The 57,671-nt window shown below is 51.3% G+C and carries 52 protein-coding genes, 1 pseudogene and 2 riboswitches; of the genes and pseudogenes, 24 read left to right on the plus strand and 29 right to left on the minus strand.

The window, feature by feature from the left end:
• Positions 1–515: 515 nt before the first annotated feature.
• Positions 516–1,355 carry a helix-turn-helix transcriptional regulator gene (locus tag PGL02S_RS25810; protein WP_006207808.1) on the minus strand — a complete coding sequence of 280 codons (840 nt, stop codon included), beginning with the start codon at positions 1,353–1,355 and terminating at the stop codon, positions 516–518.
• A 154-nt stretch (positions 1,356–1,509) separates the two neighbouring features.
• Between PGL02S_RS25810 and fabF the strand changes: the two genes are divergently transcribed.
• From fabF to PGL02S_RS25840, 6 genes are all read left to right on the plus strand, one after another.
• Positions 1,510–2,751, plus strand: a complete 1,242-nt coding sequence (fabF, locus tag PGL02S_RS25815) for a beta-ketoacyl-ACP synthase II (protein WP_036644043.1) — start codon at positions 1,510–1,512, stop codon at positions 2,749–2,751.
• 273 nt (positions 2,752–3,024) lie between these two features.
• Complete coding sequence (locus PGL02S_RS25820) at positions 3,025–3,537, plus strand: sigma-70 family RNA polymerase sigma factor (RefSeq protein WP_036644145.1); 513 nt, start codon at positions 3,025–3,027, stop codon at positions 3,535–3,537.
• A complete protein-coding gene (locus PGL02S_RS25825; RefSeq protein WP_036644044.1) occupies positions 3,537–4,418 on the plus strand; it encodes a DUF3298 domain-containing protein in 882 nt (293 codons plus the stop codon). Before PGL02S_RS25820 ends, PGL02S_RS25825 begins: the two co-directional genes overlap by 1 nt.
• Positions 4,419–4,463: 45 nt before the next feature.
• The gene (locus tag PGL02S_RS28955; protein WP_235187494.1) at positions 4,464–5,165 is read left to right on the plus strand and encodes a DUF4163 domain-containing protein; all 702 of its coding nucleotides are present in this window, start codon (positions 4,464–4,466) and stop codon (positions 5,163–5,165) included.
• Positions 5,166–5,189: 24 nt separating this feature from the next.
• On the plus strand, positions 5,190–5,579 hold the full coding sequence (locus tag PGL02S_RS28960) for a copper amine oxidase N-terminal domain-containing protein (protein WP_235187495.1): 390 nt from the start codon (positions 5,190–5,192) through the stop codon (positions 5,577–5,579).
• Between the two features lie 341 nt (positions 5,580–5,920).
• Entirely contained in the window at positions 5,921–6,916 is a 996-nt protein-coding gene (locus PGL02S_RS25840) for an aldo/keto reductase (RefSeq protein WP_036644045.1), read from the plus strand.
• Positions 6,917–7,009: 93 nt separating this feature from the next.
• On the opposite strand, the gene PGL02S_RS25845 is transcribed toward PGL02S_RS25840, so the two are convergent.
• Complete coding sequence (locus PGL02S_RS25845; RefSeq protein WP_036644046.1) at positions 7,010–7,645, minus strand: carbohydrate-binding family 9-like protein; 636 nt, start codon at positions 7,643–7,645, stop codon at positions 7,010–7,012.
• A gap of 195 nt (positions 7,646–7,840) precedes the next feature.
• Here PGL02S_RS25845 and udk point away from each other — a divergent pair, with 195 nt between their 5' ends.
• On the plus strand, positions 7,841–8,476 hold the full coding sequence (gene udk / locus PGL02S_RS25850) for a uridine kinase (protein ID WP_006207800.1): 636 nt from the start codon (positions 7,841–7,843) through the stop codon (positions 8,474–8,476).
• Between the two features lie 112 nt (positions 8,477–8,588).
• Here the strand turns inward: udk and PGL02S_RS25855 are convergent, their stop codons facing one another.
• From PGL02S_RS25855 to PGL02S_RS25880, 6 genes are all read right to left on the minus strand, one after another.
• On the minus strand, positions 8,589–10,934 hold the full coding sequence (locus tag PGL02S_RS25855; RefSeq protein WP_036644047.1) for a histidine kinase: 2,346 nt from the start codon (positions 10,932–10,934) through the stop codon (positions 8,589–8,591).
• Positions 10,935–10,936: 2 nt separating this feature from the next.
• Positions 10,937–11,566, minus strand: a complete 630-nt coding sequence (gene kdpC, locus PGL02S_RS25860) for a potassium-transporting ATPase subunit KdpC (protein ID WP_036644048.1) — start codon at positions 11,564–11,566, stop codon at positions 10,937–10,939.
• Between the two features lie 82 nt (positions 11,567–11,648).
• Positions 11,649–13,682 (minus strand): potassium-transporting ATPase subunit KdpB, encoded by a 2,034-nt coding sequence (gene kdpB, locus PGL02S_RS25865; protein WP_036644050.1) that lies wholly within the window; start codon positions 13,680–13,682, stop codon positions 11,649–11,651.
• 22 nt (positions 13,683–13,704) lie between these two features.
• Positions 13,705–15,384, minus strand: a complete 1,680-nt coding sequence (gene kdpA / locus PGL02S_RS25870) for a potassium-transporting ATPase subunit KdpA (protein WP_036644051.1) — start codon at positions 15,382–15,384, stop codon at positions 13,705–13,707.
• 30 nt (positions 15,385–15,414) lie between these two features.
• Positions 15,415–15,492, minus strand: a complete 78-nt coding sequence (locus tag PGL02S_RS29160) for a potassium-transporting ATPase subunit F (protein WP_076151255.1) — start codon at positions 15,490–15,492, stop codon at positions 15,415–15,417.
• 149 nt (positions 15,493–15,641) lie between these two features.
• A complete protein-coding gene (locus PGL02S_RS25880; RefSeq protein WP_006207795.1) occupies positions 15,642–16,052 on the minus strand; it encodes a hypothetical protein in 411 nt (136 codons plus the stop codon).
• A 128-nt stretch (positions 16,053–16,180) separates the two neighbouring features.
• A riboswitch (cyclic di-AMP (ydaO/yuaA leader) is annotated at positions 16,181–16,349 on the minus strand.
• A gap of 551 nt (positions 16,350–16,900) precedes the next feature.
• Positions 16,901–17,071, plus strand: a riboswitch (cyclic di-AMP (ydaO/yuaA leader).
• A gap of 129 nt (positions 17,072–17,200) precedes the next feature.
• Here PGL02S_RS25880 and PGL02S_RS25885 point away from each other — a divergent pair.
• Positions 17,201–17,668: a hypothetical protein gene (locus PGL02S_RS25885; protein WP_036644053.1), complete on the plus strand. Its 468-nt coding sequence runs from the start codon at positions 17,201–17,203 to the stop codon at positions 17,666–17,668.
• Between the two features lie 23 nt (positions 17,669–17,691).
• Here the strand turns inward: PGL02S_RS25885 and PGL02S_RS25890 are convergent, their stop codons facing one another.
• Positions 17,692–18,612, minus strand: coding sequence for a proline dehydrogenase family protein (locus tag PGL02S_RS25890; RefSeq protein WP_036644055.1), 921 nt, complete (start codon positions 18,610–18,612; stop codon positions 17,692–17,694).
• A 442-nt stretch (positions 18,613–19,054) separates the two neighbouring features.
• On the opposite strand from PGL02S_RS25890, the gene PGL02S_RS25895 reads away from it, so the two are divergent.
• Together PGL02S_RS25895 and PGL02S_RS28965 are read left to right on the plus strand one after the other, a co-directional pair.
• Complete coding sequence (locus tag PGL02S_RS25895; RefSeq protein WP_036644057.1) at positions 19,055–19,813, plus strand: YpjP family protein; 759 nt, start codon at positions 19,055–19,057, stop codon at positions 19,811–19,813.
• Positions 19,814–20,034: 221 nt separating this feature from the next.
• Positions 20,035–20,364, plus strand: coding sequence for a hypothetical protein (locus tag PGL02S_RS28965; protein ID WP_228029893.1), 330 nt, complete (start codon positions 20,035–20,037; stop codon positions 20,362–20,364).
• Between the two features lie 188 nt (positions 20,365–20,552).
• On the opposite strand, the gene PGL02S_RS25905 is transcribed toward PGL02S_RS28965, so the two are convergent.
• From PGL02S_RS25905 to PGL02S_RS25940, 8 genes and pseudogenes are all read right to left on the minus strand, one after another.
• Entirely contained in the window at positions 20,553–21,977 is a 1,425-nt protein-coding gene (locus PGL02S_RS25905; protein WP_235187496.1) for a serine hydrolase domain-containing protein, read from the minus strand.
• A gap of 57 nt (positions 21,978–22,034) precedes the next feature.
• Entirely contained in the window at positions 22,035–22,796 is a 762-nt protein-coding gene (locus PGL02S_RS25910) for a polysaccharide deacetylase family protein (protein WP_036644061.1), read from the minus strand.
• Entirely contained in the window at positions 22,793–23,629 is an 837-nt protein-coding gene (locus PGL02S_RS25915) for a carbohydrate ABC transporter permease (RefSeq protein ID WP_006207789.1), read from the minus strand. The genes PGL02S_RS25910 and PGL02S_RS25915 overlap by 4 nt, the downstream gene beginning before the upstream one ends.
• Positions 23,629–24,504: a carbohydrate ABC transporter permease gene (locus PGL02S_RS25920; RefSeq protein WP_006207788.1), complete on the minus strand. Its 876-nt coding sequence runs from the start codon at positions 24,502–24,504 to the stop codon at positions 23,629–23,631. The genes PGL02S_RS25915 and PGL02S_RS25920 overlap by 1 nt, the downstream gene beginning before the upstream one ends.
• 170 nt (positions 24,505–24,674) lie before the next feature.
• Positions 24,675–25,928, minus strand: a complete 1,254-nt coding sequence (locus tag PGL02S_RS25925; protein ID WP_036644063.1) for an ABC transporter substrate-binding protein — start codon at positions 25,926–25,928, stop codon at positions 24,675–24,677.
• Positions 25,929–26,092: 164 nt separating this feature from the next.
• Positions 26,093–27,052: a LacI family DNA-binding transcriptional regulator gene (locus PGL02S_RS25930; protein ID WP_036644065.1), complete on the minus strand. Its 960-nt coding sequence runs from the start codon at positions 27,050–27,052 to the stop codon at positions 26,093–26,095.
• Between the two features lie 123 nt (positions 27,053–27,175).
• Positions 27,176–27,376: pseudogene (locus PGL02S_RS29050) on the minus strand (ArsR family transcriptional regulator); the annotation flags it as partial.
• Positions 27,377–27,552: 176 nt separating this feature from the next.
• The gene (locus tag PGL02S_RS25940) at positions 27,553–29,202 is read right to left on the minus strand and encodes a glutathione ABC transporter substrate-binding protein (protein ID WP_036644067.1); all 1,650 of its coding nucleotides are present in this window, start codon (positions 29,200–29,202) and stop codon (positions 27,553–27,555) included.
• A gap of 160 nt (positions 29,203–29,362) precedes the next feature.
• Between PGL02S_RS25940 and nikC the strand changes: the two genes are divergently transcribed.
• The 4 genes from nikC to PGL02S_RS25960 all read left to right on the plus strand — a co-directional run bounded on the left by nikC (position 29,363) and on the right by PGL02S_RS25960 (position 33,932).
• Entirely contained in the window at positions 29,363–30,259 is an 897-nt protein-coding gene (gene nikC / locus PGL02S_RS25945; RefSeq protein WP_036644070.1) for a nickel transporter permease, read from the plus strand.
• A gap of 19 nt (positions 30,260–30,278) precedes the next feature.
• The gene (locus PGL02S_RS25950; protein WP_006207784.1) at positions 30,279–31,202 is read left to right on the plus strand and encodes an ABC transporter permease; all 924 of its coding nucleotides are present in this window, start codon (positions 30,279–30,281) and stop codon (positions 31,200–31,202) included.
• Between the two features lie 712 nt (positions 31,203–31,914).
• The gene (locus PGL02S_RS25955; protein ID WP_036644147.1) at positions 31,915–32,928 is read left to right on the plus strand and encodes an ABC transporter ATP-binding protein; all 1,014 of its coding nucleotides are present in this window, start codon (positions 31,915–31,917) and stop codon (positions 32,926–32,928) included.
• Positions 32,925–33,932 carry an ABC transporter ATP-binding protein gene (locus PGL02S_RS25960; protein WP_036644073.1) on the plus strand — a complete coding sequence of 336 codons (1,008 nt, stop codon included), beginning with the start codon at positions 32,925–32,927 and terminating at the stop codon, positions 33,930–33,932. Before PGL02S_RS25955 ends, PGL02S_RS25960 begins: the two co-directional genes overlap by 4 nt.
• Before the next feature lie 150 nt (positions 33,933–34,082).
• Here the strand turns inward: PGL02S_RS25960 and PGL02S_RS25965 are convergent, their stop codons facing one another.
• From PGL02S_RS25965 to PGL02S_RS25995, 7 genes are all read right to left on the minus strand, one after another.
• The gene (locus PGL02S_RS25965) at positions 34,083–35,006 is read right to left on the minus strand and encodes a metallophosphoesterase (protein ID WP_306766009.1); all 924 of its coding nucleotides are present in this window, start codon (positions 35,004–35,006) and stop codon (positions 34,083–34,085) included.
• 234 nt (positions 35,007–35,240) lie between these two features.
• Positions 35,241–36,662 carry a sensor histidine kinase gene (locus PGL02S_RS25970; RefSeq protein WP_036644076.1) on the minus strand — a complete coding sequence of 474 codons (1,422 nt, stop codon included), beginning with the start codon at positions 36,660–36,662 and terminating at the stop codon, positions 35,241–35,243.
• Positions 36,659–37,303, minus strand: a complete 645-nt coding sequence (locus PGL02S_RS25975) for a response regulator transcription factor (protein WP_036644077.1) — start codon at positions 37,301–37,303, stop codon at positions 36,659–36,661. The genes PGL02S_RS25970 and PGL02S_RS25975 overlap by 4 nt, the downstream gene beginning before the upstream one ends.
• Positions 37,304–37,373: 70 nt before the next feature.
• Positions 37,374–38,693: an FtsW/RodA/SpoVE family cell cycle protein gene (locus PGL02S_RS25980; protein WP_036644079.1), complete on the minus strand. Its 1,320-nt coding sequence runs from the start codon at positions 38,691–38,693 to the stop codon at positions 37,374–37,376.
• A 252-nt stretch (positions 38,694–38,945) separates the two neighbouring features.
• Positions 38,946–40,268, minus strand: a complete 1,323-nt coding sequence (locus PGL02S_RS25985) for an FtsW/RodA/SpoVE family cell cycle protein (RefSeq protein ID WP_036644080.1) — start codon at positions 40,266–40,268, stop codon at positions 38,946–38,948.
• A gap of 1 nt (position 40,269) precedes the next feature.
• Entirely contained in the window at positions 40,270–40,599 is a 330-nt protein-coding gene (locus PGL02S_RS25990) for a PadR family transcriptional regulator (protein WP_036644083.1), read from the minus strand.
• A 457-nt stretch (positions 40,600–41,056) separates the two neighbouring features.
• On the minus strand, positions 41,057–41,593 hold the full coding sequence (locus PGL02S_RS25995; protein WP_036644085.1) for an NAD(P)H-dependent oxidoreductase: 537 nt from the start codon (positions 41,591–41,593) through the stop codon (positions 41,057–41,059).
• A 168-nt stretch (positions 41,594–41,761) separates the two neighbouring features.
• On the opposite strand from PGL02S_RS25995, the gene PGL02S_RS26000 reads away from it, so the two are divergent.
• From PGL02S_RS26000 to PGL02S_RS26035, 8 genes are all read left to right on the plus strand, one after another.
• Complete coding sequence (locus PGL02S_RS26000; protein ID WP_036644086.1) at positions 41,762–42,463, plus strand: dihydroorotate dehydrogenase electron transfer subunit; 702 nt, start codon at positions 41,762–41,764, stop codon at positions 42,461–42,463.
• Positions 42,444–43,376 (plus strand): dihydroorotate dehydrogenase, encoded by a 933-nt coding sequence (locus tag PGL02S_RS26005; protein ID WP_036644088.1) that lies wholly within the window; start codon positions 42,444–42,446, stop codon positions 43,374–43,376. Before PGL02S_RS26000 ends, PGL02S_RS26005 begins: the two co-directional genes overlap by 20 nt.
• A gap of 158 nt (positions 43,377–43,534) precedes the next feature.
• Entirely contained in the window at positions 43,535–44,446 is a 912-nt protein-coding gene (locus PGL02S_RS26010) for an FMN-binding protein (protein WP_036644090.1), read from the plus strand.
• A gap of 50 nt (positions 44,447–44,496) precedes the next feature.
• The gene (locus PGL02S_RS26015) at positions 44,497–46,371 is read left to right on the plus strand and encodes an FAD-dependent oxidoreductase (RefSeq protein WP_036644093.1); all 1,875 of its coding nucleotides are present in this window, start codon (positions 44,497–44,499) and stop codon (positions 46,369–46,371) included.
• 251 nt (positions 46,372–46,622) lie between these two features.
• Complete coding sequence (locus PGL02S_RS26020) at positions 46,623–47,063, plus strand: hypothetical protein (RefSeq protein ID WP_036644096.1); 441 nt, start codon at positions 46,623–46,625, stop codon at positions 47,061–47,063.
• Positions 47,064–47,097: 34 nt separating this feature from the next.
• On the plus strand, positions 47,098–48,102 hold the full coding sequence (locus PGL02S_RS26025) for a polyprenyl synthetase family protein (protein WP_036644097.1): 1,005 nt from the start codon (positions 47,098–47,100) through the stop codon (positions 48,100–48,102).
• A gap of 85 nt (positions 48,103–48,187) precedes the next feature.
• On the plus strand, positions 48,188–49,372 hold the full coding sequence (locus PGL02S_RS26030) for a PCYCGC motif-containing (lipo)protein (RefSeq protein ID WP_051449348.1): 1,185 nt from the start codon (positions 48,188–48,190) through the stop codon (positions 49,370–49,372).
• 326 nt (positions 49,373–49,698) lie between these two features.
• Positions 49,699–50,544: an MORN repeat-containing protein gene (locus PGL02S_RS26035; protein WP_228029894.1), complete on the plus strand. Its 846-nt coding sequence runs from the start codon at positions 49,699–49,701 to the stop codon at positions 50,542–50,544.
• 50 nt (positions 50,545–50,594) lie between these two features.
• Here PGL02S_RS26035 and PGL02S_RS26040 read toward each other — a convergent pair whose 3' ends face one another.
• From PGL02S_RS26040 to PGL02S_RS26060, 5 genes are read right to left on the minus strand one after another with little or no spacing between them, the layout of a single operon-like run.
• Complete coding sequence (locus PGL02S_RS26040; protein ID WP_036644102.1) at positions 50,595–51,386, minus strand: energy-coupling factor transporter transmembrane component T family protein; 792 nt, start codon at positions 51,384–51,386, stop codon at positions 50,595–50,597.
• A gap of 25 nt (positions 51,387–51,411) precedes the next feature.
• Complete coding sequence (locus PGL02S_RS26045; protein ID WP_036644104.1) at positions 51,412–52,275, minus strand: ATP-binding cassette domain-containing protein; 864 nt, start codon at positions 52,273–52,275, stop codon at positions 51,412–51,414.
• Entirely contained in the window at positions 52,224–53,096 is an 873-nt protein-coding gene (locus PGL02S_RS26050; protein WP_036644106.1) for an ATP-binding cassette domain-containing protein, read from the minus strand. Before PGL02S_RS26050 ends, PGL02S_RS26045 begins: the two co-directional genes overlap by 52 nt.
• A gap of 16 nt (positions 53,097–53,112) precedes the next feature.
• Positions 53,113–53,658 carry a Gx transporter family protein gene (locus PGL02S_RS26055; RefSeq protein WP_036644108.1) on the minus strand — a complete coding sequence of 182 codons (546 nt, stop codon included), beginning with the start codon at positions 53,656–53,658 and terminating at the stop codon, positions 53,113–53,115.
• Positions 53,642–54,022 carry a NusG domain II-containing protein gene (locus PGL02S_RS26060; protein ID WP_036644110.1) on the minus strand — a complete coding sequence of 127 codons (381 nt, stop codon included), beginning with the start codon at positions 54,020–54,022 and terminating at the stop codon, positions 53,642–53,644. The genes PGL02S_RS26055 and PGL02S_RS26060 overlap by 17 nt, the downstream gene beginning before the upstream one ends.
• Before the next feature lie 137 nt (positions 54,023–54,159).
• Here PGL02S_RS26060 and PGL02S_RS26065 point away from each other — a divergent pair, with 137 nt between their 5' ends.
• Positions 54,160–55,227 (plus strand): FAD:protein FMN transferase, encoded by a 1,068-nt coding sequence (locus PGL02S_RS26065; RefSeq protein WP_051449349.1) that lies wholly within the window; start codon positions 54,160–54,162, stop codon positions 55,225–55,227.
• A 22-nt stretch (positions 55,228–55,249) separates the two neighbouring features.
• Positions 55,250–55,999 carry a Crp/Fnr family transcriptional regulator gene (locus PGL02S_RS26070; RefSeq protein ID WP_006207759.1) on the plus strand — a complete coding sequence of 250 codons (750 nt, stop codon included), beginning with the start codon at positions 55,250–55,252 and terminating at the stop codon, positions 55,997–55,999.
• Positions 56,000–57,671 lie beyond the last annotated feature (1,672 nt).

Here is a 57,671-nt window from a genome sequence, read left to right on the forward strand (position 1 = left end):
GGAGTGCTTAGGTGTTACCGGAGAAACAGAGACCGGGAGTTACGGGGTAACCATGGTTACCATGGTTACCATGGTTTCCAGAGTTACTGGAGTTACTGGGTTTCCGGAGTTACTGAGTTACTGAGTTACTAAGTTACCGGAGTTGCAGGGGTTACTGGAGTTACTAGTGTTACCGAAGTAACTGAGCTACCGTAGTTAATGGAGTATTGGGAGCTACCAGAGTTACTGGAGCTGCCGTAGCTTCCAAAGTTACCGAGGTTACTGGCGTTACCAAAGTTACTTGGCGTTACTGGAGTTACAGGATTCCCAGGGTACGGGGGTGCGGGGTTACGGAGTTATTCGAGTTGCCCGGGTTTCCAAAGCCACCAGAGTTACCGAGGTTAGGAGGTTCCGGAGCTACTGGTGCTACCGGAGCCACCAGATCTACCGAAGTTACCGGCGTTACCACAGCAACCTCACACCAACAATGGCCCCGCTGGACAATCACCAGCCAGCCAGACCACCACCCCCTCCGCTCACTTCTCCTCCATCAGCTGCCGCAGCTTCGCTTCCGTGGTCGTATCCGGCGCGGGTGTGTAGATGCTGCATCGCAGATCATCATTGCCGTACACCTTCAGCGACGTGAGTTCGTATACCATCTTCCCGGCTTTGGCATGCCGGAATTCCAGATGCACCTCCGGAGCGTAGCTGACTTGGCTCTGCTCCCACATCCGGTTGAAGTCCGGGTGCCCCTTCTTCATCTCCTCCAGAAAACGGTCATACCACTCATCCTCCACGTACTGCCCGTAATAGGTTCGGAACATGGAGAGGAAGCCGCTGGCGAACTGCTCCCAGTTCACCGCCAGCCGCTGGAACTCCCTGCGGGTGAAGAGCAGCCGGATCATGTTCCGCTCCTCGGGAGGAATGCGGTCAAAATCCAGGAATACATACGCGGCCGCCCGGTTCCAGCCCACGATGTTGCACATGCGATCCGATATCATGACCGGGCAGTACTTCAGCTCGGTGATGATTTTTTGCAGGGACGGGCTGATATGCACGGCCTCCTGCTTGACGGAGTAGGGCTCTGCCCCGCTCTCGAACGCAAGCGAATACAGGTATCTCCGCTCATCAGCATTCAGCAACAGCGCACTGGCAACACAGTCCAGCACAGACGAGGATACCTGAATATCGCGCCCTTGCTCCAGCCAGGTATACCATGTCGTGCTGACACCTGCCAGCTGGGCAACCTCCTCCCGGCGCAGGCCCGGTGTTCTCCTTCGGGTGCCGGAGGGCAATCCAACAGACTCGGGGGAGATTTTGGCACGCTGACCTTTCAGAAAAGCCGACAAGGCTTGAAGCCTGACTTGGGAATTCATAAGGTACGCCTCCTTCATCCAACTCAGGATAGCAGTATTTATACTAGGATAAACGATATCTTGTAATAGGATACTCTACGTGACATTATAACCTTAAGATTGACAAGTTATAAAGGCTTGCCGTTAGTAAAGTCTTAAAGGAGGCTGTTATTCCATGGAAAGAGTCGTTATTACCGGCATGGGTGTCATCTCACCGCTGGGAAATGATGTTGAGACGTTCTGGTCCCGGCTTGTTCGGGGAGAATCCGGTATTACACATATAGATGCATTTGACACATCGAGGCAAAAAGTAAAAATAGCAGGTGTCGTAAAGGAGTTTGATTCAAACTCGCTGTTCGGTGTAAAAGAAGCCCGGCGTATGGACCGCTTCTGCCAGTTTGCACTGGCTGCGGCAGATCAGGCCTTGCATAACGCCGGACTTGATCTTGACCAGATCAACCGGGAGCGCATGGGGGTATACGTCGGCTCCGGCATCGGCGGTATCCAAACCTTGATGAATCAGAGCGAAACGCTGGCTTCACGAGGACCTGAGCGAGTCAGTCCTACTCTGGTGCCGATGATGATTCCCAATATGGCGGCTGCCCTCATCAGTATTAAATACGGTGCGCTGGGCTCTACGCTAGCTCCGGTTACAGCGTGCTCGATCGGCAATACGGCGATTGGCGAAGCTTTCTTTAATATCCAGGCGGGACGGTCCGATGTCATTATCGCGGGAGGCTCCGAAGCGGCCGTGACCGATATCTCGCTGGCCAGCTTCTCGAATGCAACCGCCCTCTCCACCCGCAATGATGATCCCGGCCGAGCCAGCCGGCCGTTTGATGCGGCCCGGGACGGATTCGTGATGGCGGAAGGGGCCGGTATCCTCGTGCTGGAGTCGCTCTCCCATGCCCTGCGCAGAGGGGCCGACATTTTGGGTGAAGTAATCGGGTATGGGGCCGGCTCGGATGCCTACCATATGGTGGCAACCCCGGAAGACGGCAACGGTGCAGCCCGGGCGATGAAGCTGGCACTGACGGAAGCGAACCTCTCCCCTTCCGATATCGATGTCATCAGTGCCCATGCCACAAGCACAGTGATTGGCGACCGGTCCGAGACGGCTGCAATCAAGTCTGTATTCGGTGATGATGCCTACCGCATCCCCGTGACCGCCAACAAATCGATGACCGGACATATGCTGGGCGCATCGGGCGGCGTCGAGGCGATTGCCCTCGTGAAATCGTTGCAGGAAGGGGTCATACCGCCAACTATCAATCTGGATGCAGCCGATCCCGGATGCGATCTGGATTATGTGCCTAACGAGGCGAGATCGGCTGCGCTTCGGATCGGCATGTCCAACTCCTTCGGCTTCGGTGGACACAACTCGGCGATTGTTATCAGGAAATATGAGCATGAATAACAGCAAGAACCGAAGACCCCCGTACTGGAGCATTCGATCTCATCTTAAACTCCCTGCAGAAAACGGGGAGTTTCGCGGAACTCTGAGGCCCCAGTGAAACTGGGGTCTTTTTCTTGTTGCGACGGCTGAAGGGTTCGCTGAATAATGAGGCAGACGCTGTTTTTAAATTTTTTATGGAAAATCAAACTTTTTGAAGGACTTGCACGTCATGCATCCGTAAGTCAATTGCAATTGATGGTTACCCGCGCGGGCCCAAAGGAGTGTCATATTTACATGAGAGGCGGACGGAAGCTGGAGAAGCTTCTTATACAGTGCATAACCGAAAATCAGGATAGCGCCTATCGACTGGCATACAGCTACGTTAGAAACAAAGAGGATGCCCTCGATATCGTTCAGGACGCCATCCACAAAGCATTTTTATCCATAGAAAAACTGAAGCGAACGGGTTCATTAAAAAGCTGGTTTTTCCGGATTATTGTAACAACCTCCCTGGATCTCATAAGAAAACAGAAAAAAGTCCGCGTCATGGACGACGAGAACCTGGAGTTTGTATTACCCAGCAGCCATGATCATTATCCCAATCTGGATCTGGCCCAGTCCCTGGAGGAACTTCCCGACAAATATCGGGCCGTGATCATTCTCCGGTATTTTGAAGATATGAAAATCGAAGAAATCGCCGAAGTGCTTCATGAGAATGTCAGCACGGTGAAAACACGGTTATACCAAGGACTGCAGAAGCTGCGCGTGAATTTAAGTGAGGAAGATCAAGAGGAGGAACAACAATAATGCATGACAAGCTGAATAGGATGAAAGAACAGTACGAGAGCACTCCTATTCCTGATGAATTGACCTCGCTGGTTAACAGGACCATTGCAGCCAGGCGGAAAAAAAATAAAACCCTGCCCTGGCTCGCCAGCGCGGCGGCAGCATGCATTTTGCTGTTTGCCGGTGTGAACACCAGCCCAGTCCTCGCCCAAGCCATGTCGGATGTGCCGGTTCTAGGCAATATCATCAAGGTCATCACCATAAGGGAATATACCGAGCAGGATGACCAGACGAACCTGCATATGGAAACGCCGGGCATAACCAATCTGGGTAATGCGGAGCTGGAACAAACGTTGAATAACAAATACCTGGAGGAGAACAAAAAGCTGTATGACAACTTCAAAGACGAGGTGGCCCAGCTTCATAAGGAAGGCGGCGCGCATCTGGGACTCGACAGCGGCTATGAGGTTATCACTGACAATGAACAACTGTTGATCCTTTCGCGCTATATCGTCGAAACGGCCGGCAGTTCAGCCGAATCCAGACAATACGATACGATCGACAAAATCAATCAGATGGTGATCACGCTGCCAAGCCTGTTCAAGGATGACCGTTATATCCAAACCATCAGCGACAATATCAAGGAACAGATGCGCCAGCAGATGCAGGATAGCCCGGATATCGTCTACTGGGTAGAGCAGCCGGGCGTGGAGCCTGAAATACCGGAGGATATTTTCCAGTCCATCGCTAAAGACCAAAACTTCTACATTAATCAGGACGGAAAACTGGTCATCAGCTTCAATGAATACGATGTCGCACCCGGCTATCTGGGCGTTGTGGAATTTACGATTCCAACGGAAGCCATCGCAGCCGGGCTTGTCAGCAACGAGTACATCCGGTAGATCACACATGGTAGATATCCATTCATAAAACAGGAGGTAATAACAATGAAACATACAACGACCCCGTTGACCAGAACCTTGGCGGCTGCCGGATTAGCAGGCATTCTCATGATATCCGCTTCAGGGCTGCCGTCCAGCCACGTCCATGCCGAAACCCGGACTGCAGCGAGTACGGATCAAGCAGAAACGCCGGCCATAACCCCACCACTCGTGACATCCAAAACGCTGCAATCCAAGGAAAAGTGGCTGGAAACCGACATCAAAATCCCTGTATTCCTGGGTCTGGCCGACACCAAATATCAGGAGCAGCTGAACGACATCATCGAATCCCACGCTTCCAAGGATATGGTCAAATGGGAGAAGGAAGCGGCAGAAACAGCCGCCAGTGCTCAGAAGAACGGCTATACCATGCGCCCTTATCAGCTGACGATCACCTATGAGCTGACTTCGGATGGCACGGATGGCGACTTGATCTCCCTCAAAGTCATTACAGAGGGCATGGGAATGAACAATGGCGACCCCCGCGTGGATACGTACAACTTCCGAAACGAAGCCGAAGCACAGCGTGTGACGCTGGAAGACCTGTTCGGATGGGATTACAAAGCCATTGTGGATCAAGCGGTCAAAACAGCGATTGCGGCAGATCAAGAGAATTACTTCCAGCATGAGGACGGGTTCCAGGGCATCGATGCCGGGCAAGCCTTCTATGTTTCAGGAGGAACCGCCTATATCGTGTTCCAGAAATAAAGCATCGCACCCGGGGCTGCAGGCATGCCGGAATTTGCCGTGAAGCTGCCTGGTCAAGGTCAAACAACGGAGGAACAAGCAGCTGCAGCTGTGATGAAATCAGGCGTTTATTATAAGGATAACAACGGCAAAATCATGGTTCCGGCAGCTCAAGTACTGCGCCAGCTGCACTTCGACGTCAAGTGGAACGGCAAGAACAAAACCGCCGAGATTTCCAAGGGAGCCGTCTGGAGTGCGGTGACTCTGAACAAGGATGCTTACTCTTTTGGCAAAATGGCCCCGCGCCCGCTCGGCTCTGCTCCTGAAATGAAAGGCGGCCATGTGTATGTTCCGCTGGTCTTCCTGACGGATATTTTGCATCTACAAGCCAAGCAAGACAAGCACGGCGACATTACGGTGACAGCAGCGCAATAACTTTTTATGCTGATCTTATGTCATTAGCTTCCATCCAACTGCACGGCTGCTCCTCAGCCAGAACACCATGCCACAGCACATACAGAGGCCCTCTCAATCCCTTGAGGTGGGCCTCTTTTCGCGCTGTGCGATGGGCGGATGGCGGTTAGCCCTGCGACCTGCCAGCATGACACCATGGTGATTGTGCAGAAGCTCAACCATGCGTTTTTTTTACGAAAGCGTCATAAGCAATAAGCATTCAGAGGTATTCCTTCACCTGTATACCGGCTTGTCATCTCTGCATAAAAGGTCGATAATGGAAGCAGATTTCTATCGTACTATGGGATTGAGGAGGGTATGGGATGGAATATGTCTATTTGGGAAGAACCGGACTTGAGGTATCCCGCCTTTGCCTGGGAACCATGACTTACGGAGACTGGGATTTGGACGAGAAAACCTCGCTTGGCATCATCGACCGTGTGCTGGATTCCGGCATTAATTTTATCGATACTGCGGATACCTATGGCAAAGGTACGAGTGAAGAAATTATAGGCAAAGCCATTCAAGGACGCAGAGACGATGTTATCATCGCGACCAAATTCAAGGTGCGGACCGCCGAAGGACCGAACGGAGAAGGAGCAAGCCGCTACCGTATCATGAAACAGGTTGAGGCAAGCCTGAAGCGGCTGAATACGGACTATATTGACCTGTACCAAGTACATCGGCCCGATCCGCATACGCCGCTGGACGAGACTCTGCGTGCGCTCGATGATCTGGTTACCCAAGGGAAGGTAAGATATATCGGCTGCTCGAATTTCGAGGCTTGGCGAATCGTTGAATCCCTATGGACCAGCGAAAAAATGAACCTGGAGCGTTTTGTCACCAATCAGCCTTCGTACAGCATCTTCAACCGCTACATCGAGCAGGAAATCCTGCCGGCTTCACAGCGTCACGGGTTGGCTACACTGGCCTATTCCCCGCTGGATGGCGGCTGGCTCTCCGGTAAATACCGGGCCGGGCAGCCGCTCCCGGACAACTCGCGCGGCGAGCGCATGGACATGGATTCACCTGATAACCGCGCCAAGTTAGAGAAGGTCGAGCTGCTTGCCCAGCGGGCGGAGGAGAAGGGAGTCAAGCTGGGACAGTTTGCACTGGCATGGCTTCTGCAGCGCAACATTGTTCCTGTTGTCGGTATCCGTAACGAGCAGCAGCTTGCAGATAACCTCGGTGCGCTGAAGGTGCAGCTGACCGAAGAGGATTTGAAGCTGGTCGACCAGGTATCACCAAGTCCATACCGTGACTTCTCCCAGGACGGCAGCTTCTGGTTTACCGAGCCTCGGGCCTACCGGTTCAAGTAAGCCTGTCCATCCAACAGTCGGCAAACATATGAAAAGCCGCAATCGCAGATACCATATATCTGCGATTGCGGCTTTTTGAGTTACAGCCTCATGCTATAGATCATCAACAAACTCCAGCTTCCCGAACCGGGCAGGAATATGGTAATTCACCTCTCCAGTTGGACTCCATGCCTGATATTCCCGGATGCCTTGAGGGTCTTCGTCGATCCGGTAAAAATTCACATTCCAGCTCCGCCCCCTCTGTGGAGGATTACCGAAGTTCATGGCAGGAATTGTAATCTCGCAAACCCAATTTCCCTGCTCGTCATGATCGACCGAGGTCACAAGACCGGTTAGATCCCACTTGATATCGCTGGTCGTAATCGACTTCCCGCCGTCGTTGCGGATAAGGGCATCAAATACAACATTGTTCGGGCTAACCTCAAGCTCTATGTATTCCTTTCCACTCCCGGCATCATCCACGAACAATTCCACAACATCCTGTTCATATAGCGGCTCATCCCTGTGAAGATACTCGGATACCATGTAGGAATCCTGACAAACAAATTGCACATAAAAATATTCAGGACTCCAGCAGGCACGGACCTCGGTTGCTTCTTTCACGGCCTGCCCGGTCACCGTATCGCGGAGAACAACCGCTTCATAGCGACTCCAATCGATCTGTTCCCGTTCCTCTCCCTGCCTGGTGAATGAAGCCGGCCTGCATGGATAAACGGCGGCATTGTGCATGATAACCCCTCCACAAAATTCAATTGCAACTCATCTCTCTATGATAATTCATACCCGTTGGGTTCACCATGCCATGCCAGGAATAAAAATTTTCGGAAAATCCCAGCTTTTGCTCTATATCCCCATAGTGAAAAAAAGCGCATGCTGTGCTACAATATTAAAATTGCAAACTCTAGGGAGGGTTATGGATTCGCCATGCTCATAATTGGTATTGCCGGCGGCACCGGATCGGGCAAAACGACGGTTGCCCGCTCTGTCATTGACCGTCTTGGTTCAGATAAAGTGACTTTCATTTCGCAAGATAACTATTACAAGGATCATAAAGAGCTCAGCTTTGCGGAACGCGAAGCGATCAACTATGATCACCCGTTCGCCTTCGACAACGAGCTGCTTATCGAGCATCTCGGCATCTTGAAGGGCGGGGAGCCCGCTTATGCACCGGTCTATGATTTTACTGCACATGCCCGCTTCACGGATCAGACCCTTGAGCTCAAGCCAAACAACATCGTTATCATTGAAGGACTTCATGTGCTGTCAGACGAGAATCTGCGCAAGCTGCTTCACATTAAGGTGTTTGTGGATACCGATCCCGATGTGCGCCTGCTTCGCCGGGTCGTTCGTGATATTGAGGACCGCGGCCGGACCATCCAGTCGATTCACAATCAATATCTGACAACGGTCAAGCCTATGCACGAGGCGTTTATCGAACCCTCGAAGAAATACGCCGACCTGATCATTCCGGAAGGTGGAGAGAATGAGGTTGGCATTCGCCTGCTCTCCATACTGACCGAGAAATATTTGACCGGCGATCACACATTGTCAGGAGAATAGCCCCGGCACGCGCGCCCTATAAATCTCCCCATAGGGAGACGTCAATAACGCCCGCATTCCTGTTGCTTACAGGTCTGTGGGCGTTTTGGCGTTTATCTTTTTCCCTAAGCGATTAATTCCCTGACGGTTTGGGCTCGTTCGTGCACGGATCATAATCGGCAACCACCAGCACATCCATATGCCTTGCATATCTCAGCAGGCTTCGGATCGATTTCCGCTCGGCGTACAGCTTCCATCCCGTGATCTTCGGCTGACCGATGATCAATTGGGTAGCCTTCGCCTCATCAGCCGCCGCGACCCATTGGGATGCAACTTCACGCGCCTTCCCTCTTCTTACAGGCAGCACGCAGAATGTTCCTCCAAGTCGTTCTGTCAGCGTTTGAAGAGCCGTTAAGCGTTTGGAGTCAGCACGGGATGAATGCGCACGCCCCTCCTGAAGGAGCGTCACATACCAGGCCGCCTTCAGCCGATGGGCAATCCGGAAGCCGCGGCGGATGAGCCGCTCCCCCTGAGGTCCGCTGCCAACCATAACATAGATAACCTCCTCGCGCCGCCACGGTCCCCGAAGCGAGCTGCTTCGCTGCCATGACTCCAGCCTCTCATCCACATCATCTGCAATTTCCCTCAGGGCCAGTTCCCTTAGAGCAATCAGATTTCCCGTCTTGAAAAAATGGCTGAGCGCCTGGTGGATCTTCTCCGGCGCATAGATTTTGCCATCCTTCATCCGCTGCTGCAGTGACTCCGGCGTGACATCGATGAGCTGAACCTCGTCCGCCAATTGCAGAATATGGTCCGGAACCGTCTCGCGGACACGCACACCGGTAATTTGCTCCACCGCGTCATTCAAGCTCTCCAGATGCTGCACATTCACGGTCGTAATAACAGAGATGCCAGCCGACAGTATATCCAGCACATCCTCATATCGCTTCCTGTGCTTGCTTCCGGGAACGTTTGTATGCGCCAGTTCATCCACCAAAACCACATCGGGCCTTTGGCGGATGATCTCATCGGTATCCATCTCTTCAAGGCGTGAGCCCCGGTAATCCATCACTCTTCGTGGAAGAACTTCCAGTTCACCGACCTGTAAAAGCGTATCCTTCCGCCCGTGCGTTTCCAGCAGTCCGGTAAGAACCGTCAGTCCCTTTTTCAGCAGATCATTGCCCTCCCGCAGCATCGTATACGTCTTGCCTACACCCGGGGCTGCACCGATATAGACTTTGAACCGCCCCCGCTTGACCTGCTCGATCTTCTGATCCAGCTCCTGTTCATTCAAGCGATGAAACGATTCGGACGAACGCTGCGGTGGATGAATCTGAGCCGGGATGATTCGTTCTCCGTCATGCGCTGCCCGGTCCGCTACGATAAAAATATCAATCCCGCGCGTTTTCTTAAGCAGCTCCTGAATCATCGATCCCTGCCGCAGCTCCTGCCAGGGGGTCTGCTTCGAGTGTCCCAGCACAATACGGGTGACATGATGCTCAAGTGCATATTGAACGAGTTCACCTGGCAGCTCCCTTCGTGAATGAAGGGGCAGTTCTTCCAGCTTGGCGCCAATCCGTTCCGCAAGCTTCAGCATGGAGCGCTTAAAAGCCGCCTGTTCCTTCGTAAGCTCCTGCTTCTGATTCACAAACGTTACCGCCAACAGCTCGCCGTTCAGTCTCTTCGCAATCTGCTGACCGCGGCGCATATAGATGGACCCGTTCCAATGGTACTGGGTGGACACCAGTATCCGCTCATCGGCCCCCGATGGGCCGATGAGTCCCTGTTCCTTGCGGTACCGCGCAAGCGAGTTGTTCACGCCCTCTGCAACAAGACGGAGGGTAAGCTCCCGAAGCACGGCCAGATTGCCCTGCTTCCATATGCCTCCCCCCGCAAGCAGGCCTTCCTGTGCCCGATCCAGCATCGTTTCAGGTGTTACATCAATGAGCACCACCTCATCGGCGGTCTCAAGGGTATCAGCGGGCACCGTATAACTGACCTTGATGCCCGTCAGCTTGGTGGCAATGCCGTGCACATCCTCAAGCTCATACACATTCACCGTCGTGATGACACTGATCCCCCGGCTTAACAGGCACTTTATGTCCTCCAGCCGTGTGGCATGCCTTGCCCCTCTCCGGTTCCGGTGGGCAAGGCCATCCACAAGCACGACCTCCGGATTGCGCTTCAGCAGCAGATCCAGATCGAGATCCTTCTTCTCTACGTCGTTCTGAACCCAATGAATGCTCGGCACCCGTTCCAGATCCTGTGCCTGCTCCACCGTCTCCGGACGCTGCATTGTGGATACGGCACTGATGACAACATCAATGCCTTGCTGTCTCAAGGTCTGCCCCTCGCGAAGCATATGATAGGTTTTTCCCGAGCCGCTCACGGCCCCGATATACACTTTGAGCCGCCCCTGGTGGAGCTTCGAGATGGACCTTAAAATTTCCTCCGGCGATTTTCTCCGAAAGTGATCCATCGTCAGCTAAGAAGCTCTCTGAGAGCCAAGTTCAGCTTCAACACATTCACGCGCGGTTCACCGAATACACCTAAATCCCGTCCTTCCGTATGCTTCTTTACCAGCTGCTGAAGCTCCGCTTCCGGAATTTCGGTCAGCTTGCTGATCCGTGGAATTTGAATATCCGCTGCTTGCGGCGAAATGTGAGGATCCAGTCCAGAGCCGGAATTCGTTACCAGGTCCATCGGGAGCTCGCTTACCGGAACGTCCGGATTATTCTCCTTCCATGCCTCAATCGACGCCTTTGTTCGATCGATCATCTCGGGATTGGAAGGTGCATAGTTATTGCTGCCTGAGCCGGCTGCGTTGTATTCGATGCTGGACACCCTCCCATGGAAAAATTGCGGGTCCGTAAAGTTCTGGCCGATCAGTTCCGAGCCTACCACCTTGCCGCTCTCATCCGTAATCAGGCTGCCGCCGGCTTGCTTCGGCATCAGCAGCTGCGCTGCACCTGTAGTGACCAGAGGATACAGAACTCCGCACAGCACAATGAATACAAGACTTGCTCTAAGCGCAATGCCTACGGAGACGCGAGCGTTGCCCGCCTCAGCATGAGGCGTGGACGTTGACGATGTTTGCACAGGATTATTCATTATTCTTCGACCCTTTCTTTCATATCTACCTTGTATAATCAACCTTTGGTTTATCTCTATATACCCGGTTTAACCAACACGCCTAAATCCATAGGTGGACAATCATGTCAATCAGCTTAATCCCGATGAACGGCACGATCACGCCGCCTAATCCGTAGACAAGTACATTACGCTGCAGCAGCTTCGATGAGCTCATCGGCTTATAGGCGACACCCTTCATCGCAAGCGGAATGAGCAGCGGAATAATGATCGCATTGAAGATCAGCGCGGACAGGATGGCCGACATAGGGGAACCGAGTCCCATGACATTCAATACGTTCATGCTTGGAATAGCAGCTGCAAACATGGCGGGAATGATGGCAAAATATTTGGCGACATCGTTCGCAACGCTGAACGTGGTCAGCGCGCCTCTTGTCATCAGCAATTGCTTCCCGATGGCAACGACCTCGATAATCTTGGATGGATCTGAATCCAGGTCCACCATATTGGCCGCCTCCTTCGCGGCGGTGGTACCGCTGTTCATCGCAAGCCCGACATCGGCCTGTGCAAGGGCCGGCGCATCGTTCGTTCCGTCACCGGTCATGGCCACCAGCTTGCCTTCGGCCTGTTCTTTTCGAATGACGGCGATCTTATCCTCCGGCTTGCTCTCTGCGATGAAATCATCCACTCCCGCTTCGCGGGCAATCGTCGCTGCAGTCAGCGGATTATCGCCTGTACACATAATGGTCTTAATGCCCATCCGGCGCAGCTGTTCAAACCGTTCCTTCATTCCCGGTTTCACAGTGTCCTTCAGGTAGATCAATCCATAGATGCGGTGATCCACAGCCACAGCCAGCGGGGTTCCTCCCTCCGTAGCAATTGCATCACTGTTTGGCGTCAAGTCCGGAGGTATGGAGCCTCCTTGAGACAGCACCCAAGCCTTGACGGCATCCACTGCACCCTTACGAACTTTTCGGCCATCCTTCAGGTCCATGCCGCTCATTCGGGTCTCTGCCTTAAATTCGATGAATTCGGCTCCCGCCGTCATACTCTCATCCACCTCAAGGCCTTCCTTCTTCAACAGCTCCAGAACGGAGCGGCCTTCCGGCGTTTCGTCCAGCAGCGAGCTGACCGCTGCCCACTGGGCAACCGATGCCAGCGTTTCGCCACGGGCCGGGATCAGTTGACTTGCCATCCGGTTGCCAAACGTAATGGTTCCGGTCTTATCCAGGATCATTGTATTAATATCTCCGGCCGCTTCCACCGCTTTACCCGACATCGCCAACACATTGAACTGGGTCACCCGGTCCATGCCTGCAATCCCGATGGCCGACAGCAGCCCGCCAATCGTGGTCGGGATCAAACATACCAGCAGCGAGATCAATACCGGGACAGACAGCTCGATGCCAAGATACTTGGCAATCGGAGCGAGTGTAACCACAACGATCAGGAAGATCAGGGTCAACACAATCAGCAGTGTGTTCAGCGCTATTTCATTCGGCGTCTTCTGCCGCGAAGCTCCTTCAACCAGTGAGATCATTCGGTCAATAAACGATTCGCCGGGATCGCTGGTAATCCGGATTTTGATTGTATCGCTGACCACCCGGGTTCCCCCGGTGACCGAGCTGAAATCGCCGCCTGCTTCTTTGATCACCGGCGCGGATTCTCCCGTAATGGCAGATTCGTCGACAGATGCCAGACCGGCGATGACCTCTCCGTCACCAGGGATCATCTCGCCCTGCGTAACCACCACGATATCCCCTTTGCGAAGATCGGTAGACGGCACGGACTGAACCCCTCCGCCTTCCATCACTTTATGGGCGGTCATTTCTTTCTTGGATTGCTTAAGAGAATCGGCCTGAGCTTTACCCCTGCCCTCGGCAAGGGCCTCGGCAAAGTTCGCGAACAGCAGCGTAAACAGCAGAATCACAAACACCGTCAGATTGAATCCGGTACTGCCTTCTGTACCGAAATAGGATGGAAACAGTGTCATGAGCAGAACCACCAAGGTTCCGGCCTCCACAACAAACATCACGGGATTTCTCATCATGAAAGCTGGATTCAGCTTGATGAAGCTGTCCTTCAGCGCTTGATTGACCATTTCTTTGGACATCACTTTGGTTCTCGTATTATTCATGGTAATAGGCCACCTTTTCTAATTAACGGATCGTCAGATGCTCAGCAATCGGGCCGAGCACCAGCACAGGCAGGAAAGTCAATGCGCCGATGATCAGAACCACCGCGAGGAGAATGCCGGCAAACAGCTTATTGTCTGTTCGGAACGTCCCGAGTGTCTCCGGTACCCATTGCTTCCGCATCAGTGAACCGCCGACCGCCAGCAGAGCGATCATCGAGATATAACGGCCGAACAGCATGACGAGCCCGGTTGTGATGTTCCAGAACAGCGTGTTATCTGCAAGTCCTTCAAACCCGGAACCGTTATTGGCTGCGGATGACGTGTATTCGTACAACACCTGTGAGATGCCATGGAAGCCGGCATTGGTAATGCCCGCCTGCCCGGCATCCGTCATCAGGGCAAGCGCCGTCGGAGCCAAAATGATAAATGGGTGCACCAGAATGACGATGGCGATCAGCTTCATTTCCCGCGCTTCTATTTTTCTGCCCAGAAATTCAGGCGTTCGCCCAACCATAAGCCCGGCCAGGAACACAGCCAGTATCGCATACATGAGCATATTCATCAGTCCGACGCCTTTTCCGCCAAAAACAGAGTTCAGCATCATCAGGGACAGCGGCGTAATTCCGCCAAGCGGCGTGAGTGTATCATGCATGTTGTTAACTGAACCGGTCGTAGCCGCCGTCGTCACTGTAGTAAACAGCGAGGACTGGGCGATCCCGAACCGGACTTCCTTACCTTCCATGCTGCCTTGAGATGCATCAATCCCCAGTCGGTTCAGTGCCGGATTGCCGTTTGATTCAGCGGCATAGTTCAGAGACAAGAAGCCGATGAACAAGGTCATCATCACAGAGAATATAATCCAGCCCTGCTTGCGGCTCTTGGCAAACAAACCAAATGTATACGGAAGCGCAGCACCGAGGCTCCACATGCACAGGATCTCAATCACATTGGTCAGAGGGGACGGATTCTCAAACGGATGGGACGAATTGACCCCCATATATCCGCCGCCGTTGGTGCCCAGATGCTTGATCGATTCAAGAGCAGCCACCGGACCTACCGCAATTTGCTGCTCGCTTCCTTCCATCGTGGTCACGCTGAGCGCAGGCTTCAGGGTCTGAGGCACCTGCAGGGCGACCAGCACCATTGCAATGATGAAGGCCGCCGGAATGAATACCCGGATATGAGCCTTCACAAAGTCCTCGAAGAAGTTGCCGACGGTTGTCCCCTTACTGGTCACTGCCCGGATAAAAGCGATGGCCACGCACAGCCCGGTCGCCGCCGATGTAAACATCATCATCGTAATGACAGCCATCTGCGCAAAATAGGATAGCCCCGACTCTCCGCTGTAATGCTGCAGATTCGTATTGGTCATAAAGCTGATGATCGTATTGAATGACAAGGTTGATTCCATATTATCGATTCCGTTCGGGTTGAACGGCAGTACCTTTTGCAGCCGCAGAATCAGGTAGCCTGAAGCTACCAGTATGATATTCGTAATGACAAAGCTGAGAGCATACCCTTTCCAGGTCATCCCCTTGCGGTCTTTCAAGCCAATCAGTGCAAATATCGGCTTCTCTGCCCAGGAGAACCATTTATCGGTTCGGTTATCTTCATTGCGAAATACCTGATATAGATAGGTTCCGAGCGGCTTAACCAGCAGCAGCAGAACCAGAATAACGATGGCAATTTGTATAATGCCCATGACGAGTGCCTTCCTCCTTCAGCGGTTCCCCTAGAATTTTTCAGGGTGAACCAGCGCATAAATCAAATACAGAAAAATAAAGAGCGTACATACCAATAATATGATCACAGCTGATCAGCCTCCGGTTCTGAAACCACGCGTCCACACCAGGACATAAACAGCATGAACAGTCCGTAGGTCCCTCCTAATATGAGCACCATATAAAAATCCTGCATAATCCAATCCTCCACGAACCGTATTTGGCATTAAATCTGCAACTAGCTGACAATGGACGAAATCAGGAAAGATACCTGATGATGGTTCGTATGAAGCACCACATCGGCGCCCAGTCCCTTATATATCAACCGCGGATTGCTGGAGTGGGTAATGACGTAAATCGACTTTGTTGTCCATGTCCGGCAAATCCGCAAATAGCGGCAGCACAGATTCAAGCTGCTTTCGAACAGAAACACCTTGCTGACAGGAAACTCGGGAATGATCCAGGTTGACTCGTCTCTGGTATCAATCAGAATAATGTCTTTGCAGCCCAGTTCCATCATCCTCTCCTGCTCGGCCCGATTGTTGGCTATAGCTGCAAACGAAATATGTTTGTACATCAACTGGCGGATAAATTCCTCCCCGGCCTTATTCGGGGCGGATACCAAGATGAAATCCTGCGGTTTCTCCATGTGTTTCTCCTCCTAAGTTTCAGAAAGAGAAGGCAACAAAAAGAAGCCTGCGGGAGGAGAAGAACTCTTCCCGCAGGCTTCTTATTCATCCACGGTGAAATACACCGTGGCTAAAGTCCACGACAATCGTTGCCTCTCTCGATACGCTTACGAGGTTAGCTGACGGATTCGGGCGTGAGAGTCGCCCTACCCATAGACCGTTATCTTGTCTATGGGATTCACCCCTGAGAGATCAAGTTCATCTCCCGACTGGTTCCCCCGTTCCTTTTCCATTCAAGGACTCAGCGAAAATTGAAAACGAGTAGCATGTTATTCAATTAGCTATTGACTTATATTCCAAGCCTGGCAGAACTGTACAGCCGTCAGAGTCAAGCCGTGAGAGTCGCTTGACCCTGAGCCTCTGGAAGACCCATGGTGCCTTCGCCGAGGTTCTCATTCATAAAGGAGCACCGCAGCTCTCACACTGCCTTGTATCCTTATGAATCTTATCGACCGGCTGCCGCTGTGCCCTGCTCTTGGAATCATCCGTCAATTCATAGTTCGTATCATACGTCCGGCCGTGCGGGATGTAAATGAGCTCAGAAACACGTGTGGCTGAATGTGGAACAAGATCTAACCAGTATGTCTTCATTATCTCTCGAATACTGCTTTATACTATGTATTTCTCTTGTTTTCTCGAATTTATCGCAATCCATCGAGATACTGAGATTTTGCCATGATAATAGATGACAATACCAAATGTACACGTTTTCTTTTACGGATTTCATCGATTTTCGGAATGTATGCGTCAAATACGGTCATTTACTTTTGGCTGCCTCCGGCGTATGATTCATCCATCTATTCGAAACACACGTTATACGCTGAGCTCCCGACAGATCGGGAGACGGGGGAACCAATATCACCGATAGGACTTCTGTTGGTGAATGGGGTGAATCCGCGATGCCTGACCAGGCATTGTGGTAGGGCGCTCTCAAGCCCGAATCCGTCAGCTAACCTCGTAGGCGCGTTATTGAGAGAGAACACGATCCAGCCAAGCTAAAGCGGCCGCTTCATCGGCTGCTAACCGGAAAAAGGCCTGGAGAGCGGGGTTTCTCTGCTCACCAGGCCTTTTTGTCTTGCATATAACATCTTATAAGGGAGCGTAGATCATGACGAAACTCATCGAAGTCGAAGCAGCGCAGGCGACAGCCATCCAAACAGCGCCAACAATATGTGAAGAGCCCATCCGCTATATGGAGATGTTCCGTTTCGACTGGGGCTCGGCTGAACGCTTTATCCCCTGGAGCGATCGAAGCTGGAACTGCGGCTTGTTCAAAATCAGCTGCGGAGAAGCAGCCGGTTATGCGGAATATGCCCTGCCGAGCACGAGAGAATTCGCAGATCTGGTCCGCTGGGCATCTGTATTTGCAAGGCTGCGGGGCATGCCCGTGACTGAGGCCATACGCTATGCTCAGAAGCAGCAGCAATGGGGATCCGCTCGGATGCTGCTCGCCGTATCGGCGTTAGCCGATCTGGAGGCGAACCTGCACCAGCATGTAACTCGCGAACGCCTAGGCAGCCTCCCGCTGGAGCGGTCCTTCCTGATGGATTGCTCGCAAGCTTATTATTTCTTTTAAGGTAAGGGCGGTGTTCACACCCCTCACTTGAACATATTTTTCAGCACCATCATGAGGTTAGCCGGCTTTTCCGCCAGCCGCCGGGTGAAGTACGGGTACCACATCGTCCCGTAGGGCATATAACAACGGATGCGATAGCCATCCTCTGCAAGCGCAGCCTGATCGTTCATTCGCAGCCCGTACAGCATCTGAAATTCGAAATCCTCTTTCTCTATGCGGCTCTGCTCGGCAAACACCTTGACCCAGTCGATGATATTGTCATCGTGCGTGGCAATCGCAGTGTACGCTCCCTGATCGAAATGCATTTTGATCAATTTTTTATAGTTATCGATCACTTCGCGTTTCTGCTGAAAGGCGATGGTTCCGGGCTCTTTATATGCCCCCTTTACCAGGCGCAGATTGACCCCCGCCTCCATCATGCTTCGCACGTCTTCCTCCGTGCGGAACAAGTAGGCCTGCATCACGGTGCCCACATTGGGCAGCCCCTCCTTATGGAGCCGCAGCGTCATATCGATTGTCGCCTGGGTATATGGCGAATCCTCCATATCCAGACGCACGAAATTGCGAAACTCTTTCGCCTTTTTCACCACCGACCTGATATTCTCGTAAGCCTTCTCAAGGTCCAGTACCATGCCCATCTGCGTCGGTTTCAATGACACATTTGACTGCACTCCCCGCTGTGCGATTCCCTCCACAAGCTTCAAATATTCCTCGCGGTATTCGGCCGCTTCGTCCAGCGTCGTAATGCCCTCCCCCAAATGATCCAGCGTGACGAGAATGCCCTTCGCATTGAGCCTCTCGATTTCATCCAAGGCCTCATCCAGCGTATTGCCGGCAATGAATCGGCCTGCCAATTTCCTTCCGTATTTGATCGACAGCCACTTCACGAGTTTATTGCCGGACACCGTCAGGATCACTTTGCGGTAAAACTCGGTTCCGTCCATGCATGCGCCCCCTTTGTAAGGTAAACCAAATGCACCCTCTACCTTAACTCATATGCAAAAATCATGACGGCATGCAGGAAGACATACATATCACGCAGGCAATGGCCGTGTCGGAGCGATTCTGGCTTTCCGGCATGCAAAGAAACCTCTCCATTACGATAGTGGAGAGGTTTCTTTGCATGCCGAAGATTCTTTTATTGAGCATTTTAAAATCATTATAGTTCCGATTGATTTTTCGATTTGCAGACAATTGAAGTAGAAAAGTTCGCCATATGTAAAAGAGATAACTGTAAATATTATAATATACCATTTTTACTATTATAAATTCATAATCACACTATTTTTTTAGAGAAAACACAACTTTTTTCATTTGTTAAATTTTAGGATTTTAATATATATTATTCGTGTTAATTACAAAAAATAACAGTAAGGGGTTGATTTTTTGAGTTTTTGGGGAGTAATTAAAAAAGTAGCCGCTTTTTTGGCTTTGGTAATGTTATTAAATACGGTATTTGCAGCAATTACTGTATCCGCGCTTCCTGCACATAGCGAACTGCAAAAGACTCAAGAGGAATTAAAACTATCAGAAAGCGAGATTCAAGAACTTCTATTATTTATTCAAGAACATTCTACAAGCATAGAGGAAGCAATCCAAACAGACAACAATTTAAAATTAAAAATGGAGGAATACGACGAGTACAGCAAAGAATTTGCCTTGATACTTGCTTTTGCAGATATAGCAAATAGTCAGACCTCAACGATTAGTCACTTGTCAGATCCCAGTATTCAGAGTGAAATTTCACCGGCGATTTGGCCTATTGTTTGGGCGGTTGTTGCTGCTATAATAAAAGCAGCTGTAAAAAAGAAGATGGGAAAGAAAATCCAGCAGCAACTCGGTGATCGTTTCGAAAGAGAAGTTTGGCCTCAAATAGAGCCTGGAATTAAAGCGCAATATGAAAGATATGGTTATACTAGAAACAAAGGACCTGAGTTACCTTCCGCACCGAACGGGATTAATCAGGGCGAGCAAATTATTTCTTTATTTGGTCAAGATGGTACAGAATATTTGAGACTAGATGTCTTTACTTCCCAATCAAGAAATCATACTCGGTGGCACTATCATACAAAAGATGATTGGCCTGATCATAAAGGAAATATTGATTTATACCATAATTCACTTCCAAAGTGGGGTTCAGAGTAAAGTTGCATAAGAGACGATTTCTATTAACGTTTGGTCGAAATTTAGACCATAGTAATATCGACTACTTGGTAAAAAGCCGATTATCCAGGTATAAGGGCGGAATCCAGAAAGATTATTTTAATACCGTTCTTAAAAAGGGCGCCGAAGTTATTCTAAACTACCAGATTATCGATACGAATTTTGATCGAATATCGTCCAGGTATTATTTGGACGACTTTCATTTGACGGAAGCTCAAAAGAACGGCTTCCTGCTTTCATTAAGCAAGCTGAAAGGCACCCATGTCTGGTGCGATCCTAGGATTCAAGGTCATGCGTTCTGTGTAGTGGGTGATATTGAGTTCAGTTTTTATGTGTATCGGTCACTTGAAGGCCAGGAATACCGCTTTCCTCAATACTACAATCATGACGGTAACGCTGATATTATTGTACATTCTCAGCTGCCTAAAATGCCCGAAGAAGAACAATATTTGTGCTTTCCGACTGATTGGAGCCTAGAGGTCAAAGATGAAATAACGATCAAATGGATACAGAAGCTGATTAATTGTAGTTAACGATACTCTAAACCCAGCCGACTCGAACCAAGAAGGTATAAGATATACTGAAAAAGCTGAACTAGCATCATCTAGTTCAGCTTTTTACATAATTTCAGTCTGTTAAAGACCAGGTTGATTAAACTTTAGCCCATTGTCTGATGACGACCACATCATAGCCGTTTGGAGAAAAGCAAAAATTACATGTTCTACGCCTTGGCCTTGCCGTTAATCTCCCGGACCACCTTGCCCTCAAACGATTGGTTCATCCAGTAGGCGAGATGAATTCCCCCCTCATCGAAGGTACAATCCGTGGTTAAGTAGAACGGCGTCTCCGTCAGCCTGATCGTCAGTCTCAGCGTCTGGTCGTTCCAGGTCATGGAGGCGGCATAGTCGTTATCCTCCAGCATGATCAGCTTCGTGGTTCCTGACTTCCACTCATTGCGGCCAAAGGCAATCGAATTCGTGCCGTCTTCCCCCACAAGCTCCATTACAGCGCCATCTTCTTCGAACCGAATGGAGATCGAATGCAGCTTATCCTCATTCTCCTCCAGCTCATACACAATTCCGGTAATGTCCTGCTCAATCGGGGAACGCGCTTCTTCCCTTGGGGGATCCAGCTTGAGCTCTTGCAGCACTCCGGCAAGAGAGGACTCGGCCCCCGTGTCAGCCGGCAGCTTATCAGGTCCCATGGCAGGCAGCAGATGCTCCCATACCACGTCCAGCACTTCCTGCATGTCCCCAAGGCCGGAGGTAATGGCGATGACCGCATCCTGCTCCGGCAGCACGACGCAGAACTGGCCGAATGCGCCATCACCTCGATATCCTCCATGACGGCACATCCAGAATTGATAACCGTAGCCTTCGGTCCAATCCGATGTGGAGTCCGCAGGTCCGTTGAATATCTGCTTCGAGGTTGCCTCTTCGATCCAGTCTTCCGGAATCAGGCGGCGGCCTTCCCACACCCCCTTTTGAAGGTAGAGCTGACCAAACTTGGCGATGTCCTCGGTCTTCACCTTAAGCCCCCATCCACCGGTATTGATTCCCTTCGGACAGCTTTCCCAGGTGGCTCCATGTATGCCAAGCGGTTCGAACAGACGGGGCTGCAGATAATCCAGCAGCGTGATGCCGGTTACCTTCTGCAGAATAGCCGAGAGCATGTAAGTCGCTGCGCTGTTATAGACAAAATGGGTTCCAGGTTCATGCTCGACTGCTTGTTTGAAAAAATCATCTACCCAGATATCGGACTGCATGGCAGGCTCCTGGGCATGTCCCGTTCCCATAATAAGCAAATCGCGTATCGTCATGGCGGACAGATTTGGAGATGGTTCCTCCGGCGTATTTTCCGGAAAGAATCCGATCACCTGATCCTCCAGCGTGACCCGGCCTTCCTGGACCAGAAGTCCAATCGCGGTAGAGGTGAAGCTTTTGCTTAACGAGAAGAGCATATGCGGCTTGTCCGCCTGATACGGCTTCCACCAGCCTTCCGCTGCGACATGCCCGTGCCGCACCAACATGAAGCTGTGCAGCTCAAGCTCCTTCTCCTGAATCGATGCGATAAAACGCTCAATAGACTGTGATGAGATTCCTTGGTTTTCGGGGGTACTTCTTGGCAATAACGGAACCGTATTCATGTTCATCTCCTCCGCCTCTCCCTGTATTAACAAGATACATTCATCCGTACGCTTCCATTATACACCGGATAATGGAACCGCTTCATCATATCGAATCGCACGAAAGCCCCGTCGTTCGCTAATCTCATTCAAGTCCTCCCGTGCAAGAAAGGAAGCCTCCTCATTACGCCCGCGCGCCAGTTGCTCCCCATCCACTTGAGCATTGCCGCACTGCACCATTTCCTCCGAATACAGTGCCGGATGGGACAGGAAGAAGTACTGGTCTTCCGTCAGACCGCCAAGCACCCTTTCAAACGAATCGGCGCCGTCCGGGACACCACCCGGGAAGAAGTTGTAGTAATCGCGATGGTTGATAAGCCCCTTCGCTTCAATCCAGCGGTCCAGCTCTTCCTGCAGCCCGGGTATGAAACGTTCCGGCAGCATATGAGAGTCCGCATAAGAAATCTTGAATCCTGCTGCGGTCAGTTTATTGAGCTGTGCTTCGCATTCCACGATAATCTCCTGCAGTGAAGGCGGGTGATCCTGGAACAAGATCGGGTCCTGATAGAAATATCCGGCCCGATCGACAAGCGAAGGAACCTGTTCCTTCGCGGCAACAGGTCCCCAGCGTACGTTATCCCACTCTGCATTCAGCGTCATATGAAACCCGAAGCAGATGTCCTTGCGATGCGCCAGCAGCTGCGCGGCCTCGGCTAGATAGGGGCCGGGCGCCATAATGGACACATTTTTAATAAAACCGGCATCCACACTTCGGGCAATCGCAGCATTGGCTGAACGGCTGGAAGCGTAATCGTCCGCTCTCGTGATGATCCGCCTCATTTTACCGCACCTGCTGCAATCCCCTTGATGATGTATTTCTGCGCAAAAATATAGAATATAACCACCGGGATAATGGTCAGTGTCAGACCTGCCATCGCCTGGTTCCACACAATCGTGAATTCCCCGAAGAAGTAGAAGGTGGAGAGCGGAATGGTCCGCAGCCCTTTGTCGGACAATGTCAGCGATGGAAGCAGATAGTCATTCCACAGGGCGATGACATTCAGGATGGCAATCGTCACACTGATGTTCTTCAGCAGCGGAAACACAATTCTCCAGAATACACCTAGTTTGGAGCAGCCATCGAGCGTTGCCGCTTCCTCCAGCGCCACCGGCACGGATTTAATGAAGCCGTGGTAGAGAAAGACCGCCATGCTCGAAGTAAAACCGATATTCATATAAATCAGACCCTCATGGGTATTAAGCATCGGAATGTGAAGATTGCTGCGAATCCAGTCCATGACCTGCATCAGCGGCATCATCAGCGTCTGGAACGGAATCAGCATCGTTGCCACAAATGTGAAGAAAATGACTTTGCTCAGCTTGTTATCCGTACGCACCAGCATCCAGGCCGTCATGGAGGCGAGCACGATGACAATGACAACCGAGATGATGGTGACATAGAGCGAGTTGCCCAAAGCGGTGAAGAAATTCATCTTCTCCATCGCCGATTTATAATACTCGAAGCTGAAGGAGGAAGGCAGCGCAAGCGCATTCTCATACAGCTCTGCACGATCCTTGAACGAGTTAATCAGCATGAGGAAGACCGGGGACAAGAAGACCAGTGCAAAGAGGAACAGCAGAATGTCGAGCAGCCATTTACCTGATTTCTTCATTACATCTGCACCTCTTTTCTCTTCGTGATGATGACTTGCGTCAGCGTGAGTCCAGCAACAATCAGGAAGAAGATGATCGCTTTTGCCTGACCTAAGCCATAATTGCCGTAAGCAAAGATCTCATTGAAGATATTCATCGCAAACATCTCTGTCGCATTGCTCGGTCCGCCCTTGGTCAGGGACAGATTGACATCATAGATTTTGAACGCACCCGACAAGGTCAGGAACAGACAGATCGTGAAGGAAGGCATCAACAGCGGGAACACAATGCTCTTCAGACGCTGCCACAGACTTGCGCCATCGACCTTGGCCGCTTCCATCAGCTCATCCGGAATCCCCTGGATTCCCGCGATATAGATGATCATCGTATAACCTGCCAGCTGCCAGGTGAACACCGCAACGATGGCATACAACGCAAACTGCGGATGCAGCAGCCAGTTAAAAAACACACTGCCGAGCCCTGTTTTCTCTCCCAAGAAACTGAAGGCATCCGTAAAAATAAACTGCCAGATGTAACCCAGGATCAAACCGCCGATCAGGTTCGGCATGAAAAACATCGTCCGCGCCGCGTTTCTTGAGCGGAGTTTTGTCGTAACGAGCAGTGCAAACCCAAGCCCCAAAATATTGACGCAGACCAGCGCAAGCAGCGTGAATTGAACCGTATGCCAAGCCGATGACAAGAATCGGTCGTCCTGGAACAGCTGAACGTAATTGTCAAACCCTACGAATACTTTCGGATTGGCCGGAATACCGTCCCAATTCACAAAAGAGTACACAATACCGATAATGAACGGGATGATGACAACCGTCGTGAAAATAAACAGAAGCGGCACCGTAAACAGGGCAAACCAGGCTTTGTCCTTTCTTTTGCTCATAATCCATACCTTCTTTCCGTTCCGGATGATTCCCGCGCGGGCGGCATCAAACCTTGAATTCGTGTTAGAAAAAAAACAAAAGCCTAACGCTCTTGGATCATCAGAACGTCGGAGGCTAGGCTTTCGTTTTCATGGAATTGTTATTTCACTTCATCGGCTTTGCCTGCTTCTTACTTGGATGCTTTCGCCCATACCTCATCAAGTTTCTGCAGGAACTGTTCACCTGTCATGCCCGGATTCATGAAGTACTCCTGCGTCGCCGGAGCCAGGTCATTCGTGATGATGCCCGACGGGAAGTAGTTCAGTGCCCAAGTAATCGTCTCGCCTTTCGTTGTTGCCTCATGCACCGCTTGGGACAATGGATCCAGGTCGCCTGCTTCAATATTCGTTAAAGCCGGAATGAATTTGAAATCGTCCACGATGGCTTTCTTGCCTGTGTCGCTGGTAAACAGCCAATTCAGGAAAGCGTTCGCAGCTTTGACTTCATCAGCATCAGCCTGATTGTTGACGACCCAGTAGCTCGCCACGCCAACGGCGATTTTATCGTTGCCCGCAAGCGGGAACGGCATCATGCCGACCTTGGAGCCGAAATCACCGAAGTCCGCAAGCATGGAGTAACTCCAGTTGCCTTGATGCACCATAGCCGTTTTTTCTGTTGCAAAGTCACCCATCTGGCTGTCGTATTTTACTTCCAGCGGATTCTTGGCATTGGCTTTGATCACATCCATGAATTTGGCCCACTCCTGGAACTCTTTCGTGTCGGCCATCTTCACTTCGCCTTTATTCAGCTGTTCAATATAAGCCAGCGGATCCGCTTGAAGCGCAAATGGTGTATTGAGAATGTGTCCGATCAGGAAGTATGCCTCCTGGGACAGGCTCAAACCGTTCTTGCCATCAGCCTTCAATTGCTCCATCGTCTTGGTGAAGGAGTCCAGGTCTTTCACATTCGCCGGATCTACCAGGTCCTTGTTGTATACAAGTCCGAAGCCCTCTACACCGTATGGAACGCCAACGGTTTTATCGTCGACCTTCAATTCCATGTCTGGCGCAATGTTCTTAACATACTCTTCGCCGCTCAAGTCGGAGAAATAGGATTTCAGCTTCTCGGACTCGGGTCCCTGTGCTACGCTGAATATCGTCGGTCCCTGATTGCTGCCGAGCTTTGCTACCAGCTGCTGCGAATAGGCATCGCCCGCTGCACCCCATACTTCAACCTCGTTGCCGGTTTCTTCTTTATAAGTTTTAACCAAGGCTTCAAGTGGTTCTGTAATTTCAACTTTAGATTGGAAGAGCGTAATTTTCTTTAGCTTATCTCCCCCGGATGCTGCTCCAGACTCTTTGTCAGATGTACCGCCACAGGCCGCAAGTGTCGCAACCAAAGCGGTTGCCGTCAGTATGCTTAATACCTTTTTTACTTTTTTCAAGTGACACGCCTCCCCCTAAGGACTCTATAAAGTAAAACGTTTACAAACCCATCATATGGCGGTTTATCTAGATTGTCAATAAAAATTGTACGCGTTTTCATAAAAATATTAAGTAAAAAAACTAGTAAAATATTAGATATTTTACTAGTTAAATTCCCTGCGTTTTATTTTACTGTTTTCCGCCACTGGATGGTGGCATTCAGTTTAAAGGGTTCCCTGCCCGTGGTGCCCTTGATCATTTCCAACAGTTCCTTCGCCGCTAAATAACCGCTTTCATAACGGGGGATGGCAATCGTGGTCAATCCGGCCATGGCCGCCGCATCCGAATTGTCGAATCCGGTGATCGAGATATCCTCCGGTACCCGCAATCCATTCTCCTCCAGCGCTTTAATCGCGCCCAGAGCCATGTTGTCATTCGCGCAGACCAGCACTTCTGGCAAGGCGTTACTCAGTACCAGGATTTTGGCAGCCTGATATCCGCTTTCCTCACTGTAGTCGCCATGAAAGTAATTGCGGCGATCAAAGACGATCCCGTTCTTCGCAAGCGTATCTATAAATCCGGCGTACCGCTCCTTATGGTCCAAAGTAAACTCCAGCCCGCCGATGTATCCAAATGTTTTGAATCCCTTATCCACCAAAGCCTGGACCATCTCACACATCACAGGATAATTGTCAACGATCACGCTCTTGGTGTTGGCATACTCGTTATCGATAATCCGGTCCATGAGAACAACGGGAAATTGAGGCGTAGCTACAGAGACCAAATATTCGTCCGTCATATTCCGGTCCAGACTTATGGTACCGCTTGCAAATTTGCTGCGCATGAAATTCGTGCTGGATTTATTCGTGCAGATGATGAGGTCATACCCGTTCTCTGTCAGGCAATGGCTGATGCCCTTGATGATTTTTAAATAATAATCGCGATCAAAGTCGCTGAATACGAATATAATCGTGTTGCTTTTATCGGATTTGGTCCCCTTATGTGGAAAATAGCCATGTTCCGAGCATAATCTCAGCACCCGCTCCCTCGTATCCTGGCCCACGTTCTTGCGTCCGTTAAGTACATTGGACACTGTAGACACCGAGACATCCGCGAGCCTTGCAATTTCCTTCAAACCACTCATGCGTCCTATCCCCTCTCCAAAGGCGTTAGTAAATTTAATATAACATGGTTTTATTTTTAATAAAATTTACTTATTTTGTTTGGATGAGTTTTGGCATGGAAAATAATTGATGGGGATCATCGCTTAAGCAGGAAATTCTTTGCTTATACAGGCCAAGAAGCAGGCCATACGATGACATCGCCGTGACCTGCTTATCCGTATGTATGTACCGGGAATCAGAGCTGGCTTAAGGACAATCACCGGCCCTGCCTCACTCAATATCCGCAGATGGCAACGCACTTGCGGCTGGCCAATTCCCAAAATTTCTACGATGTCGCTGACCGATCTCGATTCTTGCTTTTAGAGTTCAACAATGTTAGATCGGTTCGGTTACCTGTTCCCTTTGCTTATGCTGGTTCTCTTAGAGAACCAACAAAGAGGCCGCCCAATGGCGGCCTCTCTCACTATAAACTCCTCTTTAGATCAAAACCGCTCAAAACTATGAAAATTTCATAAAACCACTATGGTTGAATTGACACATTATGCAGCTGCATAATACCGTTTGGATGTCTCCAGAAGCCCTCGACCTTGCTGCTGACTCCGTTTAAATACTCCTGGTGGTGGATATACAACATCGGGGCCAGCTCAACCAGCTTCTCTTGCGCCTGTTTGTAGATTGCCTTGCGCTGTTCAGGATCGTTCTCCTTGCGACCTGCATCCAGCAGTTTATCCAGTTCAGGATTCTTCGTAAAGGTACGGTTGCCCGGCTCCCCTACATTTTTGGAATGGAACAGCTCATACATGCCGTAGTCGGCATCAGCCGTTACCGTAGACCAGCCCAAGATGAACATATCATGCTTGCCTTCTGCTGTCTGGGCCAGATAAGCGCCCCACTCCACCACTTCGATTTTGACATCGACATTCAATTCCTTCAACTTGGACTGTACATACTCGGCAACCTTGATGCGCTCCGGATTATCGTTGGTCCAGATGGTTGTGGAGAAACCTCCCTCGTACCCGGCCTCCTTCAGCAGTTCCTTCGCTTTGTCTATGTTATATTCGATCGGCTTTACGGTGGCATCATAGCCGTTTACGTCCGGTGCCAGCGGACCCACGGCAGGAATTCCCGTACCTTCATAAATACCCGAAATGATCTCATCCTTGTTGATGGCCATGGACAAGGCTTGCCTTACCTTCACATCATTAAACGGCTTCTTATCGTTATTAAATCCGATATAAGACAAGCTCAGCGAGGCTTGACGGTTCAACGACATGCCGTCTGTGCTTTCAACGCGGCTGATGCTGCTTGGCGACACCGGATCTATAATGTGCGCATATCCCGTTTCGATCTCGGCGATCCGCGTCCCTTCTTCACTTACGACCTTGAACGTCACCCGATCCACCTTCGCTTTATCCCCCCAGTAATCGGCATTTGCGACAAGTTTCACTTCCTGCCCGGGGTTCCAGCTCTCTAACTTGAAGACGCCCGTACCTACCGGATTTTGTGCAAGGTACGTGCCGGCTTTCTCACCTGCCTTCAGCTTGTCATAATCCAGCTTGATGGCCTCTGCACTCACCATGCTGACCGCGGAATGGGCAAGATGCGCAAGCAGCGGCGAGAAGGCATACTCGGTCACGAACTGCACCGTATACTCGTCAATAACCTTGACCTCTTTAATCATGGCGACAAGCGAGGCTCGCGGAGAGGCTACGTCCGGATCCTGCATGCGCTCTATGTTCGCTTTTACGACCTCAGCATTGAATGGGGAGCCGTCTGTATACTTTACGCCCTGTCTCAGCTTGAACTCCCATGTCAGCTCATCGATTGCTTTCCAGCTCTCGGCCAGCCCGGGCTGAATGTTCAGGTCCTTATCATGAATCACCAGTGTGTTATAGATATGTGTTGTCATTACACTCGTTTGCTGGTCCGTCGACATATGAGGGTCCATGGATGGCGGATCAGAAAGCCAGGCAATCACAAGCTCATTCGCACCGGCTTCGGTCGTCCCCTCGGCGGGATCTTTGCTGCCTGTCTCCGGAGCCGGTGTATTGCTGTTATTTGACGGCGTTTCGGGATTACTGCTCTTGCTTGAACTATTGCACGCTGAGAGCACTACGGTAAGTATGACCAAGATACAGACAAGCCACCTTAATCTTCTATTACCTGCCATGTGAAACAAACTCCCCCTTCTCAATCAAAATAGGAAAATATTTTATACACAGTTAACATATATTTTACTATTTGATATTTATACCAGAAGAAGCCAGATTTACTTGCCGTTTCTACGACACCAATTCTGATATCCATACTCTGAGAAAGGATGATTTCACGTGCATAACATGACCGCTGATGCCAGACCACAAGAATCCGGTAATCATGGAACCCGCCTCGTACAATGGAAATCTTTCTACCACCGTCTGAGGAAAAACAAAGCGGCCTTATGGGGGGGTTATTTTCTCCTGCTGATGATTATTGTCGCTGTCATCGGCCCCTTGCTCACCCAGTATGATCCGACCAAAGTAGACTATTCTACGAAACTGCTCAAACCCTCTGCTGCCCATTGGTTCGGTACGGATCACAACGGAAGAGATATATTCACACGAATTATCCACGGCATGCGCCTCACACTCTCGGTCGGTTTTATCTCCGTCATCATCGGAGCTGCTTTTGGTGTCGTACTCGGAATCATATCAGGCTATTACGGCGGCAAATGGGATACTCTCATTATGAGAATTACTGATGTCATGCTGGCATTTCCAGGCATTCTGCTAGCATTGGCGGTTGTAAGCGTTCTTGGAAAAAACCTGTTTAACGTGATCATTGCAGTCAGCATCTTCTCGATTCCCACTTTTGCCAGAGTCGTCCGAGGCTCCACGCTTGCCGTCCGCAAGCTCGAATATATCGATGCCATGCGTTCGCTTGGCGCGAGCGACGGCCGCATCATCTTCGGACATATTCTGCCGAATATTACATCCCCCATCATCGTGCAGGCTACGCTGCGGATTGCGGTTGCCATCCTGACCGCCAGCGGTCTCTCCTTCCTCGGTCTTGGCGCCCAGCCTCCGACACCGGAATGGGGAGCCATGCTGAATGATGGGCGCAACTATATTATGGATCACCCTCATGTCGCCCTGTTCCCCGGCCTGTCGATCGTTGTCGTGGTCATCGCATTTAATCTGCTGGGTGACGGCTTGCGAGATGTCCTTGACCCGAAAATGAAAAAATAATGAAGGGAGCTGCCGGGCCATGCTCATCTATTCCATTCGAAGGCTTATTCAGACGATACCTGTCGTCATTGGCGTCACCATTGTTGTCTTTCTGCTGATGCACCTCATCCCGGGGGATGCGGCGCAGGTCATTATTGGGGAAGGGGCACCTAAAGAGCAGGTTGAGAAAATCCGCGAAAATCTGGGATTGAACGATCCGCTGCCACTGCAGTATTGGAACTATGTCAGCGGTTTGCTGCAAGGAGATCTCGGCGATTCAATCCGCAGCAACCGTCCCATCGCCGATGAAATATTCAAGAGCCGGTTCTGGATCACCGTCGAGCTGGCCATCTACAGTACGATCCTGGCCGTATTTCTTGGCATTCTGGCAGGCATCATCTCCGCCGTTAAAAAAAGCTCGCCTGCCGACATCGGCGTCATGTTCATCGCCCTGTTCGGGCTGTCGATGCCGAACTTCTGGCTGGGGCTCATGTTGATTCAGTATTTTGCCGTAGATTTGGGCTGGTTCCGCCCTTCCGGCTGGGGCACCTGGTCGCAGACGGTCCTTCCCGTGATCACGCTCGGGACAGGCGGCGCTGCGATTATCGCCAGAATGACCCGCTCCAGCATGCTGGAGGTTATCGGTCAGGATTACATCCGCACCGCCCGTGCCAAGGGTGTCCGGGAGCGCATCATTGTCTACCGGCATGCCTTGAAAAATGCCATGATTCCCGTCATTACGGTCATCGGCCTCGAATTTGGAGGCCTGCTCGGCGGGGCGGTGCTGACCGAGTCCGTCTTTGCCGTGAACGGCATGGGACGCTATGTGATCGACTCGATCAGGGCGAGGGATTTTCCCGTTGTGCAGGCCACGGTACTGGTGCTCTCGGTCATGTTCGTGCTTGTCAATCTGCTCGTGGACATATCCTACCGATACTTCAACAAGCGCATCGATTTCGATTGATTGATCTGGTTAGGATTCCAATTGACCCCCTACTCACTGTCTGCCGGACTTGATCTATTTCCGGGGTGCTGTGCGGACGCATGATCTGTTATTTGCTCTGAATCGACCTATTCTCGAGCCCTTGCGGACACGATCCGCTATTTGCCGAGAATCGACCTATTCTCAAGCCCTTGCGGACACACGATCCGTTAATCTACTCAAAACCGTGGATTAATCCCGGAATATCTCGCATTAGCGGATCTGGTGTCCTCATACTGCTACTCATTAATTTGTTTCGGGACTTTGGGACTTTTAATCCAGCATCGGACACACGATCCGCTATTTGCTCAGAATCGACCTATTCTCGAGCCCTTGCGGACACACGATCCGTTAATCTACTCAAAACCGTGGATTAATCCCGGAATATTTTGCAATAGCGGATCTGGTGTCCTCGTACTGCTACTAAATGGCTAAAAACCAACAAATAGCGGAACCACGGTCCGAAAGCTACCCCTAATTGAGACAATCTGAGCTATTTGGGAGCCTTTTGCACACCAACATTAGATACCAAACCCTCATTAGCCTAACGAAGGAGCCGCATTTACTGAAATTACTTTGTTTCGGGATTTTGGGACATATACTCATGATTAGCCCAACATCGTGCCGCTCCGAGCCAACATCGCAAATACCGTCAGATCAATTGAAAGCGAAGGGAGCTTAGACCATGATGAAGATGGAACAGCACGCATCAAATCTGCTTACGATCAAGAACCTGCAGACCTCTTTTTTCACCGACCTGGGAGAAGTAAAAGCGGTGGATGATATCAGCCTGAGCGTACGTAAGGGGAAGACACTCGGGATCGTTGGCGAATCCGGCTCAGGCAAAAGCATATTGTCCTTGTCCATCCTGCGGCTGATCCTTCATCCGGGACGAATCGTTGGAGGACAAATCCTATATAACGGAGAGAATCTGCTCGATAAATCGGACCGGCAGATGCGCAAATTAAGGGGCAACCAAATCTCGATGATCTTCCAGGAGCCGATGACCTCGCTCAATCCGGTCTTCACCGTTGGCGATCAGATTGCAGAGGCGTATCAGATTCATGAGAATCTGAGCAAAAAACAAGCCATGGACAAAGCCGTCGACATGTTACGGCTGGTGGGCATTCCCTCCCCGGAAAAAAGAGTTCGCCAGTATCCCTTCCAGCTGTCCGGCGGTATGCGCCAACGTGTCATGATTGCCATGGCGCTGGCCTGCAACCCGGATCTGCTGATCGCAGACGAGCCGACCACGGCGCTTGACGTGACCATCCAGGCTCAAATACTGGAGTTGATGAAGGAACTGCAGCAGAAGCTGCAAATGTCGATTATTTTTATCACACATGATCTGGGCATTGTAGCCGAAACCTGTGATGACGTAGCGGTCATGTACTGCGGAAAAGTGGTGGAATATACCGATGTGCGGACCCTGTTCAAGCACCCGAAGCACCCCTACACCGTCGGCCTGATGAACTCGCTGCCGCGGCATGATGTCGATAAAGAAACGCTGGAGCCGATTAAAGGCTCCGTCCCAAGCCCTTATGATCCGCAGGATGGCTGCCGGTTTGCGCCGCGCTGTCCGCACGCCGCCCAGCTGTGCTATGACAAGCTGCCTGACCTCCAGGCACTGGATGACCATCAGCAGGTAAGGTGCTGGATATACACGGATCAATGGCAGACCGAAAGCGAGGTGAACGTTCTCCCATGAGCAAAGAGCTGTTAACCGTCAAGAATCTCAAGCAGTATTTCCCGATCAAGGGCGGCGTCCTTGGCCGCACCGTCAATGTCGTAAAGGCCGTGGATGACATTTCGTTCTCTGTGCATGAGGGGGAAACCGTCAGTATCGTGGGCGAATCTGGCTGCGGCAAATCCACCACGGGCCGGGCCATCCTAAGGCTGGATGAACCGACCTCCGGCGAAGTGCTGTTCGAAGGGACGGATCTGCTCTCCCTGAACAAAACGCAGATGACCCGAAGGCGCAAAGACTTGCAGATGATTTTTCAAGATCCCTACGCGTCGCTGAATCCCAGAAAAACCGCGCTGCAGGTGCTGGAAGAAGCGATGGACATTCAGAATGTCGTGCCGAAAAAGGACCGCCGGTCCCGTGCCATCGAACTTCTGGAGACGGTCGGGCTGGCTTCCTATCAAGCCAATCGTTATCCCCATGAATTCAGCGGCGGGCAGCGACAGCGGATCGGGATCGCCCGCGCCTTGTCCGTGAATCCCAGGCTGATCATCAGCGATGAAGCGGTCTCAGCGCTCGATGTCTCGATCCAGGCACAGGTACTCAATCTGATGAAGTCGCTGCAAACCGAGTTCAAGCTCACCTACCTGTTCATCTCCCATGATCTCGGGGTTGTACGCCATATCTCCGACCGGATCATCGTGATGTACCTGGGAAAAATTGTGGAAATCGCGGATAAGCGCGCGCTCTTCCAGCAGCCGCAGCACCCCTATACCCGCGCTCTGCTGTCAGCCATCCCGACGCTGGATCCCGAGCGAAAGAAGGAACGCATCATTCTCAAGGGGGATGTTCCGTCCCCGATCAATCCGCCTTCCGGCTGCCGGTTCCACACTCGCTGCATGTATGCCAGGGACCTATGCAGATCCGAAGCCCCAGCGCTTCGGGAGGTGATTCAGCAGAACGGCGGCCATCAAGCAGCCTGCCACTATATCGAGGAGATTGCCGCCGGTACGCTGGAAATGGTGTAGCCCTGTTCACCACTTCGGACCGAATGACGGAAGTGTACAGATGCGCGTGGTCAGGGCATGCTTGAATGGCTGCCGAGACAACCACACGATAAATACGCCACTAAAAAAGCGAGAGAACCATCATCTCGCTTTTTTTAATGCACGGGGCTATTAACCGGCCCCGGAATGAAGCGTAAATACCGAAATTTCTGGCGGATTGCCCAGCCTGATTTTAAAGCGCGTTGTGCCTATGCCCCGGTTCACATATAACTGTACCCCGCGCTCCGAGCCGGATAAGTCGTACATCCCGCTTATATACTTGTCCGCCAGCGAAGTCCTGATCCATGCTCCCAGCACAGGCACATTCACTTGACCGCCATGGCTGTGACCGGACAGAATCAGGTCAATCGGATACCCAAGCAAGCGATCCGCTACGTCAGGCTCATGCACAAGCAGCATATTGAAGTGATGCTTGCTCAGGTCGGATAGTGTGCCTTCAGCGTCCGGCCGACCCAGAAGATAATCGTCCAGGCCCGCAACGGTCATCATCTCTCCGCTGCCGAGCGTTATGTTTGCCGTATCGTTGACAAGCACACGGAACCCTGCCTTTTTCATATATTCCTGGTACACGCGGCTGCCCCCGCCTCCGCGGTCGTGATTGCCATAAACGGCGAATTTGCCTAGCGGCGCCTCGATTTCGGACAGAATATCCGGTACTTCCTGGATACTCGCCGGACTTCGCCATACCGAATCAAATAAATCGCCCGTAAATACGACCAAATCCGGCTTCTCCCGATTCAATCGCTGAACGAGTTGATGGAGCTGGCGGTTCGAATAGCTTTCGCCAAGATGAGTATCACTGAACTGGGCGATTTTGATCCCATGAAAAGCTTGCGACAGGTTCGGCGATTCCACCGTATGATGGGTCACCGTCAGTCGGCTCGGTTCTATTTGCGTAGCATAATAATAAGTCCCGGCAGTCAGCAGGAGCATTCCGATTACAATCCAAACGATGACACGGAGTGGGCGAGGTGATTTGCCCATTCCCGCTGCAGCAGCTTTTACCTGCACTTCTTCATGATCCAGCATTCTCATATCAGCCTCTTCCTCTCCTTATCCCAGAAATCGGTGCCCCACATACATCAGCAGCACCACAAGCAGGAAAAACAGGAGCAGCAGCATACTCGGCAGTTTGTGAAACATGGGTGTCATCCCTTTCTCTCGGTGATGACTACATCTTAGGTTCCCTGTGTTACATCAATGTGACAGCAGCAAAAAAAGCCAATACAACAGCCTCACGGCTGATGCATTAGCTCTAATCGATCCTCCTCACGAACGAACGATTTCAGGATCGCTATGGTGATCCATGAACGGCAGGGAAAAATAAAAGGTCACCTCATCTGCATCAGGACGGACCCCATAGATGGCATGATGCTTCTCCAGAATCGTCCGTACAATCGACAGGCCTAGGCCCGTGCCGCTGTATAACTTGCTGCGCGAGGATTCCATCACATAAAACGGCTCCCATACGTGATCCCAATCGGCTGGAGATCTTGCAGACGGTCCTACTGCGTTGGTGATTTCGAAATGAAAAACACCCACCCTGCGCTCTGCCCTAACCCGGATGGTTTCATCCGCGGTATACTTCATGGCATTTGTCAGCAGATTGTGAAACACCGAGGCCAGCTTGGCCTCGTCGGCCATCACCGTGCCACCCACCGGCGGCAGCAAATCTTCATACCGTACGCTTAATCCCTGTTGTTCAAAGGATAAGCGGTACGTGTCCAATATCCCGGTTAGCAGCTGACGAATCTCAACAGAAGCATAGGTATACGGCTCGACCTGCAGCTTGGAGAATAACAGGAGACGATCAACCATCTCCGTCATGTCATCGGTTTTTTTTCGAATAATTTCTGTATAGGTTCCGTCGTCAAGTCCATCCTGAATGCCCGTTGCATACGCCTTGATCAAGGCTAACGGCGTCCTCAGCTCATGAGAAATATCGGCAATAAACCTTCGCAGCTCCTCATTCTTCCCCTCAAGTGTCACATGGGCACTCTCCAGCTTGGTACTCATCGAATTAATCCGCTCGGCCAGCTCCTCCACCTCATCACCGGTGCGAATGTCCGCTTTTGTGAAGGTCAGATTGGAAATCGCTTCAGCGGTTTCATTCAGCTTCGCCAGCGGCTTGACGATTCGCGTCGTAAACAGCACGGACAGCAGGATCAGCACCACCAGGGCCCCGCTCCAAATATACACATTAAACTGATTAACCATCGAGATGGTGTCAGACGTATAGGGGATGGACTCTCCAACGGCAACAACATTCCCTTCCATCGGCAAAAAGTTGACGAGGAAGTTCGATTTTAATTTGGGTTGGTCGTATATTTTGTTAACCCTTCCGCCTTCCCGCAAGGTATCGATGTTGTCCGCTGTCAGCCAAAAGCGGCTGAGCGTAATCCGCTTCTCATTCAGCCGCGTCTTGAGGCGGTCATTCAACTGATCTTCGCTCTCCGCCAGATCCGCATAAACGATCGTAACCCGGTAGGTCTGCTCCAGCACCGCTATTTCCTCCAAGAGCCGCTTCTTTTCCATCGACAGCACATGGGAGCTGACTTCCGCGAGCTTCTGCTTCTGTTGGTATAACACGTATTTCGGGAGAAAATACGTATTTAAGGCAAGAGACACAATGAATACGGCGGAGAGCACCAGCGTAATGCGGATGATCAGCTTTTTGCTTAATTTGCTCATAGGCTATCATCCAGACTGTATCCCATCCCGCGGTGGGTCTGAATGCATGACTCGCCGATCTTTTCCCTAAGCCGCCGGATGTGGGTATCCACGGTGCGCTCATCGCCAAAATAATCAAAGCCCCATACGTGATCCAGCAGCATTTTTCTCGACAGAATCCGACCTTTGTTAGCCAGAAAATATTTCATGAGTTCGAACTCTTTGTGCGTAGCCATCACGTCCTGTTCCCCGCGGTAAATCCGCTGCTCCTCCAAATCCACGGTCACGTTCCCGATCACGACCTTGGCGTTCAAATGCAGCAGCTTCTTGGCACGCAGCAGCAGAATACGGGGATCAAACGGCTTTCGCACATAATCATCTGCACCGGACTGCAGAGCCGCAAACTCATCGTCCGCCTCGCCTTTAGCGGTTAACAGCAGAACTTTCGTATGGCCAAGCTGTTTAATGGTTCTGCATACTTCAATCCCGCTCCGCTTGGGCATCATCCAATCGAGAATGACCAGATCCATCTTATGATGATAAAAGAGGTCGACCGCCTCTTCCCCGTCCCGGGCAAGAAAGACAGTAAACCCCTCTTTTTCGAAATAAGCTTTCAAAATATGAAGCATGTGCTGTTCATCATCTGCTATTAACAGGTTCATATACGTCTCCTTAACCTCATCGTGAGTATATATGCCCATCAGTATAACAAAAGACGATCTTCCACAGCAATTACGCCGCCTTCACAGAAGGCGCATCCCCCGCTTCGCTTGGAATCATGTTCTTCCGTCTGTAGATGGAGAGAAGCATACCGACCGCAGCGAGGTCCAGGATTTGGTTCGTCCCGCTATAGGAGATAAATGGCGGTTCTAATGTAACTTTTGGAAAAATACCCAATCCCATTAACATAGGCCAGAGCAAGCGGAATCCAAAAACAACGATCAGTAACGAAGAGATGTGTTTAGCATAAATGTCTTGGTGGACCGCAGAAATGTTCCATATCCTCATGAGGAATAGAAGAATCAGCACTCCTGTCGCAATCCCGAACATCCACCCAAAACAATAAATCAGATAAGGAAACACGTTTTCATACAGGACATAAGGGATCTTCGGTGTAACTTCACCAAATCCTTGTCCAAACCAGCCCGCTGCCTGGATCGCCTCAGCTTTATTCCCCATGTACCACAATTCCTTGGCTGACGGATTCATGAACTCTCTCCACCTGAGCAGTAAATGATCCATGCGAGTGAAGAGAAAAATGGATAACCCCGCAAGAGGCATCACAGAAATCAAGGCAAATTGTTTTCGGCTTCTGCTCGTTCTCCAAGTTAATACAAGAAACCCGACCGTATAAATGTACGTGTATATAATCGAGCTGCTTATGCTGTACAGAACTACTGGCAGAACCCCGCGATACAAGATGTTCAGTACCGTCTCCCACCGTCCCCACTGGCTGGCAGGCTTCATGCCTGCTAAGGCGATCAGAAGCGGCAGCAGCGAGAACGTGATGATATTCACGCCGATGAAACCTATATTGATATAAGGAGTTCTCATATCGTATAACTGCCCATATAACAGCGAAAAGGCTAATAGAAGGACGACGAAGAAAAACACAGGTGCCGAGTACTTTCTCAATTGCCGATAATCCAGAAAATAAAAAACGGTCATACATAGAACACCGATTCCGAGGTAGAGCAACTTTCTCTCTGCAAGGACGATGGAATATCTTTCGTCTCCGTAATACACACTCAACATGCCAACCAGCCCTATAATCAAAAGCAGCCCCAGCATCACCAGCAGCTTCCAATCCATCTGGGGCCGATGGGCCATGTGCAGGCTCTTGCCGATATCCTCCGGGACCCCCATCTGTTTTACCGCATCCTCCACGGCCGATTCTTCCGTATTCCCCTCCCGCATCAAAAACTCGACCCGATCTTCGATATGACTGAGCAGTTCCTCCCGAATCTCTATATGCATTTGTCTTGTGCGAACTTGTTTGCACACACGGTCCAAAAATTGCCGAACAATCTGATACTCCTCCATTTGCCGCATGCGGTTCCTCCTTGACAGAATATAATTCAGCATTAGCTTCCAGAAGTTTAATGACATCACGCCATAATAATCTTGCATATATAGGCAGGTTACATTAGCTAAATGATGAATATTTTTACAATAGTTAATTAAAAAAAAGATAACTCTCCCTAAACTTCGAAAAGAGTTATCTAATCATGATGGGCTAAAACAGTAGAAGTTGTACGATAAACCTGTTCGATATAACATAAGTTGGCTACATCAGCATTGCAATTACGCCGCCTTCACAGAAGGCGCATCCCCCGCTTCGCTTGGAATCATGTTCTTCCGTCTGTAGATGGAGAGAAGCATACCGACCGCAGCGAGGTCCAGCATGTTGTTTGTGCCGCCATAAGAGATGAATGGAAAATCCAGACTCACAACCGGTACCACGCCAAGTCCCATAATGATCGGCATGAGCAGGCGCAGGCCCAACACGACAATGACACCGGTCACGATATTTTTCCCGTAGGAATCGTGAAGTACATTAGATATGCTCCACATTCTGGCGAGGAACAAAAGTACGACCATCCCGACCACAATGCCAAACATCCAGCCGAAGCAATAGATCAGATAGGGATATATGGAGTCGCTATAAACGAACGGGATCCCCGGATTCGGCGTTGCAAAACCTTGACCAAACCAGCCGGCAGAAGAAACGGCATCGGCGATGGTCCGCATGAAATAGCCCCCGGCTCCTTCTCGATCTGCAACCCCCTCCAGTCTCCACATGAGATAATTCCTTTTTGTAAACAGGACAACCGCCAATCCAGCAAACGGCAGCAGGGTCAATACTGCAAATTGTTTACTATTCTTTTTGGTAGTCCAAGTCAGTACCAGGAACGCCAGCAAGTAGATGAACATATACACCATGGATCCACTCAGACTGTACAGCGCGATAGGCAGCACACCCCGATACAGGATGTGAAATACCCCCTCCCATGGTCCCCATTGGCTAGCAGGCTTCATGCCTGCCGCAGCAAATAGGAGAAGGAAGACGGAAACCGTTCCCAGCATGGGAATCACAATTGGCCCGAAGTGAAGATATAGGTTTGCCCCATTCACATTTGAGCCGAAAAATTCCGTCATCGCCATGAGGCACAGCGTGATGAAAAATAAAAATCCTGAATATTTTTTAAGCTTTCTGTAATCCAGGAAATAGAGGGCGATGAGAAGGATGAATCCTATACTCAGAAACACGGCTTTTCTTGCGAATATATCTGTGACGTGTTCCGTACCGGCATAGTCCACGCTCAGCGCGCCGAACAGTCCAATAATCGAGAGCAGGGCCAGCAGAACCAGCAGCTTCCAATCCATCTGAGGCCGATGGGCCAGATGCAGGCTCTTGCCGATATCCTCCGGGACCCCCATCTGTTTTACCGCATCCTCCACCGCAGGCCCTTCGGCATTCCCCTCCAGCATCAGCAGCTCCGTACGCTCCTCAATATGCCCGAGCAGCTCTTCGCGGATTTCCGGATGCATGGCTCTGGCACGCACCTGCCTGCACACGCGGCCCAGGAAATCTTGCACCACCTTGTATTCTTCGATCGGTCGCATGCTAACCACCCTCCCCGATCACGGTGTCTACCGCCGTGCGGAACCTGACCCATTCCTTGGTCTTCTCACGGAGCTGGTCCTTCCCAAGCTCGGTAATCCGGTAATATTTACGCTTTCGGCCATCATGCTGACTCCAAGAGGATTCAAGCCACCCTTCCGCTTCAAGCGTATGCAGAATCGGATATAACGTGCCTTCCTTCATCAGGAATACCCCGTCCGAGCTTTGCTCGATCTCCTTGATCAGCTCATAACCGTACATTTCCCGCTTGTTCAGCACGGTAAGCAATAAAATGACGGTGCTGCCCTTAAGCAGCTCTTTGTTAATGCTCATTCTCTTATCACTCCAATACCTAGATAATCTATGTATCGTAAATCTATGTATACGAGTATAAAATAAGCTTCCCCATATTGCAACGGTAACTTCTCAAGTAATTAGATGCTCCATGTCCTTGCCGATCACAAATGATTCGTGCCTGCGCATCTGTGCCCTACGCTAAAATAGAATCACAGCAGCTCCAGTAAAGCCTCTCCTTACCGCACGCTGTATGACTCCACAGCGAATAGCCCGGAAGCTTCAGCTGCCAGGCTATTCCAACAGTTTTCAATTATTCAAACAGCTATTCCATCCATTAATTAAACAGCTCTTCATTTCTTCCTATCCAAACGGCCACGGAACCTCAACAGGCCGTAGTTTCAAGTATGGGAAACGACCATTTGGCCTTCCTCGCTGTTCGTAAAACCGTAAAAGATCGCTACGCAGGAATCCGCACGCTTTTTGTGTACCTTCCTTATCGGGACCGCACCACATTTGTTACATGCTGGGCAAAATCCTCCGCATAACGCCGCAGCTCTTCATCCGTCAGCTGCATGGCATTATGGACGGTAAATACCGGCAAGTACGCCGCGCCTACCAGACTGGCTGTCACTTCATACGGCCGTGTCAGCTCCTCCACCGTATAACGGTTGTATCCCCCGCTGCCATACGCTTCTGCGGCTCCGCCGGTCGTCACGGCCACGCCCCACTCTTTCCCCCGAAGCTTGTCGCCGCCCGGACCATACGCCCATCCGAAGGTCAGCACCTGGTCGAACCAATGCTTCAGAAGGGGCGGTGAGCTGTACCACCAGAAGGGAAATTGAAACACGATTCGGTCATGCTGAAGCAGCAATTGCTGCTCTGCCGCGATATCGATGCATCCATCCGGATACTGTTGATACAGGTCATGCACCGTCACATCTTCCATAGATCTCACCGTCTCGGTTAGTTCCCGATTGATCCGTGATCCCGTTTGCAGACTCGGATGTGCAACGATTACCAGTGTTCTCATGTAGGATCCCCACCCTTTTCTAGGTCTAGTGTTATGTATACAAAAGGTATCAATCCCGACCGACGCCCGAATATGAGAAATGTCACAGGTAGCGTTATCCGTCTGTGATACTGTAGCAAGGAACATTGCGGGCGAAAATAAAGTACGCCAAGGGAGGAGAATGAGAACGTGGCCCTTGTTATTCAAAATGTCAAACTGGCTCATCGCATCTATCGACTTACCATTCAAGGCAGCTATTCGGCACGAATGGGGCAGTTCTTCATGCTTCGCTGCTGGGATACCTATCCCGTGCTGTCACGACCGATCAGCGTTCATAACCTGACGGAGGACTCCGTTTCCTTCTTGTATCGCGTGCATGGAACAGGCACATGGCTGCTATCGGCGCTTCAAGCGGGTGACAAGATTCAGCTGGAGGGGCCTTTCGGGCAAGGATTTCCTGAGCCCCAAGGCCGGACGGCACTGGTAGGAGGCGGCATTGGAGCAGCCCCACTGCTGCTGGCAGCTAAGGAAATACCTGATGCCAGCGTATATCTGGGATACACCAGCGTCCCTTTCGGAGTCACCGGATTCCACGAGATCAGCCGCAATGTCACCGTCAAATCCGGCGGCACCATTGTTGATGCAGTGGACCCAAGCCGCTATGACACGATATTCGCATGCGGACCGGTTGGCATGATGCACAGTCTGGCCCAAAAAACGGAGAGTACTAACGCCGAGCTTCACATCTCCGTCGAGAAGCGAATGGGCTGCGGCATCGGGGTATGCAACAGCTGTACGGTGACTTCCGCAGGCAAGAGCCGCAAAGTATGCACCGATGGTCCTGTCTTCCCGGCGAAGGAGGTGAATTGGAATGATCTCCATCGATTGTGAACTGGCAGGCGTGCCGCTATCGAATCCGATACTGGCGGCATCAGGCACCTTCGGATTTGGCAAACCGTATGCGGATCTGTATCCGCTTCGCAAGCTCGGAGGCATCGTTTCCAAGGGACTGACCTTGAATCCTCGCCCCGGCAATACAGGTACGCGGCTCTATGAAACGCCATCCGGCATCATGAACAGCATTGGCCTTGAGAATCCGGGGATCCGGGCTTTTCTGGATTCGGAATTATCCGAAATGGCCTCGCATGGGACCGCGGTCATCGTCAATCTTGGCGGCGGTACCTTATGTGAATATACGGAGGGCGCCGAGCTGCTTACGGAAGCCAGCCTCAAGCTACAGGCAGCAGGCAAGCGTGCCATCGATATGATCGAGCTTAACATCTCCTGCCCCAACATCAAGGAAGGCGGACTTGCCTTCGGCGTTGAGAACGAACAGGCACAAGCGGTGGTCCGGGCTGTCCGCAGAGCTACTGCGCTGCCTCTGCTCGTCAAGCTCTCTCCCGGAGCACGGGATTTGAAGGAAATGGCACGAATGTGCGAAGCCGAAGGCGCTGACGGGCTTTCCCTTATCAATACGATTCAAGCGATGGCGATTGATATCCGGGAACGGCGAAGCGTATTTGACAGGGCTTATGCCGGATTATCGGGGCCGGCGATTAAACCGATTGCACTTCGCATGGTTCATCAGGTAGCCCGATCCGTATCCATCCCGGTCGTTGGGATCGGCGGAATCAGCTGTGCCGAGGACATCCTCGAATTCATCATGGCAGGTGCGGCAGCCGTGCAGATCGGCACCTTCAACTTCATCAACCTGCGAGCCGGCGATACCCTGGCTGAAGAGCTGATTCAGCTGATGGATCGTGAAGGGATCCCTTCGCTGGATGATATTCGAGGCATCATCTAGCCTAATAGCCCTCATCGGGAGTCATTCAAGTGGTCCCACACCCGGAGCATTATTGCTATTTGTGATTTTTTTCACCGATAACTATTCTTTTTAAGAATAAAATGAACTCAAGAACAACATTTGTGAAGTAATTCACAAAATTATAGGAGGAAACCAGAATGAAAAGGACACTCTCTCTATCCCTCTCCATTATGTTAATGTTTGCGCTGCTCGTTGGCTGCGGGGGCAACGGAGACCAAGAACCTGCCACCACGGACAAACCGGCAGAGAGCCAAAACACGGATAATGGCGGAACTACGGAGCAACCGGCACAAGAAGGAACAGCCCTGCAAGACGGCTTGTATTACGCTGAAGGCGAGTTTGCCGAAGATTCCGGCTGGAAGGAGCTCGTAGCCATTCAAGTCGAAGACGGAAAAATCGTCAGCGCCAACTGGAACGGACTTCACAAGGACGGCGGCTTGGACAAAAAGACTTTTTCCGAGAAGGGTTTCTATGGCATGAAGGAAAAAGGCGGCGCTCAAGCGGAATGGCATGAGCAGGCAGCCAAAATGGAGGAATACCTCGTGGCTCAGCAGTCTGTCGATGGCTTGACCTTGAACGATGAAGGCCGCACGGATGCCGTTTCCGGGGTATCCATCCACGTCAACGGATTTACCGAACTGGCAGCAAAAGCCCTCGCGGCAGGACCTGTCGAAGCAGGACCATACAAAGACGGCAGCTACCATGCGGAAGCGGCTGACTTCGATGCCAACTCCGGCTGGAAGGAAGCCGTTGACGTAACTGTCATCAATGGCAAGATCGCAGCCGTTAGCTGGAATGGTATTCACAAAGACGGCGGTACCGACAAAGTGACCCGTTCCAAATCCGGGGAGTACGGCATGAAGAAAGGCGGCGCTCAGTCTGAATGGCATGAGCAGGCTTATCAAGCCGAGCAGTACTTGATCGAAAAACAAGATCCGCAAGCAATCGTTACGGCCGAAGACGGCAAAACCGATGCCATTTCCGGTGTATCCATCCACGTCAACGGATTCGTAGAACTGGCAGCCAAAGCACTCGAAGGCGCTAAATAAGCAGCAAGAGCGATAGAAACAAGACAACTATTCCTTGAGGGGAGATTCGCATGAAACAGATTATCGTGCTGGGCGGCGGATATGGCGGCATACTCACGGCCAAGAAGCTGGCTAAACGACTGCGTAAACAGAAGGATTTGCGGATAACACTCATCGACCGCAAGCCGTATCATACACTGCTGACCGAACTGCATGAAGTAGCCGCTAACCGGGTAGAGGAAGATTCCATTAAGGTGGATCTCAAAAAAGTGTTTGCCGGATTCCGCAACGTGGATGTCGTGCTTGATGAGATCGGCGATATCGATTTTGACAACCAGAGACTCCGCGGTGAGAAACAAACTTATAACTACGACTATCTTGTCATCGGAACAGGCAGCAAGCCGACCTTCTTCGGCATACCGGGCGCGGATCAACACGCCTTTACCCTGTGGTCCTATGATGATGCGGTTCGCTTGAAGGAACACACCCTGAACATGTTCCGCAAAGCGGTACTTGAGCGCGACCCGCAGGTTCGCAAAGAAATGCTGACCTTCGTTGTGGTCGGCGGCGGATTTACCGGCGTTGAGATGATCGGTGAACTGGCTGAATTTACTAAAGAGCTCTGCAAGGAGTTCCATGTAGAGCCAAGCAAGGTAACTCTTCATGTTGCCGATATGGTCGACAAGATCCTCCCAATCCTGCCCGAGCCGCTAATACGCAAAGCCGAGAAGCGGCTGCGCAAAATGGACGTCAACATCATTACAGGCTCCAAGATTACAGAGGTTAAGGCGGACGGCGTTACCGTCGGCGGCAGCGACATTAAATCCCGTACGGTGATCTGGACCGCAGGAGTCGAAGGCTCGGACGTGGTTGGCAGCATGGATGTTGAGCAAAAAGGCCGCAAGCGGATTTTGACCAACGACAAGCTGCAAATCCCTGCCCATCCTAACGTGTACGTTGTAGGCGACAATATATTCTACATTCCTGAGGGTGCAGCTGCACCTGTCCCGCAGATGGTAGAAAACGCGGAGCTGGCAGCCCCGGTCATCGCATTTAACATCGTGGCCGAGCTGTTGAACAAACCGATGAAGTCCTACAAACCGACGTTCCACGGCACGATGGTCTGTATCGGCAGCCGTTACGGGGTAGCCAATGTGGGGGTTCCAGGCCACATGTTCAAGCTCAGCGGCTTCCTGGCTATGGCAGTCAAGCATCTGATCAACATGGTGTATTTGTTCCAGGTGTGCGGCTTCAACAAGGTATACCATTACCTGCTGCATGAGTTCTTCCATGTCCGGAACAACCGCAGCTTCCTGGGGGGACATTTTGCGAAACGTTCGCCGAATTTCTGGCTCGTTCCGCTACGTATTTTTGCCGGATGGATGTGGCTCTCCCAAGGCTGGGATAAGATTCACAAAATTATCGACGATCCGGATAAAGTGTTCCTGATTCCGGCCAAAGCAGCCGACGGCGTAAGCGCGGCCTCTGCTGCAGGCGCTGACGCCGCCGGAGCCGGAGCGGCAGATGCGGTGTCCGCCGCCTCCGCTTACACGGCTGAAGCGGTCTCGGCACTGCCGGTGCCGGATTTCATAAAATCGATGGTGGACTGGTCGATGGACCTCATGTTCTATACCGGCGACGGCGGTTATACTTCGCTTGCTTATGTGTTTCAGACCTCGATGGTACTGGCTGAGCTGATCGTTGGCATCCTGCTGATTGTCGGTTTGTTCACAGCTCCTGCAGCCATAGTCAGTGTTGCTATGGGCGCCATGGTCTGGGTATCGGGCATGGCACCTAACGAAATGCTGTGGTACCTCGCAGCAGGGATCGCCTTGATCGGCGGATCGGGCAGCACGCTGGGTCTGGACTATTACGTGTACCCTTGGCTCAAAAAGGTATGGAAACGAATACCGCTGGTAAGGCGATGGTACGTGTACACGGACTAATCCCTTTCACTGTTATGAGAATAACCGTCACCATGCACGGCTGATTCATCTCATAAGCCGCTTCTGCGTCGGTATTTGAAACCCCATAATCAGACCTCAGAGCCGCGCATGTGTCCAGAGCGTAGTTGCGTTCCCTTGTCGTTGCGATGCCGCCGCGGATTCTGCCCTGGTCCCCGGCGGTAACGGACGATTAACATGAACGTCCTGCGCTCTCTAATCAACACGAGCCTTCCGGAAGGAGTCAATCAACGATGGATATGAAGCTTTTACAAGATACAATCGACATGCTTCGGTCGCATATCGATTCCGGAACGGATATCGATTGGACAGATATGGATAACAGGCCGGTGAGGGACATTGCCGATATGCTGGACGCTTATGAATTGGCCCATTCCCGCAAAATGACGGTACTGGCATGCTGCATCCTGATTCAATCCGCGCTCAGCAAGCACGGCAAGCTGCACGCGCAGGATAACGAGAGATTGACGAGGATGCTGCTCGACGGCGATTATTTGACCGGACTCATGTACCGGATTGCCGTCAAACGGAAGGAGTGGAAGCTGCTGTCCCAGCTCCTGCCTTTTCACAAACGCATGCAGCTGACCCTGCTGAAGAAGAATGCATCACCTGAAGTCCTGCTGAGCGAGCTGAAACGTGAAATCCGCAGCTACCTGGAACAACGGAGCGCATAAGGAGCCCTTAAGGGAAAAAGGAGCGATTATTCAGATGAATATTCATAAACAAATAGGAGTGGATCTCGCTTCCTTCGACCGCCTGCTCCGGGAGGTGGTCACTTCAGACCGTGACCTCTCACCTCCATCCGTTGTGCTGGAGAGCGTCGTGAATCTCATCAACTCCGGCGGCAAGCGGCTGCGGCCGCTGATGGTCATGCTCGGCAGCCGTTTCGGGGTAAGCGGGCATGAGTCCGCCGTCATGAAAACCGCCGTGCTGCTCGAATATTTACACATGGCTTCGCTGGTGCATGATGACATCATCGATCAATCCGATATGCGGCGCGGCATGCCAACCCTGCATGAAACAACGGATGTTCAGACGGCCGTGCACATTGGCAACTACATGATCGCCCGTGCGATCGAGTGGGCTGCTGGCCATCCGGGCGAGGAATCAGACGGGGCCAGCGAAGCTGTCTCCGAGGAGGATGCTTACCGTTTGGCAGAGCTTGCCGCTCTCGTGACGGAGCTCTGTATGGGAGAGTACGACCAGCTGCATCACCGCTTTAACTATGATCTGACGATGGGGCAGTACTTGGAGAAGACACGCTGCAAAACCGCCCTGCTCATGGCTCACTGCCTGAAAGCGGGCGCTGAGGCGGCCAAAGCAGATGCCAGAACCGCTGAATTGCTCTTTCAATTCGGCGAAGCGCTGGGGATGGCGTTTCAGATCCGGGATGACCTGCTTGATTTCACGCAGTCCAAGGAGACCATCGGCAAACCCGCAGGCGCCGATCTGCGCAACGGCAACATTACGCTGCCCGTGATCTATGCCCTGAACGAACCTGCCCTTGCAGCGAAGATCAGGCAGCTCGGCCCAGGCTCAGCGGATGCTGACATGGATGAAGTGATACTCCGCATCGCGGGAAGCAGCGCAACCGAGCAGAGCGAAGAACTTGCACGCTCCTACGCGGAGCAAGCTCAGCTCATGATCGGTGAATTGGCTGATCATCCGGCCCGGTGTGATTTACAGGCTTTGCTCCATTATTTTCTGCCCTAAAGACATGAACTCATATATTCCAACTTGAACAGGGATCGTCCAATACGGGCGCATCCCTGTTCGGTATGAAAGGATGTTCAAGCACATGAATCACAAACAAATATGGAGGTGGAGAGCAGCGCTGATCACCTTCCTGATCCTGCTTGTCGCCGGAGGTTTCATGCTGTTCAAGTCCTCTCCCCTTGCCGATGGGGCTGCAGGCGACACACAGGTGAAATCCATTGCTGTTTTTGCTCTTAAGGGCTGCGGCAGCTGTTCCATAGCACTGGATGCCATGGAACAGCTGGAAGCAGAAACCCCTGCCTACCGCTTCCAGTACTTCAGCATTTCGGAGGATACGGAAGCCGTTAACCGGTACGGGATCATCGAGCATCCAACCATCCTGTTTCTGAACGCTCAGGACGAGGAAGTCGGAAGATTGACGGCAGATATTTCGAGCGAACGGATTATGCGCGAGCTGGAGACCCTCGCCGAAGACCCGGAGCGCGTGAGCCCGGCTCAAAGCACGATTATATCCGCCGTTCCCAGCACCATGCCCAGCGTAACTCTCCATGCCTATGACCCGCACAGCGGTTTATTCACGCCCGTGTCCCAGTATGTTCAGGCGGATACCGCTGTCCGTTATGCCAAGGTCAGTGCCATGACGATGCTGACCCAGCTTGGGGATCTGCTTCCACCTGAACTTGAGAGCGCCATTCCAGCAGGCGTAACCTTCGTGGAGATCCGAACCGAGAATGGGACAACCGTGGTTGAATTATCCACCTCCTTCCGTGATTTTGCCGCCTCGGAGGAAGGACAACGGGCAGAGCAGGCTATCGCTTTGACACTGCATACGTTCGAAGGTGTCCATGGCGTTCAAGTGGTAAGCGGTTCGTATCGGGGGAGCATGCTGCAGGCGAAGGATCTGGCCGGCCGATCGGACGGAAAAAGCGACTATCTGCTGAACCCGGCTCCGCCCCTTCCCCATATAACCAGTGTAAAGGAATACAATGCGGCGATTCTTCACGCCAGCCACTTAGCCTTTATGCCCTGCTTCTGCGGGTGCGGTGATGCCGGCCACAGCAGCAATCTCAATTGCTATTATGCCAGGGGAGACGATGGCCGGCTCACGCCAACCACCCACGCAAAGTTCTGCCAAACCTGCCTCGACATCACGAATATGTATCTGGACGGCAGGCAGCAGGGCCTTGACCTGAAGGACATCCGGCAGTCCGTTGATCAGGCCTATCAGGGGATCGAACCGACGGACACCCCTTTGCCGTTAGATTAATAGGGAGCACAGGGAAACACCTATCTTGCTAGGATAGGTGTTTCCCTGTGCCAGCGAGGGCTGCAAGATGATCTCACCAAAATAATCGTTCAGTCTTCCAATTCATACGTATTATTACCATTTTATAACTTTACGCCTAATATGAATCTAGTCTATGATTTGACTGGGTAAATCATCCATGGATCGTATACATCGGGCAGTGAAAATCGACGGATTCAGAAGAGGGGACTTATTGAAGAGTGTGCAAAAAATACCTGAGTTTTATGACAGTAGCCTTACTATTTCTCTTATTTGCCCATGAAGAGATCAGGGCTTCAAGCCAGAAAATGAATTTGACTATTTCTAACGGAGTAACCTATTACGGGGAATTGAAGAATAACAAGCCCCACGGGAAAGGCACCATGAGATGGGGACCCTACAAAGTGTACAGTGGGGATTGGTACAATGGTCAAAGATCCGGCTTTGGCAAGTACATATCGGATAGAGTCTCTGATCATACGATCATCGTCTATGAAGGTGAATGGAAAAACGATCGTCCGAATGGAAGCGGGATTCGCAAAGAAAGCAACCCCGAACTAGAATTCTATAGCATCTCAAAGGGTCTGTTTCAAGATGATGTCTTTACATCAGGTCATTCCATTGTGCAATCGATCGGCGAGATTTGGTTTGAATATCAAAATGGGAACACCTACTTGGAATTTTCCGTCATGGATAACGAGGATGCTGCTGTAATGCATTCCGAACTGGCAGACGGTACCATTGAAATTCTGAAATATTACAAAAGAATAAAGTCAACGCCTGACTTCAAAGGGTTCGAATATGCAAGGAGCGTAGAGGATTTCGGCAGTTCCTCCAGCGAAGGCATATACAGGCCCGGTGATTATGATCTGATGGAAATCTATACGGGGGTCCATCAATATTACGCTGGCGGGAAGTATTATAGAGCAGAGAATTATAAGAGCGGGAAACTGCTTTCAGCCAAAGACGTACTGGAGAAGGGACAGTTCGATGCGAGCCTCCAAAAGAAAATCAAAGATCATAAACATGTCTTGCTACCCTATCTGAGCGAATTCTCAACACTGTTGAAGGAGATTGAAAATGTCCCGGAGTCAACAGGCTGTCGCAATACCTCCACAAGCATATGCGGTTCCTTTCCGATTAAATTCGAGTAACCAACCGCAGTCCCTTAGGGACTGCGGTTATCTCCATGTTCATGACATACCTACAGCAGTGCAGCAGCGGCCACAGGCAGCAGGAACGCCCCAACAAACAGCGTGTCTGCCCGTTTCCATACGAAGGCCCTGAATCGGCTTCTCGGCGCCCCCAGACGGTATCCTCGCGCTTCCATGGAATCGGCTAGCCCGATAGCGCGGCGGAATGCGCCTGTCGTTACAGGCACCAGCAGGGCAATGATCAGCCGCGCCTTCTCTCTCAGCGGCCGGGACGACAAGTCGAGTCCCCGGGATTGCAGCGCCTTCCACAGCCGTTCCGCCTCCTCGAAGATAGTCGGAATGAACCGAAGCGCAATGCCAAGCATCAGTACCAGGCGATCAGTCGGCAGACCGATACAGGTCAGCGGCTTCAGCAAGCTGCCGAGCCCCTGGGCCAGCTGCTCCGGTTGTGTCGTAAAGGTCAGCACCGCAGCCAGCATGATGAAGAGCGCCATCCGCGATGCGGATACGATGCCTTTTTCCAGTCCGCCCGCATACACCTTGAACGCACCCGCATCCAGCAGCTTGCTGCCCCCTGCATCATACAAAAGATGAAATACCAGAATGAACAACATCAGGAACATAAGCGGCTTCATGGCTCGTATGAAGTAGCGGTACGGAATTCCGGTACCTCGGATCACCGCGAGAGTAAACAGCAGCAGCGCGAGTGCACCCATGTACCCGTCCACCATAAACACGGCCACCATAAACAGCGGCATGGCCGCCATCTTAGCACGGGGATCCAGCCGATGGACCCAGGAATCGCCTTCCATGTATCGCCCCAGAATGATTTTTCGTTTCATGACTGCCCCTCCCTTCGCTTATGCCCTATGATTGTGATTCGAGAAGCCCCGCATACCAGGCCGCCAGGGCTGCTGCATCCGGCAGCATCTCCGGTGTCTCTATTCCCAGCTGCGCTGCAAGAGTACCTGCTATCCGTACCGAAGACGGAGCCATCAGACCCGCCTCCTCCAGTACCTCCTGCTTGTGCACCAGTTCCCGGGCCGTGCCTTGAAAAATAACCCGTCCGCCCTTGATTACCACGAAATCATCCGCATAGGATACAAGCTCCTCCAACCTGTGAGTAACAACGATCACCGTCTTCCCCTCCGCCTTGGTCAACCCATGCAGCCGCTGCATCAGATCCTCGCGGCTCGCAGGATCAAGGGATGCCGTAGGCTCATCCAGGGCCAGGATATCAGGATCAGCCGCCAATACAGCCGCCACGGCCGCCTTCCGCATCTGCCCGGAGCTTAACTTGAAGGGACTCTGTGCCAGCAGTGCCTCATCCAGCCCGACGAAGAAGGCTGCCCGGCGGACCGCTTCGGCGGCTTCCGCTTCACTCCATCCGAAATTAAGCGGCCCGAACAGCAAATCCTTCTCCACCGTATCCTCAAACAGCTGCTGCTCCGGATATTGAAACACCAGCCCCACTCTTTGCCGAAGCTTGGGAGGGATCTTCCTGCTGTCGCCTGATTCAAGGTTGAAATCCAGAATGCGAACCAGCCCCTCATCTGCCCGCATCAATCCGTTCATATGCTGAAGCATCGTGGATTTTCCCGAACCCGGTGCGCCGAGGACAGCAATCATTCGTCCTTCTTCCAGCTCCAGATTCAGCCCGTCCAGTCCAAGAATCGGGGTCATCCCCCGGTCCCGGTAGCGGTAAGATACCTCTTCGAATGATATAACCATAACGCCTCCTGCACCTCCTTCTCCCTGACAAGCTCACCGATATCGATCCCACGCTCTTTCAGCTCCCTGCACAGCTGAAGAGCAAACGGAGCCTTCAGCCTGCACCGCTGGAGCAGGTCCTCTCGCAGAAGCAGCTCCCTCGGACTGCCGTCTGCTGTGACCATTCCGCCATCCAATACGATCAACCGGTCGGCTTCAGCCATCTCCTCCACATCATGGGTGATGGAGATCAGGGTATACCGGCCATCTGCATGCATCGCTCTCATGGAATCCAGCAGCTCGTTCTTGGCCTTCTCATCCAGCATGGAAGCCGCCTCGTCCAGGACCAGTATGGAAGGCTCCATGGCCAGTACAGCAGCAATGGCGGACCGCTGCTTCTGTCCGCCGGACAGGGTTGCCGGATGGCGGTTTAACAGATGGACGATATCCAGCCGTTCCGCATAGGTCTGAATTCGATGCTGCATCTCTTCCCGGCTCAGACACAGATTTTCCAGGCCGAACGCGATATCGTCTTCCACGGTCAGGCCGACAAATTGATCGTCGGGATTGGCGAACACCATGCCGATATGGCGCCGAATGTCGCCCAGCGTACGGCCGCTTTGCTCCAGACCATCGATGAGAATGCGCCCGCGGCTCATGAGAAGCAGGCCGTTTAACAGCCGGATGAGCGTGGACTTCCCGGCCCCGTTCCTTCCGGCGATACAAACCCACTGCCCATGTGGAATAGCCAGCGAGACGTCCTTGAGCACATTCGTGCAGCCTTGTCCATAATACACATGCTCCAACAGGACGGCATGCTTTGATTTATCGATTGTGCCCATGCCCTTCGCCCCCTCCTTAGCTTTCCGCGTGAAACATGCCAAACGGATCAATCCGTCTCAGGGATTCAATCAGATGTTTAGCAGCCCATCCGACAAAAATCCCCGTTACCACCCCTGCCCCGAGCAGGAACGGCAGGTAAAAGTATATTTTCGTTGTACCCAGTACGAGCGAGGCTGCCGTCAATTGGCCAATATTATGAGCTACGCCTCCCGCGATGCTCACGCCGGTCAGACTGAAATTGCTTCCGCCGAGCCGGAGCATGACATACATCACCAGGAAACTGCCCAGAGCCCCAAACATACTGAACATAAAAGTCGAGAAACTTCCGAGTATAAAGGCGGTCAACAAGATTTTTAGAACAATGAGCCACAGGGCATCCTTACCCCCAAGACAGACCAGACAAGTCAGTACGAGAATATTGCCAAGTCCCAGCTTGGCACCGGGTATCGTAACCGCGAACGGAATCAATGCTTCAACGATGCCAAGCACCACCGATAATGAAGCACAAATGGCGATCACGATCAGTTTGCGCAGCGCATAGGGATCAGGAGACAACGGCATCGGGCTCACTTCCTTCAGCTTGATCTCCGGTTACTTCCACAAACACGCGATTGGGCAAGCAGACAATGGTGTCATGGACATCATGGACGTGACCGAAGCCAACGCAGAGCTGGTCCGGACAATCCGACTCAACCATCTCGATTCCCTCGCGCGATATTCTCAGAAGGTTATGCCCCCGCTCTGTGCGGATTTCTATATCCTGCGGTTCCTCCGTAAGTGCCACCGTATCATAATGCTTGCCGTTCACCTCGATCATGGCATAGGTTCCTTTCGCCGTTCCGTCTTCTTCCATAAACCTGGACAATCCAAACCAGGCGACAACGGCTATCAGTACGAGCGCTATTCCAATATCTCCGCGTTTCATCAGCATCTCTCCACTCCGCTTTGCTTATCTTCATTATCAGGCCAACACCAAGTGCCAGAAATGATTTTTCTCACATTCAGCACGATAAGGGTCTGATACGCTGGAATCATCAGAATTGAAGAGGAGGAGGCCCTGCCATGTACCGCACGTTTTTTTCCTTCGGCAGTAAACTGGTCATGTCCGCCATCCTGTTAATAGGTTTGATAGGATGTGCGTCCACAACGGATCGGAAGGAAGCAGCCGTAAGCACTGCACCGGCAACCGAACGTTATTTTATATTCGACACGATTGTAAGCCTGCGTGTTTATGACGAACGGATGACATCCCAGCATTTCGATGAGGTGCGCGGACTGCTGGAGCAAATCGACCAACGAATGAACCGGCTGCTTGCAGGCAGCGAGATTGATCAGGTCAATCAGGCAGCGGGTGCTTCTGCTGTAAGCGTCTCAGAGGAAACCTTCAAGGTTGTTCAAACAGCCGTTGATTACGCCGCAGCTTCTGGCGGGCATTTCGACCCGACCATCGGACCGATCGTCGATCTATGGGGAATAGGCAGCGAGCATGCGGCCGTGCCAGAGGATCGTAAATTGACTGCGGCAATGCAGAAAATTGACTACAAGAATGTGACCTTGGAACCTTCCTCACACGCCATCATGCTGAAGAAAAAAGGCATGTCGCTTGATCTCGGCGCAATCGCCAAGGGCTATGCCGCCGATGTGATCGCGGATTATTTGCAGCAGCAGGATTTCAAATCCGCCATTATCGATCTAGGGGGCAATGTCCTCGCGATGGGTGCAAAACCGAACGGTTCCCCCTGGAATATCGGTATTCAGGACCCCGGGGAACAACGCGGGCAGCACCTGGGCACCCTTGAGGTCGTGAATAAAACCATTGTCACCTCCGGTGTATATGAACGGTTCTTCGAATCTGAGGGAAACGTGTATCACCATATTCTGAGCCCCTTCACCGGCTATCCGGTTGATAATGACCTGCTCAGTGTAACGATTGTGACCGATACGTCCATGGACGCGGACGCCATGTCAACTTCCGTCTTCTCGCTCGGTCTTGCGGAAGGACGGCGGTTCATTGAGAGCCGGGACGATGCTGAGGCTATTTTTGTCACCAAGGACCATCAAATCTATCTCACCTCAGGCCTTACCGAAACATTCAATCGGACCAACGACGATTATCAGCTTGCCGAATAAGCTTACGGAAGGAGAAGATCGTATGAAACAGAATAGGGGCACCAGGTCCGATTCAAGGGATGGAGGGTTGTTTCCTGCGGGCACTTCCCTCGTCTACTCACCGCCGCATCTCGCTTTAATCCGAGAGATTGCGGAGCCTGTCCGATTGTTGGCCGGCGATTATTTATATCAGGAGAACGATCCTGCAGACCAGCTGTATTTTGTTCATCGGGGAAGCTTGAAAGTGTCCAAGCTGCTTGAAGGAGGACTGTCAGCGACATTGTCGCTTCATATCCCCGGCGATCTGTTCGGTGAACCCGACCCGTTCGGGCGAGCCGTCCATCAATTCGAAGCCAAGGCGCTGGAGGATAGCGAGGTTGGGGTAGTACCGCAGACGGAGCTGGATAAAATCATCCGCACCAACGGCGACTTTGCCCTGGAATTCATGGGCTGGATGGCGCTTATGCACCGCACGACACAGAGCAAATTGCGTGATCTGCTGCTGCATGGTAAATCCGGCGCATTATGCTCTCTGCTGCTCCGTCTGTACAATATGTACGGCACGAATGGAGCAGGCAAGGACAGCAGAGCCATAATCAGCAAGCGGATAACGAATCTGGAAATGGCGGAGATGATCGGTTCAACCCGTGAAAGCGTCAATCGCATATTGAACGAGCTCAAGGAACTGGGCGTAATTTCAACCGAACGGGGACGCATTGTTCTGAATGATCCCGAGTATTTGCGAAATATTTGCCACTGCGAGGAATGCCCCAAGGAAATATGCCGAATGTAACAGAATAGCCTGAATGCCAGATTGGCAGCGATACCACCAACAAACCGGCGCTTCCTCGTGAAGCTGCCGGTTTGTTGTCATTGTCATGATAGCGGAATGAAATTTCCACATGAAAACAACGCTAATTAGTGATGTATTCTGACTCTTCCCTCGCACGCTATGATAGAATGGGTCCACAACAGCAGCTAGCAGATCAGAACCTGCCCTATGTATTTCTGATAGCGTTTCCAATTCAATTATGCATAGAAATGAGGTTTTGCCCCATGACGTATCCATTTCAAAATCCGGACCTTCCGCTGGAAGAGAGGGTGAATGGGATCAACCTGAACTGCATAGCAAGAATTCATCAGATGTGCTTATTTCCCGGCTCAATCACCAGATTATTTTGGAAGTATAAGACTTCTAATCATTCGTATGGTTATGAAAGATAAAAGCCGTCATCAATGGCCTGCCTATGAGCGCCAGATACAATCTGGTGGTCTTTTTAGTTTTTGCACTAGGAAGGTTTACATATTTACAAAATACAAAAAACACATTAGATTTCTTCCATCAGTATTTTATTAAAAAATAACCCGTTGGAATTGATCATCAGCGGGTTTTCAAAATTCAATTTTTTAACATATAGATCAACCGATTTGACATACCAGGAAGATGACCGTCATTTGCTAAAACAGTCTTACATAAAATAAGACCCACCCACGCATTCACGTGACAGTAGGTCTTATTTCGAGTTTAGAGGAATTTCATCTATTAGTTCCGACCCCGTATTCTTAACGTTTCCTACTGCAGCAGAAACGGGGTAGGAACGCATTTAAGCTGCAGGGAAAGGAGATAACTGTTCTTGCCCTTACCCTTATGCTGCAGAATATTAAAAGCGACATAGATTAGTCCTGGTGTTCGATCCATTTTTAGGATTTGATAAAAATCTGGCCATCGTTGCATCAAAGTCTGGTTTACCGGTAGTTATATCACACACCACAAATTCTCTGTCCAGAGTCGTTCCTTTACCAGTTGCTCTGGCGGCTGCTTGAGTAATTTGCTGGTATCGGATAACTCACATCATTTTGATGCCGTGTATATAATAACTTGCTCCTCTATATCTAAGATTCCCCTAATACCATCTATTTTCAATTCGGCAATGTGATCCTTTGCAGGTTCATTTAAAATAAGTCCGTGTTAAGAAAGATGAACTGCCTCAATAATACGTGTGGGGAAGTTCTGAATTTGTTGTTCTAGGATGCCAAGCGTCGTATTCGTCACTGGAGAAAATTGCACTCCCTTTTTTATTCAATATGAGGTTGTACAAATATAGAATTTATCAAATGTCGATGAGTCACCTCATACATATTACAAGTAAGATGTTAAAAGCGTGGAGGTGAGAAAAGTCTGAAAAAAATCAAAGCAATCCGGCGCACATGGCCGAATATCAGGCTGATTCAGAAAAAAATCAAACTTAATCGTAGGTTGATTCGGAATTTGAAGCGTGCGTTGTATCAAAACCGAAGGCATGCAGTTTTTAAAAGAAATAGGGATAAAGCAATAAGAAAAAGGAGGTTTTCAAATAAAAGAAAACAATGCAATCTTGTTCGCAATAAAAAATACATTAGAGGACCAATCGGTTTTCCTGGAGCCATCGGAGCAACGGGACCTACAGGTATAAGCGGTCAGCAGG

Source organism: Paenibacillus glucanolyticus NBRC 15330, assembly GCF_004000885.1.
GTDB classification, from domain to species: domain Bacteria; phylum Bacillota; class Bacilli; order Paenibacillales; family Paenibacillaceae; genus Paenibacillus_AQ; species Paenibacillus_AQ glucanolyticus.

Coding starts and splice junctions, on each gene's coding strand:
- PGL02S_RS26015 (WP_036644093.1), top strand. CDS start 44,497: ATGAAACAGATTATCGTGCTGGGCGGCGGATATGGCGGCATACTCACG.
- PGL02S_RS25975 (WP_036644077.1), bottom strand. CDS start 37,303: ATGAACCTGTTAATAGCAGATGATGAACAGCACATGCTTCATATTTTG.
- PGL02S_RS25820 (WP_036644145.1), top strand. CDS start 3,025: ATGAGAGGCGGACGGAAGCTGGAGAAGCTTCTTATACAGTGCATAACC.
- PGL02S_RS26010 (WP_036644090.1), top strand. CDS start 43,535: ATGAAAAGGACACTCTCTCTATCCCTCTCCATTATGTTAATGTTTGCG.
- PGL02S_RS25915 (WP_006207789.1), bottom strand. CDS start 23,629: ATGAAGAAATCAGGTAAATGGCTGCTCGACATTCTGCTGTTCCTCTTT.
- PGL02S_RS25995 (WP_036644085.1), bottom strand. CDS start 41,593: ATGAGAACACTGGTAATCGTTGCACATCCGAGTCTGCAAACGGGATCA.
- PGL02S_RS26045 (WP_036644104.1), bottom strand. CDS start 52,275: ATGGTTATATCATTCGAAGAGGTATCTTACCGCTACCGGGACCGGGGG.
- PGL02S_RS25955 (WP_036644147.1), top strand. CDS start 31,915: ATGGAACAGCACGCATCAAATCTGCTTACGATCAAGAACCTGCAGACC.
- PGL02S_RS25810 (WP_006207808.1), bottom strand. CDS start 1,355: ATGAATTCCCAAGTCAGGCTTCAAGCCTTGTCGGCTTTTCTGAAAGGT.
- PGL02S_RS25825 (WP_036644044.1), top strand. CDS start 3,537: ATGCATGACAAGCTGAATAGGATGAAAGAACAGTACGAGAGCACTCCT.
- PGL02S_RS26050 (WP_036644106.1), bottom strand. CDS start 53,096: ATGGGCACAATCGATAAATCAAAGCATGCCGTCCTGTTGGAGCATGTG.
- PGL02S_RS25980 (WP_036644079.1), bottom strand. CDS start 38,693: ATGCGGCAAATGGAGGAGTATCAGATTGTTCGGCAATTTTTGGACCGT.
- PGL02S_RS25890 (WP_036644055.1), bottom strand. CDS start 18,612: ATGGACGGAACCGAGTTTTACCGCAAAGTGATCCTGACGGTGTCCGGC.
- PGL02S_RS26020 (WP_036644096.1), top strand. CDS start 46,623: ATGGATATGAAGCTTTTACAAGATACAATCGACATGCTTCGGTCGCAT.
- PGL02S_RS25910 (WP_036644061.1), bottom strand. CDS start 22,796: ATGAGGCGGATCATCACGAGAGCGGACGATTACGCTTCCAGCCGTTCA.
- kdpA (WP_036644051.1), bottom strand. CDS start 15,384: ATGGGCATTATACAAATTGCCATCGTTATTCTGGTTCTGCTGCTGCTG.
- udk (WP_006207800.1), top strand. CDS start 7,841: ATGCTCATAATTGGTATTGCCGGCGGCACCGGATCGGGCAAAACGACG.
- kdpC (WP_036644048.1), bottom strand. CDS start 11,566: ATGAATAATCCTGTGCAAACATCGTCAACGTCCACGCCTCATGCTGAG.
- PGL02S_RS26060 (WP_036644110.1), bottom strand. CDS start 54,022: ATGAAACGCGGAGATATTGGAATAGCGCTCGTACTGATAGCCGTTGTC.
- PGL02S_RS25920 (WP_006207788.1), bottom strand. CDS start 24,504: ATGAGCAAAAGAAAGGACAAAGCCTGGTTTGCCCTGTTTACGGTGCCG.
- PGL02S_RS25880 (WP_006207795.1), bottom strand. CDS start 16,052: ATGGAGAAACCGCAGGATTTCATCTTGGTATCCGCCCCGAATAAGGCC.
- kdpB (WP_036644050.1), bottom strand. CDS start 13,682: ATGAATAATACGAGAACCAAAGTGATGTCCAAAGAAATGGTCAATCAA.
- PGL02S_RS25960 (WP_036644073.1), top strand. CDS start 32,925: ATGAGCAAAGAGCTGTTAACCGTCAAGAATCTCAAGCAGTATTTCCCG.
- PGL02S_RS25950 (WP_006207784.1), top strand. CDS start 30,279: ATGCTCATCTATTCCATTCGAAGGCTTATTCAGACGATACCTGTCGTC.
- PGL02S_RS25970 (WP_036644076.1), bottom strand. CDS start 36,662: ATGAGCAAATTAAGCAAAAAGCTGATCATCCGCATTACGCTGGTGCTC.
- PGL02S_RS25985 (WP_036644080.1), bottom strand. CDS start 40,268: ATGCGACCGATCGAAGAATACAAGGTGGTGCAAGATTTCCTGGGCCGC.
- PGL02S_RS26025 (WP_036644097.1), top strand. CDS start 47,098: ATGAATATTCATAAACAAATAGGAGTGGATCTCGCTTCCTTCGACCGC.
- fabF (WP_036644043.1), top strand. CDS start 1,510: ATGGAAAGAGTCGTTATTACCGGCATGGGTGTCATCTCACCGCTGGGA.
- PGL02S_RS26065 (WP_051449349.1), top strand. CDS start 54,160: ATGTACCGCACGTTTTTTTCCTTCGGCAGTAAACTGGTCATGTCCGCC.
- PGL02S_RS25855 (WP_036644047.1), bottom strand. CDS start 10,934: ATGGATCACTTTCGGAGAAAATCGCCGGAGGAAATTTTAAGGTCCATC.
- PGL02S_RS26005 (WP_036644088.1), top strand. CDS start 42,444: ATGATCTCCATCGATTGTGAACTGGCAGGCGTGCCGCTATCGAATCCG.
- PGL02S_RS26040 (WP_036644102.1), bottom strand. CDS start 51,386: ATGAAACGAAAAATCATTCTGGGGCGATACATGGAAGGCGATTCCTGG.
- PGL02S_RS25845 (WP_036644046.1), bottom strand. CDS start 7,645: ATGCACAATGCCGCCGTTTATCCATGCAGGCCGGCTTCATTCACCAGG.
- PGL02S_RS25905 (WP_235187496.1), bottom strand. CDS start 21,977: ATGAATACGGTTCCGTTATTGCCAAGAAGTACCCCCGAAAACCAAGGA.
- PGL02S_RS28955 (WP_235187494.1), top strand. CDS start 4,464: ATGAAACATACAACGACCCCGTTGACCAGAACCTTGGCGGCTGCCGGA.
- PGL02S_RS25990 (WP_036644083.1), bottom strand. CDS start 40,599: ATGAGCATTAACAAAGAGCTGCTTAAGGGCAGCACCGTCATTTTATTG.
- PGL02S_RS25940 (WP_036644067.1), bottom strand. CDS start 29,202: ATGGCAGGTAATAGAAGATTAAGGTGGCTTGTCTGTATCTTGGTCATA.
- PGL02S_RS25885 (WP_036644053.1), top strand. CDS start 17,201: ATGACGAAACTCATCGAAGTCGAAGCAGCGCAGGCGACAGCCATCCAA.
- PGL02S_RS26055 (WP_036644108.1), bottom strand. CDS start 53,658: ATGCCGTTGTCTCCTGATCCCTATGCGCTGCGCAAACTGATCGTGATC.
- PGL02S_RS26030 (WP_051449348.1), top strand. CDS start 48,188: ATGAATCACAAACAAATATGGAGGTGGAGAGCAGCGCTGATCACCTTC.
- PGL02S_RS28960 (WP_235187495.1), top strand. CDS start 5,190: ATGCCGGAATTTGCCGTGAAGCTGCCTGGTCAAGGTCAAACAACGGAG.
- PGL02S_RS25840 (WP_036644045.1), top strand. CDS start 5,921: ATGGAATATGTCTATTTGGGAAGAACCGGACTTGAGGTATCCCGCCTT.
- PGL02S_RS26070 (WP_006207759.1), top strand. CDS start 55,250: ATGAAACAGAATAGGGGCACCAGGTCCGATTCAAGGGATGGAGGGTTG.
- PGL02S_RS25930 (WP_036644065.1), bottom strand. CDS start 27,052: ATGAGTGGTTTGAAGGAAATTGCAAGGCTCGCGGATGTCTCGGTGTCT.
- PGL02S_RS25965 (WP_306766009.1), bottom strand. CDS start 35,006: ATGAGAATGCTGGATCATGAAGAAGTGCAGGTAAAAGCTGCTGCAGCG.
- PGL02S_RS26035 (WP_228029894.1), top strand. CDS start 49,699: ATGAATTTGACTATTTCTAACGGAGTAACCTATTACGGGGAATTGAAG.